The organism is Microbulbifer sp. JSM ZJ756 (assembly GCF_044383805.1).
Lineage (GTDB): Bacteria > Pseudomonadota > Gammaproteobacteria > Pseudomonadales > Cellvibrionaceae > Microbulbifer > Microbulbifer zhoushanensis.
The window spans coordinates 115,344-173,014 of record NZ_JBISER010000004.1 but is presented as its reverse complement, the minus strand read 5'-3'; the positions used below and the strand labels follow the sequence as shown (position 1 = coordinate 173,014).

Annotated in this window: 47 protein-coding genes (2 of these 47 cut by a window edge); 26 read left to right on the top strand and 21 right to left on the bottom strand. The window is 60.0% G+C overall.

Features of this window, described 5'->3' with window-relative positions; translation table 11 throughout:
• From ACH6CX_RS08885 to ACH6CX_RS08875, 3 genes are all read left to right on the top strand, one after another.
• Positions 1–613 carry the 3' portion of an S-(hydroxymethyl)glutathione dehydrogenase/class III alcohol dehydrogenase gene (locus ACH6CX_RS08885; RefSeq protein ID WP_237062668.1) on the top strand. Its footprint begins 518 nt before the window's first position, so the window shows 613 of its 1,131 coding nt (coding positions 519–1,131); its start codon lies off the left edge, out of view; it ends in the stop codon at positions 611–613.
• 14 nt (positions 614–627) lie between these two features.
• The gene (gene fghA / locus ACH6CX_RS08880) at positions 628–1,485 is read left to right on the top strand and encodes an S-formylglutathione hydrolase (protein WP_233006300.1); all 858 of its coding nucleotides are present in this window, start codon (positions 628–630) and stop codon (positions 1,483–1,485) included.
• A 225-nt stretch (positions 1,486–1,710) separates the two neighbouring features.
• Positions 1,711–2,115, top strand: a complete 405-nt coding sequence (locus tag ACH6CX_RS08875) for a GFA family protein (RefSeq protein WP_233006299.1) — start codon at positions 1,711–1,713, stop codon at positions 2,113–2,115.
• A 67-nt stretch (positions 2,116–2,182) separates the two neighbouring features.
• Here the strand turns inward: ACH6CX_RS08875 and ACH6CX_RS08870 are convergent, their stop codons facing one another.
• The 4 genes from ACH6CX_RS08870 to ACH6CX_RS08855 all read right to left on the bottom strand — a co-directional run bounded on the left by ACH6CX_RS08870 (position 2,183) and on the right by ACH6CX_RS08855 (position 5,143).
• Positions 2,183–2,809, bottom strand: coding sequence for a hypothetical protein (locus tag ACH6CX_RS08870; RefSeq protein ID WP_233006298.1), 627 nt, complete (start codon positions 2,807–2,809; stop codon positions 2,183–2,185).
• A gap of 77 nt (positions 2,810–2,886) precedes the next feature.
• Positions 2,887–3,555 carry a DsbA family oxidoreductase gene (locus tag ACH6CX_RS08865; protein ID WP_233006297.1) on the bottom strand — a complete coding sequence of 223 codons (669 nt, stop codon included), beginning with the start codon at positions 3,553–3,555 and terminating at the stop codon, positions 2,887–2,889.
• Positions 3,556–3,689: 134 nt separating this feature from the next.
• The gene (locus ACH6CX_RS08860) at positions 3,690–4,433 is read right to left on the bottom strand and encodes a sulfite exporter TauE/SafE family protein (protein ID WP_233006296.1); all 744 of its coding nucleotides are present in this window, start codon (positions 4,431–4,433) and stop codon (positions 3,690–3,692) included.
• Positions 4,433–5,143 (bottom strand): pirin family protein, encoded by a 711-nt coding sequence (locus tag ACH6CX_RS08855; RefSeq protein ID WP_233006295.1) that lies wholly within the window; start codon positions 5,141–5,143, stop codon positions 4,433–4,435. Before ACH6CX_RS08855 ends, ACH6CX_RS08860 begins: the two co-directional genes overlap by 1 nt.
• A gap of 195 nt (positions 5,144–5,338) precedes the next feature.
• Between ACH6CX_RS08855 and ACH6CX_RS08850 the strand changes: the two genes are divergently transcribed.
• From ACH6CX_RS08850 to ACH6CX_RS08840, 3 genes are all read left to right on the top strand, one after another.
• Complete coding sequence (locus ACH6CX_RS08850; protein ID WP_237062666.1) at positions 5,339–6,019, top strand: type 1 glutamine amidotransferase domain-containing protein; 681 nt, start codon at positions 5,339–5,341, stop codon at positions 6,017–6,019.
• A 636-nt stretch (positions 6,020–6,655) separates the two neighbouring features.
• Complete coding sequence (locus ACH6CX_RS08845; protein WP_396675320.1) at positions 6,656–9,070, top strand: TonB-dependent receptor; 2,415 nt, start codon at positions 6,656–6,658, stop codon at positions 9,068–9,070.
• A 155-nt stretch (positions 9,071–9,225) separates the two neighbouring features.
• Entirely contained in the window at positions 9,226–11,256 is a 2,031-nt protein-coding gene (locus ACH6CX_RS08840; protein WP_233006292.1) for a tetratricopeptide repeat-containing sulfotransferase family protein, read from the top strand.
• Between the two features lie 139 nt (positions 11,257–11,395).
• On the opposite strand, the gene ACH6CX_RS08835 is transcribed toward ACH6CX_RS08840, so the two are convergent.
• A complete protein-coding gene (locus tag ACH6CX_RS08835) occupies positions 11,396–11,593 on the bottom strand; it encodes a hypothetical protein (RefSeq protein WP_233006291.1) in 198 nt (65 codons plus the stop codon).
• Positions 11,594–12,046: 453 nt separating this feature from the next.
• Here ACH6CX_RS08835 and ACH6CX_RS08830 point away from each other — a divergent pair, with 453 nt between their 5' ends.
• The 10 genes from ACH6CX_RS08830 to ACH6CX_RS08785 all read left to right on the top strand — a co-directional run bounded on the left by ACH6CX_RS08830 (position 12,047) and on the right by ACH6CX_RS08785 (position 29,381).
• A complete protein-coding gene (locus tag ACH6CX_RS08830; protein WP_396675319.1) occupies positions 12,047–13,471 on the top strand; it encodes a mechanosensitive ion channel family protein in 1,425 nt (474 codons plus the stop codon).
• A 173-nt stretch (positions 13,472–13,644) separates the two neighbouring features.
• The gene (locus ACH6CX_RS08825; RefSeq protein ID WP_396675318.1) at positions 13,645–15,852 is read left to right on the top strand and encodes a DPP IV N-terminal domain-containing protein; all 2,208 of its coding nucleotides are present in this window, start codon (positions 13,645–13,647) and stop codon (positions 15,850–15,852) included.
• 401 nt (positions 15,853–16,253) lie between these two features.
• The gene (locus ACH6CX_RS08820; protein WP_396675317.1) at positions 16,254–19,442 is read left to right on the top strand and encodes a two-component regulator propeller domain-containing protein; all 3,189 of its coding nucleotides are present in this window, start codon (positions 16,254–16,256) and stop codon (positions 19,440–19,442) included.
• A 3-nt stretch (positions 19,443–19,445) separates the two neighbouring features.
• The gene (locus ACH6CX_RS08815; protein ID WP_233006287.1) at positions 19,446–20,123 is read left to right on the top strand and encodes a response regulator transcription factor; all 678 of its coding nucleotides are present in this window, start codon (positions 19,446–19,448) and stop codon (positions 20,121–20,123) included.
• 221 nt (positions 20,124–20,344) lie between these two features.
• Complete coding sequence (locus tag ACH6CX_RS08810) at positions 20,345–20,986, top strand: hypothetical protein (protein WP_233006286.1); 642 nt, start codon at positions 20,345–20,347, stop codon at positions 20,984–20,986.
• Positions 20,986–23,427 (top strand): matrixin family metalloprotease, encoded by a 2,442-nt coding sequence (locus ACH6CX_RS08805; protein WP_396675316.1) that lies wholly within the window; start codon positions 20,986–20,988, stop codon positions 23,425–23,427. Before ACH6CX_RS08810 ends, ACH6CX_RS08805 begins: the two co-directional genes overlap by 1 nt.
• Positions 23,428–24,012: 585 nt before the next feature.
• The gene (locus ACH6CX_RS08800; protein WP_396675315.1) at positions 24,013–24,654 is read left to right on the top strand and encodes a hypothetical protein; all 642 of its coding nucleotides are present in this window, start codon (positions 24,013–24,015) and stop codon (positions 24,652–24,654) included.
• Complete coding sequence (locus tag ACH6CX_RS08795; protein ID WP_396675314.1) at positions 24,654–27,098, top strand: matrixin family metalloprotease; 2,445 nt, start codon at positions 24,654–24,656, stop codon at positions 27,096–27,098. Before ACH6CX_RS08800 ends, ACH6CX_RS08795 begins: the two co-directional genes overlap by 1 nt.
• A 209-nt stretch (positions 27,099–27,307) precedes the next feature.
• Complete coding sequence (locus ACH6CX_RS08790; protein WP_233006282.1) at positions 27,308–28,702, top strand: selenium-binding family protein; 1,395 nt, start codon at positions 27,308–27,310, stop codon at positions 28,700–28,702.
• Between the two features lie 19 nt (positions 28,703–28,721).
• Positions 28,722–29,381: a hypothetical protein gene (locus tag ACH6CX_RS08785; RefSeq protein ID WP_334078651.1), complete on the top strand. Its 660-nt coding sequence runs from the start codon at positions 28,722–28,724 to the stop codon at positions 29,379–29,381.
• A gap of 28 nt (positions 29,382–29,409) precedes the next feature.
• Here ACH6CX_RS08785 and ACH6CX_RS08780 read toward each other — a convergent pair whose 3' ends face one another.
• Both ACH6CX_RS08780 and ACH6CX_RS08775 read right to left on the bottom strand, forming a co-directional pair.
• The gene (locus tag ACH6CX_RS08780; protein WP_233006280.1) at positions 29,410–30,012 is read right to left on the bottom strand and encodes a glutathione S-transferase family protein; all 603 of its coding nucleotides are present in this window, start codon (positions 30,010–30,012) and stop codon (positions 29,410–29,412) included.
• Positions 30,013–30,151: 139 nt separating this feature from the next.
• Positions 30,152–30,403: a YdcH family protein gene (locus tag ACH6CX_RS08775; RefSeq protein WP_233006279.1), complete on the bottom strand. Its 252-nt coding sequence runs from the start codon at positions 30,401–30,403 to the stop codon at positions 30,152–30,154.
• A gap of 166 nt (positions 30,404–30,569) precedes the next feature.
• Here ACH6CX_RS08775 and ACH6CX_RS08770 point away from each other — a divergent pair, with 166 nt between their 5' ends.
• Together ACH6CX_RS08770 and ACH6CX_RS08765 are read left to right on the top strand one after the other, a co-directional pair.
• Positions 30,570–32,708, top strand: a complete 2,139-nt coding sequence (locus ACH6CX_RS08770) for a TonB-dependent siderophore receptor (RefSeq protein ID WP_396675313.1) — start codon at positions 30,570–30,572, stop codon at positions 32,706–32,708.
• An 87-nt stretch (positions 32,709–32,795) separates the two neighbouring features.
• Positions 32,796–33,932, top strand: coding sequence for a PepSY domain-containing protein (locus ACH6CX_RS08765; protein ID WP_237062638.1), 1,137 nt, complete (start codon positions 32,796–32,798; stop codon positions 33,930–33,932).
• On the opposite strand, the gene ACH6CX_RS08760 is transcribed toward ACH6CX_RS08765, so the two are convergent.
• Complete coding sequence (locus ACH6CX_RS08760; protein ID WP_237062636.1) at positions 33,913–34,176, bottom strand: YdcH family protein; 264 nt, start codon at positions 34,174–34,176, stop codon at positions 33,913–33,915. The genes ACH6CX_RS08765 and ACH6CX_RS08760 overlap by 20 nt on opposite strands.
• A 501-nt stretch (positions 34,177–34,677) precedes the next feature.
• On the opposite strand from ACH6CX_RS08760, the gene ACH6CX_RS08755 reads away from it, so the two are divergent.
• Positions 34,678–35,334, top strand: coding sequence for a cupin domain-containing protein (locus ACH6CX_RS08755; RefSeq protein WP_396675312.1), 657 nt, complete (start codon positions 34,678–34,680; stop codon positions 35,332–35,334).
• Positions 35,335–35,376: 42 nt separating this feature from the next.
• Here ACH6CX_RS08755 and ACH6CX_RS08750 read toward each other — a convergent pair whose 3' ends face one another.
• Complete coding sequence (locus ACH6CX_RS08750) at positions 35,377–36,042, bottom strand: TetR/AcrR family transcriptional regulator (RefSeq protein ID WP_237062632.1); 666 nt, start codon at positions 36,040–36,042, stop codon at positions 35,377–35,379.
• A 148-nt stretch (positions 36,043–36,190) separates the two neighbouring features.
• Between ACH6CX_RS08750 and ACH6CX_RS08745 the strand changes: the two genes are divergently transcribed.
• The gene (locus tag ACH6CX_RS08745) at positions 36,191–36,574 is read left to right on the top strand and encodes a hypothetical protein (RefSeq protein WP_233006273.1); all 384 of its coding nucleotides are present in this window, start codon (positions 36,191–36,193) and stop codon (positions 36,572–36,574) included.
• A 293-nt stretch (positions 36,575–36,867) separates the two neighbouring features.
• Here ACH6CX_RS08745 and cydB read toward each other — a convergent pair whose 3' ends face one another.
• From cydB to ACH6CX_RS08725, 4 genes are all read right to left on the bottom strand, one after another.
• Positions 36,868–37,899 (bottom strand): cytochrome d ubiquinol oxidase subunit II, encoded by a 1,032-nt coding sequence (cydB, locus tag ACH6CX_RS08740; protein WP_370636803.1) that lies wholly within the window; start codon positions 37,897–37,899, stop codon positions 36,868–36,870.
• The gene (locus tag ACH6CX_RS08735; protein WP_237062623.1) at positions 37,896–39,275 is read right to left on the bottom strand and encodes a cytochrome ubiquinol oxidase subunit I; all 1,380 of its coding nucleotides are present in this window, start codon (positions 39,273–39,275) and stop codon (positions 37,896–37,898) included. The genes cydB and ACH6CX_RS08735 overlap by 4 nt, the downstream gene beginning before the upstream one ends.
• A 92-nt stretch (positions 39,276–39,367) precedes the next feature.
• The gene (locus ACH6CX_RS08730) at positions 39,368–39,928 is read right to left on the bottom strand and encodes a GbsR/MarR family transcriptional regulator (protein ID WP_233006271.1); all 561 of its coding nucleotides are present in this window, start codon (positions 39,926–39,928) and stop codon (positions 39,368–39,370) included.
• Positions 39,929–40,018: 90 nt separating this feature from the next.
• Positions 40,019–40,924, bottom strand: a complete 906-nt coding sequence (locus tag ACH6CX_RS08725) for a DUF1853 family protein (protein WP_396675311.1) — start codon at positions 40,922–40,924, stop codon at positions 40,019–40,021.
• A gap of 142 nt (positions 40,925–41,066) precedes the next feature.
• On the opposite strand from ACH6CX_RS08725, the gene ACH6CX_RS08720 reads away from it, so the two are divergent.
• The gene (locus ACH6CX_RS08720; protein ID WP_233006269.1) at positions 41,067–41,981 is read left to right on the top strand and encodes a bile acid:sodium symporter family protein; all 915 of its coding nucleotides are present in this window, start codon (positions 41,067–41,069) and stop codon (positions 41,979–41,981) included.
• A gap of 74 nt (positions 41,982–42,055) precedes the next feature.
• On the opposite strand, the gene ACH6CX_RS08715 is transcribed toward ACH6CX_RS08720, so the two are convergent.
• Entirely contained in the window at positions 42,056–42,748 is a 693-nt protein-coding gene (locus ACH6CX_RS08715; RefSeq protein WP_334078655.1) for a Crp/Fnr family transcriptional regulator, read from the bottom strand.
• A 99-nt stretch (positions 42,749–42,847) separates the two neighbouring features.
• Between ACH6CX_RS08715 and ACH6CX_RS08710 the strand changes: the two genes are divergently transcribed.
• Together ACH6CX_RS08710 and ACH6CX_RS08705 are read left to right on the top strand one after the other, a co-directional pair.
• On the top strand, positions 42,848–43,612 hold the full coding sequence (locus tag ACH6CX_RS08710) for a class II aldolase/adducin family protein (RefSeq protein ID WP_233006267.1): 765 nt from the start codon (positions 42,848–42,850) through the stop codon (positions 43,610–43,612).
• Between the two features lie 11 nt (positions 43,613–43,623).
• A complete protein-coding gene (locus ACH6CX_RS08705; protein ID WP_233006266.1) occupies positions 43,624–44,220 on the top strand; it encodes an HD domain-containing protein in 597 nt (198 codons plus the stop codon).
• A 38-nt stretch (positions 44,221–44,258) separates the two neighbouring features.
• Here the strand turns inward: ACH6CX_RS08705 and rlmD are convergent, their stop codons facing one another.
• From rlmD to ACH6CX_RS08670, 7 genes are all read right to left on the bottom strand, one after another.
• Complete coding sequence (rlmD, locus tag ACH6CX_RS08700; protein ID WP_396675310.1) at positions 44,259–45,587, bottom strand: 23S rRNA (uracil(1939)-C(5))-methyltransferase RlmD; 1,329 nt, start codon at positions 45,585–45,587, stop codon at positions 44,259–44,261.
• A gap of 67 nt (positions 45,588–45,654) precedes the next feature.
• Positions 45,655–46,527, bottom strand: coding sequence for an MFS transporter (locus tag ACH6CX_RS08695; protein WP_396675309.1), 873 nt, complete (start codon positions 46,525–46,527; stop codon positions 45,655–45,657).
• Entirely contained in the window at positions 46,518–46,940 is a 423-nt protein-coding gene (locus ACH6CX_RS08690; RefSeq protein WP_396675308.1) for an MFS transporter, read from the bottom strand. The genes ACH6CX_RS08695 and ACH6CX_RS08690 overlap by 10 nt, the downstream gene beginning before the upstream one ends.
• Positions 46,941–46,953: 13 nt before the next feature.
• Positions 46,954–49,329 carry an autotransporter outer membrane beta-barrel domain-containing protein gene (locus tag ACH6CX_RS08685; RefSeq protein WP_396675307.1) on the bottom strand — a complete coding sequence of 792 codons (2,376 nt, stop codon included), beginning with the start codon at positions 49,327–49,329 and terminating at the stop codon, positions 46,954–46,956.
• Between the two features lie 84 nt (positions 49,330–49,413).
• A complete protein-coding gene (locus ACH6CX_RS08680) occupies positions 49,414–50,190 on the bottom strand; it encodes an OmpW family protein (protein ID WP_233006262.1) in 777 nt (258 codons plus the stop codon).
• A gap of 296 nt (positions 50,191–50,486) precedes the next feature.
• Positions 50,487–52,571, bottom strand: a complete 2,085-nt coding sequence (locus tag ACH6CX_RS08675; RefSeq protein WP_396675306.1) for a M13 family metallopeptidase — start codon at positions 52,569–52,571, stop codon at positions 50,487–50,489.
• A gap of 185 nt (positions 52,572–52,756) precedes the next feature.
• A complete protein-coding gene (locus ACH6CX_RS08670; protein ID WP_396675305.1) occupies positions 52,757–53,917 on the bottom strand; it encodes a TonB family protein in 1,161 nt (386 codons plus the stop codon).
• Between the two features lie 438 nt (positions 53,918–54,355).
• Between ACH6CX_RS08670 and ACH6CX_RS08665 the strand changes: the two genes are divergently transcribed.
• From ACH6CX_RS08665 to ACH6CX_RS08655, 3 genes are all read left to right on the top strand, one after another.
• Positions 54,356–55,063, top strand: coding sequence for a cyclic nucleotide-binding domain-containing protein (locus ACH6CX_RS08665; RefSeq protein WP_233006259.1), 708 nt, complete (start codon positions 54,356–54,358; stop codon positions 55,061–55,063).
• Between the two features lie 249 nt (positions 55,064–55,312).
• Positions 55,313–56,503 carry an efflux RND transporter periplasmic adaptor subunit gene (locus ACH6CX_RS08660; RefSeq protein ID WP_233006258.1) on the top strand — a complete coding sequence of 397 codons (1,191 nt, stop codon included), beginning with the start codon at positions 55,313–55,315 and terminating at the stop codon, positions 56,501–56,503.
• On the top strand, positions 56,500–57,671 hold the start of the coding sequence (locus tag ACH6CX_RS08655) for an efflux RND transporter permease subunit (RefSeq protein WP_233006257.1). The gene runs 1,996 nt beyond the window's last position; 1,172 of the gene's 3,168 nt are visible here — the first part of the coding sequence; its start codon is at positions 56,500–56,502; its stop codon lies beyond the right edge, outside the window. The genes ACH6CX_RS08660 and ACH6CX_RS08655 overlap by 4 nt, the downstream gene beginning before the upstream one ends.

Sequence of the window (57,671 nt, the reverse complement as noted above, 5' to 3'; positions counted from 1 at the left end):
CTGTGGGGTTACCACGGGCATGGGGGCAGTGATGAACACAGCGAAGGTGGAAAAGGGCGCAAGCGTGGCCATCTTCGGCCTGGGCGGCATTGGCCTGTCGGCGGTGATTGGCGCACGTATGGCTGGGGCCGGGCGTATTATCGGTATCGATATCAATACGTCAAAGTTCGATCTGGCGAAAAAGCTCGGGGCCACCGAGTGCATCAACCCGAAAGACTACGACAAGCCCATCCAGGAAGTGATCGTCGAACTTACCGATGGCGGTGTCGACTATTCGTTCGAATGTATCGGCAACGTGGATGTAATGCGCTCGGCGCTGGAGTGCTGCCACAAGGGCTGGGGAGAATCAGTGATTATCGGTGTGGCCGGTGCCGGACAGGAAATCTGCACGCGGCCATTCCAGCTGGTGACCGGCCGAGTCTGGCGCGGGACCGCCTTCGGTGGTGTGAAGGGGCGCTCTGAACTGCCGGATTATGTGGAGCGCTACCTGGCCGGGGAATTCCCGCTGCAGGACTTTATTACCCACACCATGCCGCTGGAAAAAATCAATGAGGCTTTTGACCTGATGCATGAGGGCAAGAGCATCCGCAGCGTCATTCATTTTGAACAGTAACGGGGGCTTCGGTGATGACTCTGGAACGAATCAGCAGCACAAAAGTATTCGATGGCAGGCAAGAACGGTATCGGCATCACTCAGAGACGCTGGACTGTGAAATGCACTTTGCCATCTTCCTGCCGCCACTTGCCGAGCGGATGGAGAAAGCCCAGCGATTTCCGGTTCTGTATTGGCTGTCGGGCCTTACCTGCACGGATGAGAATTTCAGCCAGAAAGCGGGCGCACAGCGTATGGCCGCGGAATTGGGTATTGCACTGGTGATCCCGGATACCAGCCCGCGGGGAGACGCGGTGGCGGACGATGAGGGCTATGACCTGGGTCAGGGGGCAGGTTTCTACCTCAACGCCACGCAGGATCCATGGAAGCGCCATTACCGTATGTATGATTATGTGCTGGAGGAATTGCCGGCGCTGGTGGAGGGCAATTTCCCGCTAACCGGCCGCCGCGCGATCGCCGGGCACTCTATGGGTGGCCACGGCGCCCTGGTACTGGCGCTGCGCAACCCGGGGCGTTTTACCTCGGTCTCGGCGTTCAGCCCGATCAGCAACCCCATCTCCTGTCCCTGGGGCGAAAAAGCGTTCAGTGCCTACCTGGGAGGGGACCGCAGTAGCTGGGAGGAGTACGATGCCACGGTTCTGGTCAGCCGGGCGACAGAGCACCTGCCAATGCTGGTTTCCCAGGGGGAAGACGATGAGTTCCTCGAGACCCAGCTCAAGCCGGACGCCCTGGAGGCCGCTGCAGAGGCGGCGGGGTACCCGGTGAGGATTGACCATCACGCAGGCTACGACCACAGCTACTACTTTATCGCCAGTTTTATCGAGCAACACCTGCGCTTTCATGCGGATTACCTGCTGAAGCCGGACGGATAACCGGCTAGCCTTCCCGCTCGATATGCTCATGGACGGGCCGGCAGTGCCCGCTCCGGTAGGACAGGATTGTGTACGGATCGGTCACGACGGGGCCCGGGCGAAATGGGTGCTATCCTTCGCAAAGCGTGCGGGTAAACTGTTCACGAGACGTCGATGCCTGCCGGGTGGTGTATGGCAGGTCGCCAGGCAGTGCCCGTTCAATTCGCCACCATGGAGCAAGGTCTGATGGCTGCAAGCTACACGTTCAGCTGCGATTGCGGAGCCGTTGAATTTACCGTCGAGGGAGCCCCCAAGGTGCGGGGCTTCTGCCACTGCGCCGATTGCCGCAACTTCCTCAAGGTTCCCTACCACTCGGTGGATGTGTGGGAGAAGGACCAACTGACGGTGAATAAGGGCGAGGACAAACTGGCTGAGTTCCAGCACCCGGAGAAAAAGATGAAACGATTCTTCTGTTCCGAGTGCGGGGATACCCTGTTCAACAGCAACAGTGCCGACTGGCGGGTGGTATCCCAACTGCTGGTGCGCCGCAACAATGACGGAGAGCTGCCCGAGGCCCTGGCGCCCCAGAGTCACTTTTACTACGGCGAGCGCATCGTCGATATCGACGACGACCTGCCCAAAAAAGAATAGTGGGGCGCGCTCACCTGTCACCGGGATTCCCGCACAACCCGCCAGCCCGTACTATCCTGGTGGCGTTTTAGCTTTCGGAGCCCCAGGGGGCGGGGGGCAGTTCGACTTCCTCGCCCAGGTCAAACTCGACCCGGAATTTTCGGCCAGTCGGGCGCGTCAGCTCGTAGGCGAACATTTCGCCCGGGTGAACTTCCATGGCCCAGGTGTTTGTGACCGAGGCATCGAGCCCCTCCCGCTGGAACATGGCGATGGATTCGGCATCCACGGGGAATTCCTGGCGGGTGGCAGTACCTGCACCAGCACTGTCACCACCGTACATGGTGACGGCATCGGCGCTGCCATCCTCGTGGCGATGGTCGTGTTTCAGGCGCAGGCCGCTCTCGGTGCGGGTGAGGATCCAGGTGCGCGAGTGGTCATCGCCCACATGGAAAGGAATGCGCAATTCCTTCCGTGGGGTATCACAGCCGCGTACGTGCATCACCAGAGCCTTGTTGGCAAACGGGTCCGCCTGGTCGGTTGCGGGTTCATTGGCAACGATGCGGCCGGCAAACGCCTTGCCGCAGTATTCGGCGATGCTGGACAGGAACTTGTCCGCGGGCTGCGCAGTCGCCTGCTGCTGTTTATCCGGTGTACAGGCCGAGAGGATCAACAGGGAGCCGGCGATTGCGCCAACAAGTGTTTTCCGGGGGAGCATTTTTATTTTTCCTTTTTCCTTTTTCCTTTTTCCTTTTTCCTTTTTCCTTTTGCCGTTGTCGTTGCCGGGTGGCTCGGTCAGTCGGTGCTGCTTTCTCCGCTTTCGTCGATGATCTGCTGCAACTGTTGCTCGAATGTGGCGACTTCCTGGGCGCCGCTGATGGCGTACTGGCGATTGAATACGAATAGCGGTACACCCTGCACGCCCTGGCCGGCAATCAGCTGTTCCAGTTCGCGGACCTGGTCGGCATAAGCCTGCTCCTCCAGGACCTGGCGTGCCCGATCCCTGTCCAGCCCCACTTCCCCGGCGGCCTGGACCAGGACTTCGGTATCGCCAACATTCCTGCGCTCGCCGAAAAAATCCTCGAACAGGCGTATGCTGAGTTCATTCTGCTTGCCCTGTTCGGCAGCCCAGTGCAGCAGTTGGTGCGCATTGAAGGTGTTGTACATGCGCATGTCGTCGCTGTAGTTGAAGGTGAAGCCCACGTCTGCACCCAGGTCGGTGAGTCGCTGGCGTGCCTCGATGCTCTCCTGAGGGGTGGTGCCGTATTTCTCTGCCAGGTGCTCGCGCAGGTTCTGGCCTTCGCCTGGCATTTGCGGGTTGAGCTCGAATGGCAGCCACGAAATGGTGGGCTCGATACTGTATTCGAACCGCTCCAGGGCCTGGAGCAGGCGGTAGTAGCCAATGACACACCAGGGGCAGACAACGTCGGAAACTATCTCAATATGTACGGGCAGCTTCTTCATGGGACCTTCAGTTTCTGTGGCGGGGTGTTGGCCCCGCGTATGTCTATTGTTTCATTGTAGTTGGGGGGCATGAGCGGAAATTCAATGGCCGGGCGGGCATCCAGTGGGCTGCACGAACTGTCACATCAGGCCCGCTAGCGGAGGCTTGCCTGGACAACCAGTAATAGGCCGGAGCCCAACAGCAGTCCGCGGCAGCAGAGCATAAACATCCGGTCCTGGATGCGTCCCTGGATATGCCTGCCCAGCCAGGTGCCCAGCAGGGCCACCGGCAGGAGGGCCAGTGATGCCAGGAAGACGTCCGCTCCCCACTCCCCGGTTAGCAGGTAGGGGATCACCTTGATGAGGTTCATAATGCCGAAGAAGATGCCAGCCGTGGCCAGCCATGTCAGCTTCGGTAACTGGCGGGCGATCAGGTAGATATTGACGGGCGGGCCGCCGGCGTGGATCAGTGTACTGGTGAGGCCACTGATTCCCCCCCATAGCCACGCGGCGCCCCTCATGCCGCCGAGTACCGGGGCGAGCCGTTGCCACAGGGCAAAGACGATGGAGATTATGCCAAGGGTCAGCTTGAGGGCCTGCTCGGGCATACTGCCCAGCATCAGGCCGCCAGCGACAATGCCCAGTAGCGCGGCGGGTACCACGGCGCGCAGTTCGGGCCAGCTCGCATGGTGGCGGTAGTACTGGATGGTTTTTACATCCATGACCAGCAGTAGTGGCAGCACCAGGAACACCGCCTGGGGAATGGGCATTACCAGTGCCAGCAGTGGTACTGCCACTACCCCGGCTCCTCCCGCAAAACCGGACTTGGATATTCCGGTCAGCACAACCCCGATGAGGGCCAGCAGCCAGAACAGGGGGTTGCCTGCCAGGGCCTCCATCAACGCCTCTGTTGTCGATTGGCGGGGAGGTCGAACCACAGGGCCTCGATACCGCTTTCCCCGGCGGAGACTTGTCGCTCCCGCCCGATATTCATCCCCAGGCCATCACCGGCCCTTAACTCGATATCGCCGGCACCGGCGCTGCCGCCAATGACGTGCAGGTAGCCGCAGCGCTCGCCTGTGGCGAGCGGTACTGCCTCTCCCGGCTCCAGTCGCAGGCGATAGAGACTGGCATCCTGGTGTATGTGCAGGCTTCCATCGCGCCCGTCAGGAGTCACCAGCGCTGTCAGGGGACCCTGCTGGGGAATGTTCGCCTGTTCGTAGCCCGGTTCAATACCGGTGACTGCGGGTTCGATCCAGATCTGCAGGAAGCGCAGGCTTTCGGTGGGCGATGCGTTGAACTCGGAGTGTTGGATACCGGTGCCCGCCGACATGCGCTGCACTTCCCCGGCCGGCAGCAGGAAGCTGTTGCCCAGGCTGTCGCGGTGCTCAATCGCGCCCTCGAGCACGTAGGATATAATTTCCATATCCCGGTGCCCGTGGGCACCGAAGCCCCGGCCGCCCCTGACCCGGTCATCATTGATTACGCGCAGGACGGAAAATCCCATATGGCGTGGATCGAAATAACTGCCGAAGGAAAATGAGTGGCGGCTATCCAGCCAGCCGAAATTAGCCTGCCCGCGCTCATCCGCTCTTCTCAGGTAGTCCATCGTCTACCTCCTGCCGTAGCCCAATAACAGCGCAATCATAAGCGGCGGGCAGCCGCGGTTAAATCGCATAATTCCTGCAGGTTTGCTGGATTAAATCGAATGGTCTGCTGTACTTGCGGGAGCTGCGTTGATCTTGGTGCTTGCCCTGAGCGTAGGTCGAAAGACGTTTTCCAACAACAGAAGGAGGCATATCCCATGGCGGATCGAAAGGTGCTATTTGTCCTGACCGGTCATGAAAAGCTGGGGGATACCGGGGATAAGACCGGTTTCCACCTGTCAGAGGCGGCACAGCCCTGGAAGGTCCTGCGGGAGGCCGGCTTTCAGGTGGACTTTGCTACCCCGGAGGGAGGTGAGGCCCCGATTGATCCCGGCAGCCTGGATCTCGACGATCCTGTCAATCGCGAATTTACTGAGAGCGAGGACGTGAATGCCAAGCTCAGGCCCACCCCGGCGCTCGGGGACCTGGACCTGGGCAATTATGACGCGCTCTATTTCCCCGGGGGCCACGGCACCATGTGGGATCTCCCGGATCATACTGGAGTGCAGGCCGCCATCCGCGATATGTACGAAGCCGGCAAGGTGGTGGGCGCCGTCTGTCACGGGCCGGCTGCATTCGTGAATGTGAAACTCTCCAATGGCGAATGGCTGGTGGACGGCAAGACCCTGTCGGCTTTCACCGATGAGGAGGAGAGGGCGGTGGAAAAGGACGGGATTGTGCCCTTCCTGCTGGCGTCAAAGCTGAAAGAGCGCGGGGCGAAGCACGAGAAGGCGGACAACTTTGACAAGTCAGTTTCTGTCGACGACCGCCTGGTAACCGGGCAAAACCCCGCATCGGCCCGGGGGGTCGGTGAGGCGATTCGCGAACTGTTGCAGTGAAGCGCTGCCGATTGTGGGCCCGGGCGTAAGCCCGGGTGCTGCACTGGCTCCGGCTTGGCTGGCCGGGGCCGGCCCTATCTCCCTTTCCCTCATAGACCTGTGTGCCGCATACGGGCTGTTCCCTGAAGCGGATGGCGCAGGCTCTCTATCCTGCTTTCGAACATGGTTGGTATTGCGGCAATCCCGGTAATCCATTCCCTGATTTCCATTGATCTCAAATCAATAAGCTGCCTATTTTTCGTTCAGTACCGGTCAGTCTTTAGAGTTCAAGGTAGTTTTGTTGTCTAGTTATTAATCAAGCAATAATCTTTTTGTGATGCACATTTGTCTTTCCTCCACGAATTTGCAAAAATTCGCCGCAAATAAAGGCAATTTGCAGATCGTGATCGCGGTTGCTCCCCTGTCTTATGCTCCATGAAGGGCTCTCAGGCCACTTCAGTGTCGGGGCAGAATTCCAAAAATAATTACATCACTAAATTTTTCAGCGGGATGGAATCGGTTGGTGTCCGTGGGATACCGGCAGTGCGCCTGTAACTGTTGCCTGTGGCCGCGTGGCGGCCTCCGGGAATGCCCCTTATTTGGGGGGCAGCGGTTTTCAATGATTGAAATCAACCTCAGGAAAGCAAGGAGAACTTTGTGTTCGAGAAAAATAAACTGCATAGCGCAGTGATCGCCGCCTCAGCGGCGCTGCTGGGCAGTGCGGCCGTCGAGGCAGCACCCAGGCAGATCGAGGAAGTCACAGTGACTGCCACCAAGCGCGCGTCCAGCGCGCAGGATATTCCGGTGACCGTCCAGGCGCTGGGCGAGCAGAACCTGGAAAACCTCAACGTCACCAACTTCGATGACTATATTCGCCATATGCCCAATGTGACCTCTGGCGGTCGCGGGCCGGGCCAGTCATCCATCTATATTCGTGGTATGGCCACCGACACCATCGCCACCCAGCTCTCCCAGGCCAATGGCACCGCGCCGAATGTTGCCCTGTATGTGGACGAGGCACCGGTCAGTGTCGGCGGCCGCAACCTGGATGTCTACGTCACCGATATCGAGCGGGTGGAAGTTCTGAAGGGGCCGCAGGGCACCCTGTTCGGTGCCAGCTCCCAGGCAGGTACCGTGCGCCTGATCACCAACAAGCCGGTCATCGACGAGTTCGAGCTGGGCATCGAGGCGGGCCTCGCCACCACCAAGGACGGCGAGATGTCCGACACACTCGAGTCGGTAATAAACCTGCCACTGGTGGATGGTAAGCTGGCTGCCCGTGTTGCCGCTTACCAGTCCAATGAAGGTGGCTACATCGATAATGTGGCCGGCACTTACACCCCGGACCCGGAAGTAAACCCGGCCTGGGCAGGCCTGCCGGTGGAAAGCGCCACCAACGAAGACCTGGTGGAAGAGGACTTCAACGATGCCAGCTACCGCGGTGCGCGGATCGGGGTTAAATACCTGATCAACGACAACTGGGAAGCGCTGGTACAGCACACGCACCAAGACCTGGATGCCGATGGTGTTTTCGACCACGACCCGGAAGACGTGGGCGACCTGGAAGTGCAGCGCTACTTTGAGGATTCCCTCGAGGACAGCTTCGATCTCACCAGCTGGACCCTGGAAGGGCGCCTGGCAGCACTCGATGTGGTCTACACCGGTGCCTACCTGGATCGCGAAGTCGAGCAGTCCATGGACTACACCGGCTACAACGATGTCGGTGGTTACGTGGCCTATTACACCTGCGACTATGTCGACAGCTGCTACGACCCCACCAAGGGTTACGTGGGCCTGGTGGAGAACACCCGCACCAGCCATGAGTTGCGCTTCTCCACCCCGGAAGACTATGCCCTGCGCCTGACCGCCGGCGCCTTCTACGAAGACGTGGAGATCCTTGACCGCGGCAACTTTGTCTACAACTCCATCGTTGACCTGGGCTTCCCCCAGAACTATCCGCGCGGCTGGTCCCCGGATACTACCGACCCGAACAAGGCTACCGTCATTGACCCCAGTGCGCGTCCCGCGGGTGTAGCCTTCTTCAACGATATTACCCGCACGGAAGAGCAGCTGGCGTTCTTCGGTGAGCTGTCCTACGACCTGACCGACCAGTTCACCGCAACCGTAGGCGTGCGCCAGTACGATATCGATGTGGAACTGCTGGGTTCCGCCAACTCCTCGTTCGGTAACTCGCCGCTGTTCAGTGAGGGTGTCGACCTGGACCAGTTCGGTGACAACCTGGATTCCAAGTGGGCCGAGGCCGGCGTGGAAACACCGCTCAACGAGAGCGACGTGATTACCAAGTTCACCCTGAGCTACACACCGAACAGCGATGTACTGCTGTACGCTACCTATTCCGAAGGCTTCCGTCCGCCCGCATTCAACCGCGGTGGTGGCAACGGCAACGAGACCACCACGGTGCCGTACACTGTGACCACCGATACCGTGGACAACTACGAAGCCGGCTGGAAGACCAGCCTCTCGGATTACAGCCTGCAGTTCAACGGCAGCATCTACCAGGTGGACTGGTCCAATATCCAGACCTCGGTCTTCGACCCGAGCGTCTACTTCCTGTTCTACCTGGATAATGCCCTGGATGCGCAGATCCGCGGTATCGAGGCGGACGTAACCTGGCTGCCCACGGACAACCTGCAGATTATCGGTGCGCTCTCCTACAATGACACCGAGATCACCAAGGTTCCCGCCAGTGCCGTGAACGTGGCACCGGAAGGCAGCGAGCTGGCCCTGTCCCCGCCCCTGCAGATGAACCTGCGCGCGCGTTACGACTGGACCGTGTCCGGTTTCGATGCCTATTGGCAGGTGGGCGCGCAGTACAGTGATGAGGCCTGGAGCTCCATCGTGGTACAGCCCAACGACCGCTTCCGCCAGGACGCCTACACCACGGTAGACGCCTCTGTCGGCATGCGCGAGATGAACTGGGGTGCCGAGCTGTATGCGGAGAACCTCACTGATGAGCGTGCGGAGCTGTTTATCAATACGCTGGATAACTCCAAGCGCATCACCACCAACCGTCCGCTTACCATGGGCGTGCGGCTGACCTATGACTTCTGATCCCTGATCGGTAAGTCATGACCGGGCTGCCCCTTCCGCGAGCGGGAGGGGCAGCCCTGGTGGACAGCGGATTCGTTTTTGCCTTTGGGGAGAGAAGCGAATCCGTTGCCCATCCGGGCCCAGGATCCACTGACCGCCAACGTTGAGAATTATCCGTGTCCACAGATAGCCAGGCAGCTGATCAACAACCTTCCTCCCACGGCGGGGCCGACCAGGCAGCCCTCCGGGAAGTTCGTGGCGCCTTGAAACAGCGCGAGTTTACCCGGGCGAAGACCCTGGCGGAAAAGCTTGTGGAAGAATATCCGCAGGATAGCGAGGCCCTGTATATGCTGGCCGCAAGCCAGCGCTACCTGGGCGAACATCGACAGGCACTGGAAACCCTAGAGCAGCTGTTGGCAGTGGATGGCCGCAATGCCCGCGCATACCAGGAGCGTGGGCACAACTTCAGCCAGCTGGAAGATAACACCGCCACGATCACTGCATACCGGCATGCGGTGGAGCTGAACCCGGCACTGCACGCCAGCTGGAAGGGCCTGGCGCTGGGCCTGCGCCAGGCCGGGGAAGTCGCTGAGGCGGAACACGCGCTGCGTCAGTTCCAGCACCTGCAGAAACTGCCGCCGGAGTTGGCGAGCGCAGCGAGCCTGTTATACGAGCGCAGGCTGTACAAGGCCGAGCAGATCTGCCGCGGCTTTCTCCAGCGCCATCGTCACCACCCGGAGGCCATGCGCCTGTTGGCATTGGTGGGAGCGGAACTGGGCATCCTGGATGATGCCGATTTCCTGCTGGAAAGCTGCCTGGAGCTCTACCCGGACTTCCATCAGGCCCGCTTTGACTATATCGGGATACTGCGCAAGCGACAGAAATTTGCCGCGGCGCTGGCGCAGGCAAAAAAATTGCGTGAGGCCCAGGGTGGTCGCCAGGCGGATATCCTGTTCGCTACCCAGAGCGCCATGGTGGGGGATTACGATACCGCACTCGGGGTCTACGACGAGATCGCCAGGGCAGAGCCGCAGTTGGCCAATATACACCTGCAGCGTGGCCATACCCTGAAGACCATTGGTCGCGCGGAGGAGGCCAACGAGGCCTATCAGGCAGCCTACCGGGCGCGCGAGGACTTTGGCGATGCTTACTGGAGTCTCGCCAATATGAAGACCTATCGCTTTTCCGACGATGAAATCGAGGCCATGCAGCGCCTGCAGTCGCGACCCGACACCGCGCTGGAGGACCGCTACCATCTCTGTTTTGCGCTGGGTAAAGCCCTGGAGGATCGTAAGCAGTTCGCCGACGCGTTCGATTTCTACGAGCAGGGCAACGCATTGAAGCGGCAGGAGTCCCGCTATAGCATCGAGCAGAACCGCCGCGACACGGAACTGCAGATCGAGCACTGTACGCCGGCGTTATTTGCGCGCAACGCCGACAAAGGCTTTCCCGCGCCCGACCCGATATTCATCGTGGGCCTGCCCCGTGCTGGTTCAACGCTGATCGAGCAGATACTCTCTTCCCACTCAGAGGTCGACGGCACTCTCGAACTACACAATGTGATGGCGGCGGCACGACGGCTGGATGGTCGCCGTAGAGCCAGTGAGGTGCCTCGCTACCCGGCGGTGTTGCACGACCTGGATCCGGGGCAACTGCGAGAGCTGGGCGAGCGCTACATAGAGGAGACGCGGATACATCGAGAAGCCGCCCCCCTGTTTATCGACAAAATGCCCAACAACTTTCGCCATATTGGCCTGATCAAGTTGATGCTTCCGAATGCAAAGATTATCGATGCGCGTCGTCACCCAATGGCGTGTTGCTTCAGTGGCTTCAAGCAGCTTTTCGCCGAGGGACAGGAGTTTACCTACGGCCTGGAGACTGTAGGGGAGTATTACCGCGACTACGTGCGCCTGATGGATCACTGGGACCGGGTGCTGCCGGGACAGGTGTTGCGCGTACATTACGAAGCTGTTGTCGATGACCTGGAGGGAGAAGTGCGGCGTATACTGGGATTCTGCGGAATTCCCTTTGAGGAAGCCTGTATCGAATTCCATACGACCCAGCGTGCTGTTCGCACACCAAGTGCGGAACAGGTGCGCCAGCCAATTTACCGCGGCAGTACTGAACAGTGGCGAAACTTCGAGACCGAACTGTCCCCACTGAAGGCGATACTCGCTGATGAAATAGCGCAGTATCCGCATAATTGAATCTTTTGCTTGCCCGTTCGGCGTGGGATCGTGGCGTAGTCTGACTTGAATGGATAGCTGGCGAGTGGGTAACCCGCCTTGCGGGTTACCGGGGCTGGAGTCGCCATGGCTTTCCTGCGATGGCGACTCGCGTGAGTTGTTAGCAGTCAGTATCCTCTGCGTCGGCGCCTTCCTTCACTTCCTCGCAGGCATCCTCCACCGCATTGCCAACATCCTCGACTTTCTCGTCGATCGTTTCACCAACTTCCTCGGCATCGGTATCGCGGTCGCACCCGGCAATGCCAACGCTCAATAAAGTGGCGAAGAAAACCAGTGCCAGTTTCCTGATGATAACCATATTCTCACTCCTAGATTGGTGAACCAGTTTATGTCAGTCAGGCTCTGACAGGTTGCAGGGCCGTTTAGTTCCCGACATTCCCAACGGTTCCGGTTACCGCCGGATAGCCCTTTCCGGAAAAGATGGCGCCCAGTGAATCCCCGCAGGGGGTTGAAAGTGAGCCAGGTAACCCTCAGTACAAAAACAGCAGAATCAATTTCGTTAATCCGTGTTCAAAAAGAGCCTGGGTGTATTGGCCAGGAACCAGGAGCTGGTCGGGCTGTCCCGGATGGGTAGCTGCCCAAGTCGGATTCAATCATTTTTCAGGCAGGGGGGAATATCTTTCCAGATCGTCTCAGTGTGAGGGTGATGGCTGTGCTGCTTGTGCAGCTGCTCCTGTTGTCACCGCTTGTCCTGTCGGAGGAAAGCCAGTCTCGACCCGAAGGGCCCGCTGGTGGAGAGACTGCTGCTGGCATGCCGCCTGAATCGGCTGTTTCGGTCGCGCCGGACTCCAACGGTGGCGAGGGTCGCTTGTCCCCGGTGCAGATCGACCGGCTGGTTGAGCTGCTGGAGGATCCCGGGCAACGCAAGCAATTCCTGGGCAACCTGAAGCGGCTGCAGCAGGCCAGCGAGACTTCCCCGGGTGGGGGTGCGCTCAAGATCAGTGATGCCCTTGCGGTCGACGATGTCGCCACCGAGATAGTCCGGGATTATTCGTCATTCCTGAATGGGATTGGTCTCTCTGCGAATCAGGCAGGGAAGCTTCTGCTACTGGCCATTGCCTCGCTAATTCTGTTTATCGGTGTCGCCATCAATAACCGTGTGGCCTCTTTTGTTGACGGAAAGTTACGGCCCGGGCGCCGGCGGCTGGGAATTGCGCGGACACGCTTTTCGGTATTGTTCCAGTTGCAGCGCTGGCTTGGTTACTCTATGGCGGTGATCCTGTTTGGCTATACCGGGGTGGAACTGTTTGGCGGCGTCCTGGGTGAGCTTATTTCCAGGGAGGCGTTGCGCAACCTGGCCCAGGTGACTCTGTCTCTGTTTCTTGTACTCGCCGTGTTCTGTGCACTGTGGGAGACAATCAACGGCGTGATCGAGCACTACTTCGGTGAGCGGATGCTGTCAGCCAACGCCCGGGTGCGAACGCTCGTGCCGTTGATCCGGAACCTGCTCCTGTTTGTACTGACGGTGATGACCGGGTTGGTGTTGCTGTCGGAGTTTGATATCGATGTCATGCCGTTGTTGGCGGGTGCTGGTGTATTCGGTATTGCAATCGGTTTCGGGGCCCAGACCCTGGTCAAGGACTTCCTTACCGGTTTTACGATTCTGCTCGAGGATCTTTTGCAGGTGGAAGATATCGTGACTGTGGGCGGCCGTACCGGTGAGGTCACCAATATTTCGTTGCGAAAAATCGAACTGAGGGCGCTGGATGGTACTGTACACACCATCCCTTTCAGCGAAATTTCCGTGGTCGACAACCTGACCAAGCACTACAGCTATTACATGCTCGAAATTGGTGTGGCCTATCGCGAAGATACCGATGAGGTCATTGATTGCCTGCTCGCAGTGGATAAGGAGCTGCGGCAGAGCGATGAGTTTGGTCCATTGATCCTCGAGCCGCTCGAAGTCCTGGGAGTCGATGCATTCGCGGACAGTGCAGTCGTGATCAAGGCCCGCACCAAGACGCGGGCGCACGAGAAGTGGCGTGTTGGGAGGGAGTTTAACCGCCGCATCAAGCAAAAGTTCGACCGTGAGGGGATTGAGATTCCCTTTCCCCACCAGACGGTTTACTTCGGTGAAGACAAGTCCGGCCAGGCGCCGCCTGCGAAGGTTGAGCTGCGAGAGCGGGTCGGGCGCGATAAGCCGGTTGGTGTCATGGAGAAGGCCGGGAATGGTTGACGGGCAGGCCGGAATCTGTGGTGTGCGATGCGGAGCCTTGAGGGGACGCCTGGCCCGGGATGTCGAGGCTCCCCTCGCGGACGCCTTTCAGTAGTTGGGACTTCCGTTTAGAATCCTTTGCATATGAGATTCTGCCTCAACGTGAAAGAGGCAATCGGGAGCCCCATAAGACTATGAAGAAACAGATTTTGTTGCTGCTTGGCTGCCTTTCGGCCGGGTATTCATCCGCTGAGCCGCTTTCGATCGAGAGAATCTTCTCCGATCCCGCCCTGGACGGATCCGCGCCGCGCGCACTGAAGTATTCTCCCGATGGTAGTCGAGTCACTTTCCTGAAGGGACGTGAGGACGATTACAACCGCTACGACCTGTGGGAATACAACCTGCAGGCCGGGAAAACGCGGATGCTGGTCGACTCAGATACGCTGCATCGTGGTGAGGAAGTCCTGTCGGATGAGGAAAAGGCCCGGCGCGAGCGCCAGCGCATCTATGGCAGCGGCATCATGGAGTACACATGGTCCCGGAAAGGGGACTCTCTTCTCTTCCCGCTGGCAGGTGATGTTTTTTATTATGACTTGGCCCGCAAGTCCGCCCGTCGCCTGACCGAGACCGAGGCTTTCGAGACCGATGTACGGGTCTCACCCCAGGGACGTTTTGTTTCCTTTATTCGTGACCAGGACATCTTTATTGTCGATCTGGAGACAGGCCGTGAGCGCCAGCTGACACGGGATGGCGAGGGCCCGGTCAAGAATGGCATGGCGGAATTTGTCGCCCAGGAAGAAATGGATCGCATGACCGGCTACTGGTGGTCGCCTGATGACCGGCATATCGCCTTCCTGCAGGTGGACGAGTCCCCGGTGGATGAGGTTACTCGCAGCGAGATCTATGCAGACCGCATCGATATGATCCAGCAGCGCTATCCCGCAGCCGGTCGCCCCAATGTACTGGTCAAACTGGGAGTGCTGGATGTCAGCAGTGGCGATATCCAGTGGGTCGACCTGGGCGAGAACAGGGATATTTATATTCCGCGGGTGGAGTGGGCGCGCGATGACCTGCTCAGCTATCAATGGCAGGATCGCAGCCAGCAGACGCTTGCCCTGCGCCTGGTGGATATCGGCTCCGGCAAGACGCGTACCCTGCTCGAAGAAAAGAGCGAGACCTGGGTCAACCTGCACGACGACCTGAAATTCCTGCAGGATAGTGACCGTTTTGTCTGGTCCTCCGAGCGCGACGGCTTCCGCCACCTGTACCTGTACAACCTGGACGGGGAGCTGCTGCGCCAGCTCACCCGGGGCGCCTGGTCAGTGGACGCGCTCGAGGCCGTGGATGAGGACAGCGGCAGGGTTTACTTCACCGGTCGTAAAGACACACCGCTGGAGCGCCACTTGTACCGGACCGGGCTTAAGGCTGACTCGCCGATAGAGCGGCTGTCTTCCCGCGCTGGTATGCACAGCGTCACCTTTGCCCGGGATGCCTCGGGTTATATCGACAAGTTCTCCAATATCACCACACCGTCTCAGGTGAGCCTGCACAATTCCGAGGGCCGGCAGGTAACCTGGCTCGAGGAAAATGCGGTGGAGAAAGGACACCCGTTGTATCCGTATATGGAAGACTGGATCGAGCCCGAATTCGGCACTATTGACGCACCGCAGGGCCACCAGCTGTTTTATCGCCTGTATAAGCCGGCGGGATTCGACCCGAAGAAGAAGTACCCGGTAATGGTATACCAGTATGGTGGACCGCATGCCCAGGTGGTCACCAATAGCTGGGACCGACTGTTCAACCAGTATATGGCCCAGCAGGGTTACGTGGTGTTCTCCGTCGATAACCGGGGCTCCGCCAATCGCGGTACCGAGTTTGAAAACCCAATTCACAAGGCGATGGGGTCGGTGGAGGTCGAGGACCAGGTCACCGGGGTGGAATTCCTGCGCTCGCTGCCATATGTCAGTGCAGATCGAATCGGCGTGTTCGGGCATAGCTACGGCGGTTATATGACCCTGATGAATATGTTCAAGGCCGGCGATTATTTCCAGGCAGGGGTCTCGGGGGCACCGGTCACCGACTGGGGGCTTTACGACACCCACTACACCGAGCGTTACATGGGGAATCCCAACAGCGATGCAGGAGCCTATAAGGCATCCTCGGTTTTTCCCTATGTCGATGGCCTCAAGGGTGACCTGCTGATCTACCATGGCATGGCGGACGACAATGTGCTGTTCACCAATACCACTAAACTGATCAAGCTGCTGCAGGATCAGGGCAAGCAGTTTGAGCTGATGACCTACCCGGGCAAGAAGCACAGCCTGCGCGGCAAGCAGACCCGGGTTCACCAGTACACCATGATCCGGGAATTCTTTGATCGCCACTTGAAAGCTGGTGGTTGAAGGCGGAAGTGGCGCAAGGGAGGAATCCGGGCGCCCCTTTTCTTTCACGCATGCTTCCCTTTGCAGATATAAAGCCGGGCACCGCCCGGTTTTTTTATGCCTGGCGAGCTGTCCGCGCTGTTGGGTTGAGAAGAGGTGGGAAAAAATTCTACCTGGCTCCTTATATCGGATTCTTATTCTGCCCTGATGGCCCGGGAATTGGCATGAGCGTGACTAAAAATTCATAAAAGTTTTATTGTTATATCGTTCTGGTAGTACTGCATTAAATTTGGTTATATTCCGTAGATTCCAAACTTCCTCCCGCCTCCCTATCGGGCGCGGGCAGCGTCCTGGCCGGGACCTGCAGGGCTCCGGCGGGCGGGGGAGGTCGTCCAGATCAAGAATAAAACCATGGAACTACGATGACAGGCAGGGCTACCAGGCTACTGCTGGCTGCAGTGTGTTTATTGCTTTCTTTCCCCCTGATGGCGCGGCAGCCCGTGGAGTTCCAGCCCCTGGGCGTCGCCCACGGGCTGGATGTGAAGGTGGTATCGTCCGTCATTGTGGACCGTGGCGGCCTTCTCTGGGCCGGCACCCGTGAAGGGGTTTTTCGTTACGACGGTTACCAGGCCAGGGCACTGCCAGTGGGCCAGGGTGATGCGGGGAGCCTTCCCGACAGCGACATCCGCTCCCTGTATGAGGACAGGCACGGCCATATCTGGGTGGCCAGTAACACTGCGGGGCTCAGCCGTTATGATCCGCAGACGGACAGCTTTCGCCATTTCCGGCACAAGACCGGTGACCCCCATAGCCTCAGTCACGAAAGTGTCTACGGCATGGCAGAAGACGCCAGCGGTCACCTGTGGATCGGCAGCCAGATCGGCCTGAACCGGCTGGACCCCGCCACCGGCATTGTCGAGCGCTTCTTCCACGATCCTGAGGATCCCCGTTCGCTCGCCCACGATTACGTCTATAGCGTGCATGCTGACCGCGCTGGGGACATCTGGGTTGCCACCTTAGGCGGTGGCATCAGTATCCGGCGCGCGGGCCGAGAGGGTTTCGATCATATTGACTTGTCCGACCGGCTGGGAGGCCCGTCCGCGGTCAATGATGTATTCGGGTTGGCCGAGGCGAGCGATGGCTCGATGTACGCGGCAACACGCAATGGGCTGGTGTTTATCAGCCCCGGGGCCGGCGAGGTCAGGCGCATACCGATAGCGCCGGAAAGCAGTGTGGAGGATGTGGTTACCGACCTGGCCTGGGGACCGCGGGGGCGCCTCTGGATGACAACCATGGCCTCCGGGGTACTGGTTTACGATCCTGAAACCGGTGAGATATATCCGGCTAACCCGGCGTCCCCTGGCCAGCCGGGACAGCTACCGCCCCTGCCCCAGTTGAGCCTGGTCATTAGTGGCCAGCGTATTTTTGTCGGTACCTGGGGCAGTGGGGTCTACCTCGCACGGTTGCCTGAAGAGCATTTCGGTTTCCTGAACGCGGATTCCGAGTCGAGCCAACTTCGCAACCGCAATGTCACCGCAGTCTTTGCCGATGGTGACCAGCGTCCGTGGGTGGGTAGCTTTGGTGGTGGACCACAGCCCTTTTCCCCGGGCCGGCAGCGGGCGGAGCAGCTCCACGATGCACCGGAGTTACTGGCACGTGACGGGGTGATTGCCATTACCCGGAGGCACAATGGCGAGCTGGTGGCGGGAACCAATAATGGCCTGTGGTTTCTTTCAGCCGATGGTGAGTCCGCCCAACTGGTCACTGCGGATTCCGGTCGTGGACTGGGGCAGGGATATGTCACCAGCCTGGCCGAGGACGGCCGGGGTGCACTTTGGGTAGGTGTCGGGGGTAGTGGCCTGTTCCGGCTCGCTACGAAGAGCGAGCAGTTTGCGGCCTTTACCCATGACCCGGAGCGGCAGGATTCCCTCAGCGGCAACTATATTTCCGGACTGCTGGAGGTGGGTAAAAACCTGCTCCTGGTTGGTACCCGTTCGAGCGGGCTCAATCTGTGCCAGGTGAATGAATGGTCCTGCCAGCGTTTTACCGTGTCTGATGGCCTGGGGCACCACAATGTCACCGGGATGTATCTCGCGGCAACCGGCGATATCTGGGTGGGTACGAATGGCGGTGGCCTGCATCAGTTTATCCTGTCCGCGGCCGGCCAGCTGCAATTGCAGCGCCGCTGGACCGAGCGGGATGGCCTGCTGAGTGACAATGTGGTGGGCATTGTCGAGGACGACGATGGTTCGCTCTGGATCAGTTCCCGGGAGGGGCTGACACGGCTGCAACCTGCCTCTGGTGCTTTGATCAACCACGTTGCCGAGAGTGGTTTACCGATTACGCATTTTAACGTCCGCGCCGCCGCGCGGGATGCGGATTACCTGTACTTTGGTGGGCTCGGGGGCGTTGTGATGATTCCCTCCGGCACCCCGATGCGGGAGCGGGAACCCAGCGCTGTCAGGATGGTTGAGCTGACCCAGCCCGATGGCCAGGGCGGACTCGATATACAGCCGGCCACCGCACTGAGCAAATATTCGATCGACTGGGGACAAATGTTCTCGGTCTCGTATGCTGTACTGGATTATGCGCGCGGCAGGCACGAGTACCAGTATCGCCTGAGTGAAGAAGCCGACTGGCAGTCCCTCGGCGACCGGCATTTCGTCACCCTGCTGGAGCTGTCGCCCGGCGCTCACCGTCTCAGGATTCGCGGGCGGGACGTCTTTGGCAACTGGAGCGTTTCCCCGGCCCTGGAGCTCGAGGTCATTCCGCCAATCTGGATGACTGCGGAATTTCGCGTCGGTGGTATTTTCCTGTTGCTCATCGGGACCTGGGGCTGGCACCGGCACCGGGTCCGCGGTCTGCGGCGCCGCAATCGCCAGCTGGAGCAGCTGCAACAGGACAAGGACCACGCACTGCAAACAGTGCGGGAGAGTCGTGAGGAGCTATCCCAGGCGCACTCGGGCCTGCGCAACCTGACCCGCAGATTGCAGACTGCCAAGGAAGAACAGCGGCAGGAGATTTCCCGGGAGCTGCACGATGAATTGGGGCAGACCCTTACGGCGACCAAGATCAGCCTGCAGCGGGTAAAGGGCGCCGCCGACCCGCGAGATCAGCAGGGGCTACTCGGCGCTTCCCTCACCATGATCGACAATATGATTGCCCAGGTGCGGAATATCTCCCTGAGCCTGCGGCCGCCGTTGCTCGATGAGGCCGGGCTGGTTGAGGCTTTGCGTGTACACCTTGATTCAGTGAGCGACCGCGCCGGGATACAGATCGAACTGCGGACAGACAGTGAGCTGTCCTGGATTACCGGGGAGTTCCGTACCACCATTTTCCGGCTGGTCCAGGAGGCTGTGAGTAATATCATCCGGCATGCGGGTGCCAGTCGCGTTGACGTCAGGCTGCGGCACGACGGGCAATGCCTGACCGTGGAAATCGAGGACGACGGTTGCGGGTTTGAGCCCCTGGAGGTCTGGACCCGGGCCCGCCGTGGTGAACACCTGGGCCTGCTGGGCATGCTCGAGCGGGTACATGGCGTAGGTGGCGAGATGAATTTTGATTCCAGTCCCGGCGCTGGCTGCCGGGTCACTGCAACAATACCGGGCTGACATATGCAAAAACACCCATTCCCTAACGATAACGCCCGGCGCATCCTGCTGGTGGATGACCACAGTTTGCTGCGTGCGGGTATGCGAGCCCTGCTCGACGATATGACCGGTATCGCGGTGATCGGTGAAAGTGGCGATGGCCTGGAAGCCCTTGAGATGATCCGGAAGGATCCCCCGGATGCGGTTCTCCTGGATGTCTCCCTGCCGGGCATGAACGGGCTCGAGGTGGCTGCACACCTCAGCCAGCACTATCCGGATGTGCGAATCCTGATCCTGTCCATGCATTCGGGTGCAGAGTATGTCGCCCGCGCCCTGAATGCCGGCGCACAGGGTTATTTGTTGAAGGACTCGGCATTCGATGAGCTGGCCGAGGCCCTGAAAGCCCTGTTCGCCGGGCGGGATTACCTATGCGCTGCTATCGATCGCGCCGTGGTGGAGCGTTTTGTCGCCACCGGCGGTGATGCCATTTCTGCTGCGGAGGTGCTGACTCCCCGCCAGCGACAGATCCTGCAGCTGATCGCGGAAGGCCGCGGTCCACGGGAAATTGCCGACAGCCTGAATGTCAGCGTCAAAACGGTGGAGGCCCACCGCGCCCAGCTGATGGACCGGCTGGGTATTCACAATGTGCCGGGCCTGGTGCGGTTTGCCATTCGCACCGGCCTGGTCAACCCCGAGCCCTGAAGCGGATCCGCATTGTTACGGTGCCGGTAACACTGTTATGTGAAGATAGTGCACCACTGGCACACACCTGAGTGAGCAAAAATGTGAATTCAATCACGTGAGCCCCAATATCGGGGAAACCCCGATACACCGCCTTCCAGCCTCTCCTTAACGTGGAATTGTCCCTGGTCGGGACCCATACAGCCCGGCCGCGATGTATACAATAATGAGAGGAAATCAACGTGTTAGGTAAAATCCAACGGTGCCGCAAGCCCCTTGCCGCACTGCTCGCCACACTCGTGGTTACCCTGGTTGCACCGGTAGCCAGCGCCATGAAACTCAAGACCCAGAATCTCACCCAGCTGATCACCAGCTCCGAGGCCATTGTTGCCGGCACCGTGAAAAGTGTGACTGACGGTATCGATGCCGCGGGTATTCCCTATACCGAAGTCACCATCCAGGTGGGTAGCGATGCGAAGGGCCAGATAAAGGAAGGCAGCGAATACACCTTCCGCCAGTTTGGCCTGCTGGAGCCGCGCACCATGGCCAACGGCCACAAGCTGCTGGCAATTTCCCCGGAAGGTTTCCCCCGCTGGAGCGAAGGCGAATACGTAATTGCCTTCATGCACGAAAAAGCCGGCCGCACCGGCCTGCAGACCACCGCCGGCATGGCCCAGGGCAAGTTCAGTGTGATGAACGGAAAGCTGAACAACCAGTTCAATAATGCCGGTCTGTTCGAGGGTGTGGAAATCAACCAGCAACTGCTGAGCTCGGAGCAGCAGAGCATGCTGACTACTCCCGGCGCCGTGGATGCCACCCAGTTCATGGACCTGGTTGGTCGCGCGGTTTCTGAAAACTGGATTGGTACAGGGGAGATGAAGTAATGAAACTGAACAAGCTTACTCTCGCCATTGGCCTGACCGTGGCTGCTGTGTCGGCACAGGCCGCCGGTCCCCTGTACACCACCGATGGGGAAAATCCGCAACCGCTCAAGTGGGACACCAGCAAGGGCCCCATCCCGGTCTACACCGATGGAGGTGAGGCCTTTACCGTGGGCTACGATGGCTCGACATTCCTCAGCATCGACCGTGCCAATGAAATCACGGCCCACGCCTTTGCGAACTGGAGCGACGTGCCCACCTCCACTTTCTCCGCCGAGATTGCCGGCACCATCGAGGAAAAGCTGGGCATTGCCGACGTGACCGGCGAGACCGCCACCGAAATTTACACCAAAGAAAACGGCTACGGCTTCTGGGTCCTGTACGACACTGACGGCTCCATCCTGGAAGACTTCTTCGGCGTACCGAAAGAAGCGGTATTGGGCATTGCTTTCCCCGAGTGGACCGATGGCAACGGCACCATCATCGAGGCGACTGCGGTAATGAACGGCTGGAATGTCTGGGACACCGATACTGAGGGCAACAACGTGGCCGGTGTGTTTACTCACGAATTCGGCCATGCGATCAATCTGTCCCACACTCAGGTTAATGGCCAGCTCGCATACCAGAGCTATACCTACAGCCCCAACTACCCGGGCGTGGCAGGCTGCGACGTGGAGCCGATCCATCGCTGGGATTATCCAGAGGCGTTTGGGGCCAATAATGCCAGCCCGGACATCATCGAGACGATGTTCCCGTTTATTAACCACAGTGGCCGGGCGGGGGCCGAGCAGAGCACTATCGAGCACCCGGATGATGTCGCGGCTATTTCCAATCTGTACCCGAGCGCCGATTACGCCTCCACCACCGGCTCCATTACCGGCGTGCTGCGCCTCAAGGATGGCAAGACCGAGTACAGCGGTATCAACGTCATCGCCCGTAATGTGGACAACCCGCTCTACGATGCGGTTTCCGACATGACCGGTTCGGCCACCCAGGGCAAGGTGGGCCCCGACGGCCGCTTCAGCATCCGTAACCTGACTCCGGGCGAGGAATACGTACTGTATCTCGAGCAGATCGACTCGGGTGGCTACCCGACCATGCGCACTCGCCTGCTGTCCCAGGCCGAGTACTGGAACGCGTCAGAAAGCAGCGATCCCCTGGTAGACAACGCCTGTGACGCGACCCCGATCCAGGCGGAAGCCGGTGTGACCAAGGAGGCCGATTTCTATTTCAACGGCTTTGACAAGGGCGTGCAGGTGACCCCGCTGGTTCAGGCCTTTGTGATGGATATGGCCAAGGGTGGCAAGCGCGCTGCCGGCGTCGCGGGCAGAACGGCATTCATGTGGGACGAGAAAAAGGGCTTCAAGGTCCTGCCGCCGGAATTCGTGCCGGCCAACGGTGCCCTGAACCGCAATGGCCAGAAGATGCTGGTACAGAAAGACTTTACTGGCAACGGTATCCAGGAAGCCGCTATCTGGTCTGAAAACGGCGTCACGCCGCTGGGCGACCTGAACGACAACAGCTGCGGCGGTAGCTCAGTCACCGGTTCAACCGCTACCAGCGGCTGGGCGTTGGACGACAAGGGTGACACGGCTGTGGGCATTGCCTACAAGGATATTGATGGCGACGGCAATTGCCAGACCTCCTTCAGTGGTGAGATTGTACCCTTTATCTGGGACAAGACCGGTGGCATGCGCGAGCTGGACACCGACGGCATCGACTGGGATCGCACCCAGTTTATCCGTGCCCATGGTATCTCGGGCAATGGCGAAGTAGTGCTGGGCTCGAATACGCATTTCAAGGCAGTTGCCTGGGTGAATGATGGTGCCATGATCGACTTGCACGGTGCTTTCGGGGCCTACGAGGCCTATGCCAGCAGCTACGACGGCAGCAAGGTGGCGCTCGCAACCAGAGACGGAGTGCAGCTCTGGAACCCGGCCAAAGGCACCGGTGTGGATGCCCTCACCAATATTGGCTCCCTGCGCTGGTGTGAGGATATGCCGTTCTACTACTTCGGTTACAACTACTGCCAGTTACTGACCGAGGAGGAGATCACTGAGGCGGCAGGCCCAATCCCGCTGACTGTCTTCGACATGAGCGATGACGGCAGTGTCGCCATCGGTCGCGCCGGCAACTGGCGTATGGGGCTTGCCGGCGGTATGTGGGTCGAGGGCATTGGCTGGATGCACTTCGCCGACTTCCTGAAGAAACAGGGCGTGGTTGAGATGGACCAGTTGCCACTCGATAACCCGCTCTCCATCAGCGCCTCCGGTACTGAAATTATCGGTGGCCTTGCGGGCATCTCCTTCTCCTGGAAGGTCGACCTGGACCAGGTATATGTTTGCGAAAACGGTGTCTCTGAGCAGGTCGGTTTCCCCGGTGGGCTGCGTGAGGCAGTTGCCGGTGGTGCGGAAGTTGGCCGCTGTGAGTTCCTGGAACAATAATAACTATTCCTCTCTTTGATTTAGCGGGGCTTTGCCCCGCTTTTTTGCTTTTTTTAGCTTTGTCCCTGTGAGTTCGGGGAGACTGTCAATTTAGGGGATTCCCCTATGTATTGTCTCGACTGAACGCCGTAACCTTATAACCGTATTTGGATCAACCGATCTGAATCGGCTGAAGGTAGTTCACGATCAAAAACTGGGTGGGCAGGGCCTGCGGTACCCCAAGGCTGCATCAGGGCACCATGTCTCCTGAAAAAAATTGATCGATGTGAATATACAGTTCAGTGATTCCCTTGAGGCATTGATGGCGGGGCTTGTCCCCGCCTTTTTTTTGCCTGGTGCAACTGTCCCCTCCTCGCCGTCGGTTTCCTGCATATGCCGTTGATGGCCAGTAATGTGCCTGAAGGGGCTCGCTTTAATGAAAGACGCGACAATTCTGCGGTGTAGTATGCAGGCGTTTCATGATGGGCTTCCCGTATAGGGGGATATAGGGGATTCCCCTATACAGGCCCGGAATCCATATTTTTATTGTCGATTGATCCAGGTTGTCTGCTGGAGATGTGTCCAATTTAAAATAAGGAATCAAATATGATTGGGAAACTCCAACAGTGTCGCAAGCCAATTGCTGCACTGATCGCCATGCTTGTGGTGACGCTGGTTGCGCCGGTAGCCAGTGCCATGAAGCTTAAAACCCAGAACCTGACCCAGTTGATAACCAGTTCTGAATCAATTGTTGCCGGCACTGTCATGAGCGTTTCTGACGGTATTGATGCGGCGGGCATTCCCTATACCGAAGTTACGATCCAGGTCGGCAGTGATGCCAAGGGCAAAGTGAAAGAGGGCAGTGAATACACCTTCCGGCAGTTCGGCCTCCTCGAGCCGCACACCGCAGCCAATGGCCACAAGATGCTGGCGATTTCTCCCGAGGGTTTTCCGCGCTGGAATGAGGGCGAATATGTGATCGCCTTTATGCATGAAAAGGCCGGTCGCACCGGACTGCAGACGACGGCTGGCATGGCGCAGGGTAAGTTCAGTGTCATGAACGGCAAGTTGAGCAACCAGTTCAATAATGCAGGCCTGTTTGAGGATGTGGAAATCAACCAGCAGCTCCTGAGCCCGGAGCAGCAGAGCATGCTGACCACCGCCGGTGCCGTGGATGCCGGCCAGTTTATTGACCTGGTGGGTCGGGCGGTTTCGGAAAACTGGATTGGCAAGGGAGACATGAAATAATGAAACTTAACAACCTGACCCTCGCCGTCGGCCTGGCAGTTGCCGCTACTTCTGTGCACGCGGCCGGTCCGCTTTATACGACGGATGGGCAAAACCCCCAGCCACTGAAATGGGATACCAGTAAGGGACCTATCCCGGTATATACCGATGGTGGTGAAGCGTTTACCTTCGACTACGATGCAGAAACCCCGTTTATTACCATCGACCGGGCCAACGAAATTACTGCGCATGCGTTCAGGAACTGGAGTGACGTGCCGACATCCACCTTCGCCGCAGAAATTACCGGGACCATCGAGCAGATGGCCGGTATTGATGACGTTACCGGTGAAAATGCGGCAGAAATCTATACCAAAGAAAACGGCTATGGTTTCTGGGTGCTGTACGATACCGATGGCTCCATCCTGGAGGATTTTTTCGGGGTGCCTAAGGAAGCGGTGCTCGGCATTGCGTTCCCTGAATGGACAGATGGCAATGGCACTATCATTGAGGCCACCGCGGTAATGAACGGCTGGAATGTCTGGGACACGGACGTCGATGGCAATAATGTTGCTGGTGTCTTTACCCATGAATTCGGCCATGCGATCAACCTGTCCCACTCGCAGGTTAATGGCCAGCTGGCATACCAGAGCTATACCTACAGCCCCAACTACCCCGGGGTCCCGGGATGCGATGTCGATCCTGTGCATCGCTGGGATTATCCCGCTTACGCGAATGCGAACAACGCGGACCCGGCAATCATCGAGACCATGTTCCCGTTTATCAACCACAGTGGCCGCGCCGGTGCCGAGCAGAGCACTATCGAGCACCCGGACGACGTGGCGGCGATTTCGAACATTTACCCGACAGCTGATTACGCTTCAAGCACGGGCACCATCAGCGGTGTGTTGCGCCTGAAGGATGGTAAGACCGAGTACAGTGGTATCAACGTGATTGCCCGCAATGTCGACAATCCGCTGTTTGATGCGGTATCCGATATGACTGGTTCCGCCACCCAGGGCAAGGTGGGCCCGGATGGCCGGTTCACCATCCGCAACCTGACCCCGGGGCAGGAATATGTCCTGTACCTGGAACAAATCAATAGCGGTGGCTACCCGACCGCACGTACCAGGCTGCTGTCCCAGCAGGAGTACTGGAACGAGTCAGAAGGTACCGACCCGCTCCAGGATGCGGCCTGTGACGCGACCCCGATAGTCGCGGAAGCCGGTGTCACCCGTGAAGCGGATTTCTACTTCAACGGTTACCAGAAAGGTGTCCAGGTGACCCCGATTGTATCGGCCTTTGTGCTGGATATGGCCAAGAACGGTAAGAAGGGTGCGGGCCTGGCGGGCCAGACAGCTTTCCTGTGGGATGAGGATAAAGGCTTCAAGGTCCTGCCCGCGGATATTGTCCCGGCCAACGGCGCCCTGGACCGCAACGGCCAGAAGATGCTGGTACAGAAGGACTTTACCGGTAATGGCATCCAGGAAGCAGCCATCTGGTCGGAGCAGGGGATTACCCGTCTCGGTGACCTGAACGGCAACAGCTGTGGTGGTGGCTCCCAGACCGGCGTGGCAGCGGTCAGCGGTTGGGCCATGGATGACAAGGGGGAAACCGCGGTGGGGCTCGCCTACAAGGACGTCGACGGAGATGGCTTCTGCCAGCGCTCATTCACCGGTGAAATCGTGCCCTTTATCTGGGACAGGAAGGGCGGCATGCGCGAGCTGGATACCTCCAGTATCGACTGGGGCAGGACCCAGTTTATCCGCGCACAGGGTATCTCCGGTAATGGTGAAGTGGTCCTGGGCCTCGACAGCCATCAGCGTGCCGTGGCCTGGGTAAACGACGGCCCGATCATCAAGCTGCACGATGCGTTTGGTGCACGGGATGCGTACGCATCCAGTTATGACGGCCGCAGGGTTGCCCTGACAACTGCTGATGGTGTGAAGCTATGGGATGCAAGCAAGGGAACCAGCCCGGACGCAGTGACCAATATCGGCTCCCTGCGCTGGTGCGAGGATATGCCGTTCTACTTCTTCGGGCTGAACTACTGTGACGTGCTGAGCGAGGAGGAGATCACCGACGCTGTGGGGCCGGTGCCGCTAAGCGTTTCTGATATGAGCGATGACGGCCGTGTCGCCATCGGTCGTGCAGGAAGCTTTCGTATGGGCCTGGCAGGCGGGCTCTGGGTCGAGGGAATTGGCTGGATGCAGCTCGCTGACTTCCTGAGGAAGCAGGGCGTAGTGGAAATGGATTCCCTGCCGATGAACAACCCGATTTCCATCAGCGCCTCTGGCACTGAAATCATGGGTGGCCTGGCCGGCATACAGTTTTCCTGGAAAATCGATCTGGACCAGGCCTACGTCTGTAACAGTGGCGTTTCCCAGCAGGTTGGTTTCCCCGGCGGGCTCCGTGAGGCGGTGGCCGCGGGTGCCGAAGTGGGCCGCTGCGAGTTTATAGACCAATAACAACCGCTATATTTTCCCTACACCAGGGCGGGGCTTTGCCCCGCCTTTTTTTATTCTGGCGCGGTCTTTTACGGGTCTGTCCCTGCCATTGAAAATAAAGTGCCAGAAGGCGCCTGTCGGCGAGAAGTTGGCCTCTGGGGGCGCGCTGAATTCCTATACTGCAGTCCTCGCAGTTTTCCATACGGATGACAATAAAGAGGAAATGCAGCATGGCGCTCTGGAAACCCGATCCCTCCTTCTACCCCTCCGCCAAAATGGCGATGCAGGCGCCACCGGAACGGCACGCCTACGTGGCGGCGCTGAATACCGGCCGCAACGACCAGCCAGATGGCATCCGGGTGGTGGACCTGGACCCGCACTCGTCCAGTTATGGCGAGGTGGTGCACGCCCTGGACCTGCCGCACCTGGATGATGAGCTGCACCACTTCGGCTGGAATGCCTGCAGCTCCGCCCTGTGTCCCTACGCACCGCATCCGCACCTGGAGCGGCGCTACCTGGTGGTGCCGGGAATTCGAAGTTCCCGCCTGTATATCATCGATACCAAACCCGACCCCCGCCGGCCACGGATCACCAAGGTGATCGAGCCGGAGGAAATGATGGCCAAGTCTGGTTACAGCCGGCCCCATACCGTGCACTGTGGCCCGGACGCCATTTATGTCAGTGCCATGGGGTCCGCCAACGGTGATGAGGGCCCGGGTGGTATTTTCCTGCTGGACCATTTCAGCTTCGAGGTGATTGGCCCCTGGGAGCTCGATCGTGGTGACCAGTCGCTGGCCTACGATTTCTGGTGGCACCTGGCACAGGACGTCATGGTGACCAGCGAGTGGGGCACGCCGCGCCAGTTCGAGAACGGGCTGGTACCCGAGGAACTGCTGGGACAGAAGTACGGCCACCGTATTCACTTCTGGGACCTGCGCAAACGCAAGCTCAGCCAGACCATTGACCTGGGCAAGCAGCACCAGATGGTGCTGGAGTTACGCCCCGCGCACGATCCCCGCAAGACCTATGGTTTCGCCGGGGTGGTGGTGAGCACCGAGGACCTGTCCGCATCCATCTGGCTCTGGCACCAGAAAGGCGGCACCTGGCAAATGGACAAGGTGATCACCATCCCGCCGGAACCCGCCGATGCGGATGACCTGCCCCCCGCCCTGAAGGACTTCGGTGCCGTTCCCCCACTGGTGAGCGATATTGACCTGTCCCTGGATGACCGCTTCCTGTATGTCTCCTGCTGGGGGACCGGCGAGCTGCACCAGTATGATGTCTCTGATCCCTTCAAACCGAAGCTGGCCGGCAAGGTGGCTATTGGCGGTATCGTCAACAAGGCCCCGCACCCGAAGTCCGCGGACCCTCTCCTGGGCGGGCCGCAGATGGTGGAGATCAGCCGTGACGGTCGACGGGTCTACTTCACCAATTCCCTTTACAGCACCTGGGACGACCAGTTTTACCCGGACCGGATGGGCGGCTGGATGGTGAAGGTGGATGTAGACCCCGATGGTGGCATCCAGCTGGACCCGGACTTCTTTGTGGATTTCGGGGAAACCCGGGTGCACCAGGTGCGGCTGGAGGGCGGGGACGCCTCCACCGATTCATTCTGCTACCCCTGATGATCGCGTGGTACAGGACATGTTAGGGCCACTGGGGCCCTGGCTGGCAATGCTCGGGTTCGGTGCCTTTCACGGCCTCAACCCGGGGATGGGCTGGCTATTTGCCCTGTCGCTGGGCCTGCAGCAGCAGCGCGAGCGGGTGATCTGGCTGTCACTCCTGCCCATTGCTGCCGGTCACGCCCTGGCGATCTGCCTGGCAGTGGTGCTGGTGCTGCTGGGGTTGCAGGTAGTCTCGCTGACGGCACTGCAGTGGATCACTGCCGGGGTGCTGTTGCTCTTTGGCCTCTACAAACTGTTCAATTATTACCGTCACCCACGCTGGGTGGGAATGAAGGTCGGGGCCCGCGACCTGTTCCTGTGGTCTTTCCTGATGGCCACAGCCCATGGTGCCGGGCTGATGGTAGTGCCGGCACTTTTGGGGGTGGCCGGAAGTATGGAGGGTGCCCATGCAGGCCATGCGGGTCATGCTGGAGATGGAACCTCCGGCGGGCTGGTGATGCTGGGAGCGGTGGCGCTGCACACTGGTGCGATGTTGCTGGTGATGGGGGCGACGGCGTGGATTGTCTACCGCAGGTTCGGGCTCGCCATCCTGCGCCAACGCTGGGTTAACTTCGATCTTATCTGGGCGGTGGCATTGCTGGTGGCGGCGGTGATCGCTGCGCTGATGGCCTGGAGCTGAGACCGGGGCAGGGCAAGGCCGGTTGTGCTCAGTCCCGCAGCAGGGTGTCCGCAAACGATGGGCGCGCTTCCAGTTGTTCGGATAGGCGGGCCAGCCGGGGAAAGTCGGCCCGCCAGGAAATATCCGGGTGCCGGAAATCCAGGTAGGCCAGTGCTGAACCGAGGCTGATATGGGTCATGGACAGTGCTCCGGGTAGCGTATCGCAGCGCTGTTCCAGCCAGTGCAGGGTGCGGCCCGCCGCATGACTGTAACGATCCCACCAGAAGTCCGAGCGCAATCCCTGTTGGGCGCGGGCATCCTCTACCCGGCGCAGGACCAGGGTATCCATCAACCCCTGGCAGACGCTGTGCAATGTCTGCAGCTGCCAGTCCTCCCCGGATGGCAGGCTCAATCGTCCATCTCCTTCCCCGCGATCCAGGTAGTCACAGATCACCTGGCTGTCCATGATCGATGCGCCACTATCCAGCAGCAGGCAGGGCACTTTGCCGAGCGGGTTGCTGGCGATAAATTCCGGCGGGTTATCAAAAGGGTGGGCCACCTGCTCGCTGACGCGAGACTGTAGTGATTGCTCACGCACAACGATGCGTGTCGCCCGCGCATAGGGCGAAGCATGGGTAATGAAAAGCTTCATGGTCAGTCTGTCCGGTTACTCAGCAGGTCCCTGCAGGTGTGCGCGAGATGGGAAACGCGCACCCTGTGGCAGGCTTCCAGTGTGACGAACAGACTGGCGGTAATCCAGTCGTGATTCAGGGCCGGTGGCCGGCGCTCACTCAGATATGGATATCTTTGTCAGTAATGCGCCGGTAGAGCCGGTCTTTCATGTGGGCGCGCTGGATCTTGAGTTCGTTGAAGTGCTGGTCGCTGGTAGCGACGCCCCTTTCCTCCAGGCCCCGTATCTGTTTATCCAGCTTGTGGTAGGTATCGCTCTGGGTCTTGAAGTCAAGGTCCACCTCGTTGAGCCGGCGGATGGTCCGGGAATGCTCGGGGAAGTCTGCTTCCAGGGTATGGGGGGCAATGGCCATTGGTCGACTCCTGGCTAATTTTTGATCTGCCACAGGAATAATTGTAGTTGCATTGGGTGACAGTGACCGCTCTCAAGTAAAGCTAAATGATAATGGTTTGCAAAAGCGTTTACCCCCTATTATGATGCCGGCCGTAACAACAGGGACACGATAAGGGGAATAGATTGTGAGCACTGATCAGCCTTTGGGTTCGCGCCGCACACTGCTGGCCGCGGCCCTCATAGCGATGAATAGCGCCGCGGCCAGCGGCGCCTGGGCCCAGGAAACCGCGCAATCGCAGGACACTGCGAAAACTGCGCTGGAGCAGGTGGAGGTGACCGGTGAAGAGGAGGATTCGTACCTGCCGGGGGAAATGGATACCGCCACAGGTCTGGGCCTGTCCGGGCTGGAAACGCCACAATCGGTTTCCCTGATCAGCCGGGCAGTGCTGGATGATTTTGCCATCGACAGCCTCAACGAGGCGCTTGAGACTACCCCCGGCATTATGGTGGAAAGCGTCGAAACCGACCGCACCTACTACACCGCCCGTGGATTTGATATCACCAACTTCCAGTTGGATGGTGTCGGGGTGCCGGCTACCTACGGTAACCAGAATGGTGAGATCGATACTGCCATTTACGAACGAATCGAGGTTGTGCGTGGCGCAAGTGGCCTGATGTCCGGCGCCGGCAACCCCTCCGCCACTATCAATATGGTGCGCAAGCGCCCGCTCGACGAACTGCGCATGGCATTCAGCGGCACGGCCGGCTCCTGGGACAAGCGCCGGGTCGACGCGGATATCAGTGCCCCACTCACTGACTCCCTGCGGGGCCGCTTTGTCGCCGCCACCGAGAGCCGCGACTCCTACCTGGATCGCTATGGCATCGACAAGAATGTCGCCTATGGCGTGCTCGAGCAGGACCTGGGTGCCAGCACCCGGCTCACTGGCGGTATCAGCCACCAGGAAAGCCGGGCCAACAGCCCTCTGTGGGGCGCCTTGCCGCTGCATTACACCGATGGTTCACTCACCGATTACGACGAGTCTGCCAGCACTTCGGCGGACTGGTCCTGGTGGGACACTGTGGACACCAGTGCCTTTGTCGAGCTGCAGCACGAATTCAGCAATGGCTGGCAGGCCAGGGCTTACTACACCCATTCAGAAATCGAGGGAGCCAGCGAGCTGTTTTACATGTACAGCCTGCCCGACCCGGTCAACGAAGTGGGGCTGGTCGGGTATGCGAGCGAGTACAACCTGGACGAACAGCAGGACCTCTTCGACCTGCGCCTTAGCGGAAGCTTTACCCTTGCCGGTCGCGAGCACGACGTCGTGTTCGGTTACAACCGGGCCGAAGGCAGTGTGGAGGACAGCTCCCTCTACGACTACACCAATGGCTTCCCGATGGTCGGGGATTTCACCCGGTGGGAAGGAAAAACCCCGGTGAAGCCGGTGTTTACCGACGGCCTGAATGGTAGCGACTGGACCGACGAGCAACAGTCGGTGTATGCCGCAACCCGCCTGAAGTTGACTGAAGCACTGTCACTGATCACCGGCGCCCGTGTGACCGACTGGGACAGTGCGGGTGAGAGTTATGGCGAGGATCACGGTACCAGTGCATCAGGCGAGGTGTTGCCTTACGCCGGGCTGGTCTACACCTTTGCTGACCGGTTCTCTGTGTATGCCAGCCACACAGAAACCTTCATGCCGCAACGGGAGATGGGGGCGGACAAGAATCGCCTGGCTCCGGCCGAGGGTAGCAATGATGAGTTTGGCCTCAAGGGTGAATTCCTTGATGGGCGAGTGAATGCCTCCCTGGCGGTGTTTCGTGCCGAGCACGAAAACGTTGCTGAATCGGCTTACTTCGATACCGAGTTGGGCGCACAGGTTTACGAAGGACGCGACTATGAGAGCCAGGGCTATGAGCTGGAACTGGTCGGCGAAGTAGCACCGGGACTGCACGCTTCCCTGGGCTGGACTGAGCTTGAGATCGAGAACCAGGAAGGGCAGGGGACGCGGAAATTTGTACCCGAGCGTGTACTGCGGGCCTATGCGAATTACCGCCTGCCGACACTGGAGCAGCTGAAGATCGGTGGCGGTATCAACTGGCAGGACGATATCGAGCGTATCACTAACTACGGTGTCACCGTGAAGCAGGATGCCTATGCCACAGTGAATGCGTTTGCCCGTTATTCAGTGAGCGATAACCTGACGGTTTCACTGAATGGCAACAACCTGACTGATGAGAAGTATCTCAACAGCCTCTACTGGGACCAGGCATTCTATGCTGCACCGCGCAACTTCAGCGCTTCTGTCAGCTGGGTGTACTGATAAACCGCAGTATTCCTGAAGTCCGGGATTCAGTCATGGGCGACGGCGCAGGCCGTCGCCCTTCTGTATTTTCAAGGCAGGCAAGGCATGAACAAGATCCTGTTTAAACTCCATAGCTGGATGGCACTGGTTGCGGTGATTCCGCTTCTGGTGATTTGCGTTACCGGTAGCATCCTGGTCTTCAAGCACGAAATTGATACCTTGCTGATGGAGGATCGGGTGCGTGTGGATACGGGCGGGCAGGAGCGCCTGGGACTGGACCACTTGCGCCAGTCCCTGGATGGGCAGTTACCGGATTACGAGGTTGTGGGCTGGGCGCTGTTCCAGGACCGCGGGCGTGCAGACCTTGTGTATGTGATGGAGCACGGCAGCAGCGAGTGGCGCTACGCATTGCTGGACCAGTACAGCGGCAGGGTCCTGGCGGAGCCGGTCGGGCTTACCCATAACCTCACCGACTGGCTACTGGACCTGCACTACACCCTGCTGATGGGGGACTGGGGGATGCTGGTCAGCAGTGTGTTTTCTATCCTGCTGTGCCTGCTCGGGATTACTGGTCTAGTGCTGTATCGCAAGTTCTGGAAGAAATTTTTTACCCTGCGCTGGAATGCGCGATTGATGGTTTACTTTTCCGACCTGCACAAGCTTACCGGAGTGATCGCCTCGCCGGTGCTGCTGATTCTCGGGTTCACGGGCGCCTGGTGGAACATCACCCATTTCGCCCACGAGATGGAGGAGCACGCCGATGGCCACGAGCACTACGTGATGGAGCAGCGCCTTTACAGCGACGAGATATCGCTGCAGGCCCTGCGTGAGGATACGGCGCGCCGGGTAGACGGTTTCGAGGCCACCTATATCACCCTGCCGTGGGAGCCGGGGGTCAATATTACCTTCTGGGGTGATGTGCCTACTGGTAACCCGCTGCTGAGCCAGTATGCCAGCAGCGTTACCTACGATGCCCGGCGCGGGGAGTTCATGGCCAGCGCGGATATCCGGGAGGCCGGCTTCGGGGCAAAGTTTGTCGACAGTTACCGCCGCCTGCACTTCGGGAATTTCGCCGGCCTGCCCAGTCGGGTACTCTGGTGCCTGTTGGGGCTGAGCCCGCTACTCCTTGCCGTCACCGGTCTCTACCTTTGGTTCAGGCGGCGGGAAAAGCGGCGCACCGCCCGGGCCAGGCGACGTGCCCTCCGGGCGGCCGGTGTTCCCCTCAGCCCGGTTCGGGGATAGTGCTGGATTCCACAATCTGCTGGTACAGGTGATCTTTCAGCTGTACCCGCTCTCTCTTCAGTGCGTAAAAGTTTTCGTCGTCCGTGGTTATCCCGGAAGCCTCCAGCCCACGTATCTTTTTATCCAGCTGGTGGTAATGCTCACTCTCCAGCTTGAACTCCAGGTCCTCCCGGTACAGCTGCCTGATCCGGTCTGCGTATTCGGGGAAATCGTGCTCGAGGGTGTGGGCTTCAATGAACGGCATATTGATCTCCTTTTTGCAGCCACCAGCCGGGCCGGGAATTGATAGGGTCCGGCGGCAGTTTATGTCGGTATCATGACCAGTTGGTTCCAAGTCGTGCCAGTGATGCGCGATTTGGTGCCAGTTTTTCTGCAGGCCCGCCCGATTGTCTACCTGGCGGGCGCGTTATTCAGCTTCAATTGCTTACCATGTAATCTGTGACTTGGGAAACCCTGCATAAGTTCATGGCCTCTTTGGCTTTCAGGCAGGTTTCCATTCAAGGCGCAGCCGCGTGGGCTGGTTGCCCCTCAAGCGGCTGCAACGTAGAGTGGAGGCCTGCCTGGGCGCCCCGGAGGGAGACCCTGAAGCGTGCATCTGCGGCGTTGCAGCACTTGCAAAGGGCTACGGCCATTTGCTGCGCGTTGCGTCTTGCATCTACACGCTTCAGGGGCTGCAGGGAGGCCATGGACTCGTTCAGGGGTTCCCAGTCGTCGTAAATATCCCGAATCTTCCCGAGAACATTCGATGAAACTGAATGCTGACTTCAGCCAGCGCGTGGTGATAAAGCCGGAAGACTATCAATGGGCGCCGTCACCGGCCGCGGGCGTGGAAAGGATGATGCTGGACCGTGTTGGCGATGAGGTGGCGCGGGCGACCTCGCTGGTGCGCTACGCGCCGGACAGCGAGTTTCCCGCCCATGAGCATAGTGGCGGCGAGGAAATACTGGTGCTGGAGGGGGAGTTCGCCGACGAGCACGGCACTTACCCCGCTGGCACCTATATCCGCAACCCCATCGGTTCCAGCCACAGTCCGCGCATCGGCAGTGACGGCTGCCTGATTTTCGTCAAACTGCACCAGTTTGACCCGGGGGACACGGTGCAGAAAGTCATTGATACCCGTGCCAGCGAGTGGTTCCCGGGGCTGGTGGAAGGCCTGGCGGTGATGCCCCTGCACGAGTTCCAGGGAGAGCGGGTGGCGCTGGTACGGTGGGCCCCCAATACCCGTTTTCAGCGCCACACCCACCCCGGCGGGGAGGAGATCCTGGTATTGGAGGGCACCTTTCAAGACGAGTTTGGTCGCTATCCGAGGGGAAGCTGGATCAGGAACCCCCACTTCAGCGATCACGCCCCGTTTACAGAAGCAGACGGGGCGCTGATCTACGTCAAGACCGGTCACCTGTGAAGTATGGGGGTGGCGGGGCTGTCCGGCTCGCGCTGCCAGCCCCTAAGCGACGCGTTTTTCCAGCAGCTCGCCAATATACATTTTCAGGTAGGCGATGGTGGCCCGCTTTGCTTCGCTGACCATTTCGTCAGTGATGCGCCCGTAAAGGGTGTAGGAAAGAGACCACAGGGTATCGCTGATGCTGATGGCGACCAGGAAGCGGCTGTTCCAGTCGTTGGAGTCCGGCAGCTGGAATTCCCGCATACAGGAATCGTAGAGGATCTGTGCCAGTCGCTGGTTGTTCGACAGGACCAGGTCGCGAATGGCCCAGCTTCCATCCGGTCCGAAGCGCAGCTTCTGCATGGATTCGTTGGACTGGTAATAGGACAGGGCTCTCTCGCAGACCAGGCATACCATCTCCTGCCAGCTGCTGAACTCGGTTTCTGCCGGCCGAAAAGCCCCTTCGTTAAAGCTGGTATCGAAGTAGCGCTCAGCCAGGGCAGTAATCGCTGCGTCTTTGCTGGGAAAGAAATGATAAATAGAAGCTGTGGGCACCCCGGCGGCATCGCTGAGGTCCGCAAGGGTGATTTCGCTGGCCTCTTTGGCGAAAAGCAGCGCTTCCAGGCTATCCAGTAATTTCTCGTATTTTTCCCGACCATTCCGTCGCTGCGGTCTGCGCGGCATCGCTATGCTGCGCTTGGTCTGGATCAGTTGATCAGTTTCGCTCAATTCCTTGCTCCAGTAGTTCACCTTCAGGCATCCGCTGCCCAACCGGCAGGTATATACCCACGGCAGTTACGCAGAGGAAACAGTGCGCAGGCGCGCCCGGAGTGCACCACGGGCTGTGGGGCTCTCGCGTCGCGAGCACTGGCTTCGAATGGATTCCGGTCAGCGATCAGCTGATGGCCGGATCCCCGGGCGCTCGCAACAGGCGTCGCCCTTCGGTGCTACTTTCTGGATGGAATTGGGGTTTTTTGTTGAGGCATTTAGTTTTAGCGTCCATTGCAATAACAATATTTTTTTAAGGTTTATCCCGTGTGATAACACAGTCGGGATTGTAGGTAGTGGATGCCATGGGCATGCCGCTACCGGTTTCGCTCTTGAGATTATTTTTCTTATATGGCCGCTGCTTATTCTTGTACTTATAGAACGGCTTTTATTATTAGATTATTTCAAGAGCCTGAATGGTATAAACTTTTGTTGGCGTTGGAAAGATCGCTATCATCCTTTTTTTGTGAGCAATGTGGCAGCAATTCAATGAATTTGATGTATGTCTCAAAAAATATATTTCCGGTCGCAAATACTTTATAAGCACCTGCTTAACTCGAACATTTATTCAGCTTGATAATGAACGCCAGCCTGCGGCTCCGGGAGTGCACGGGCATTCAGGCCGACCCTTCGGTAATTTCAATGATTTCAGTGATCGTGCCAGTGGGGCACAGAGCTTGTGCCTGAAAGGGAGCTGGTTGGTGAAGGAGCCGGGAGATTGGCGCGAACCGACATGACTGCGGCCGCGCCGGGCTATCCGGGGCCCTTGTTTGGCCCCGGTTTTTTTCAGTGGTACTTGAGTGCAGTGGCCTTGCCGTGGAAAACCCGGTAGGCCAGGGCCGTATAGGCCAGGATGAGTGGTACGACGATTACGGCGCCTACCAGGATAAAAGTCAGTGATTCAGTGGCACTGGCGGCCTCCCAGATATCGAGCCTGCCGGGGACGATCTCGGGAAAGAAGCTGAAGGCAAGCCCGGTGAAGCAGAGCACGAAGACCGCGACCGTCAGGAAGAAAGGCACACGGCAGTGCCGGTCGTTTTCCTTGGGCAGCCGTTTCAGCAGGCGGTCATTGAACAGGAAAACGGCAAAGCACACGGTCGGTATCAGCAGGACGAACATTACCAGGGGGTAAGTGAACCATCGGTCAAAAACCCCGGGGTTTACCATGGGGTTGACCACCGACACCGCCACTACCCCGAGGAATGTTGCCCGTCCCGCCTGCTGTGTCCAGCGCACGGCACGTTTCTGTAGCTCGCCCTCGGTTTTCATTACCAGCCACGCGCCACCAACATAACTGTAAGCAGCAGTTACGCCGAACGCACTCAACCCGGAGAACAGCAGGGCGTTCCAGTGGGTGTCGAACCCCATCACATACTGCCCCAGCATGTATCCCTGGGCGAGAGTGGTGAGCAGTGAGCCGGCCTTGAAAGTCCGGTCCCAGGTCAGCTTCAGGTCCACCGCCGCCTTGGCGCGGAAGTCGAAGGCGACCCCGCGCATGATCAGTCCAACCAGCATAATCGCCGCAGGGATGTAGAGGTTCATCAGGACCATGCTATGGGCGACAGGGAAAGCGATCAGGAGGATGCCAATGGCCAGCACCAGCCAGGTTTCATTGGCGTCCCAGAAGGGACCAATAGAGGCAATCATGGTGTCACGTTTTAACTCGTCGGCGGAACTCATGGGCAAGAGTATGCCAACCCCCAGGTCATAACCGTCCAGGATGGCGTAGATCAAAATGGCCAGTCCCATCAGGCCGATAAAAATGACTGGTAGCCACTGCGCATAGGTCAGGCTTTCGCTCAGGATCTCGGTATTCATGCTGAACCCTCCTCGGCTGATCCGGGCAGGCTGGTAGTGCTGCCCTCGGCGGACGGGGACTCGGTTTCGAACTCCTCGACTTTGACGGCCTTGAGCGCCATGACTTTAAGCGTATGGATATACGCGTACATCAGGATGACGTATACCGCCAGGTAGAGGGTCAGGGAAAAACCGACGTTCGCGGGCGCCAGGGGCGTCACCGCATCGGCGGTTCTGAGCACGCCGGTAACCAGCCAGGGTTGGCGGCCAATTTCCGTGACATACCAACCGGCAAGGGTCGCCACCCAGCCGGAGAAGGTCATACCTACCAGCACGCGTAGGGTCCAGCGTGGTAGTTCCCCCCGCCTGAGCAGCAGGTAACAGCCGCCCCAGGCGGTGAGCAGCATCAGTATTCCCATTCCCACCATGATGCGAAAGCCGAAAAACACTGGTGCCACTGGCGGGTGATTATCCTTGAATTCGTCCAGGCCGCGGATTTCGCCATCGGCATCATGAGTGAGAATAAGGCTGGCCAAGTGGGGTATCGCGACTTCCAGGTGGTTTGTGCGTTCCTTCTCGTCGGGGATTGCAAACAACAACAGGGGTGCGCCGCGCTCCGTTTCCCAGATACCCTCCATGGCAGCAATTTTCTGTGGCTGGTGCTCAAGGGTGTTCAGGCCGTGCAGGTCGCCAACATAAGCCTGGATTGGTGCCAGCACAGCTGCCATCACCAGTCCGGTCTTGAGTGACAGGCGTGGAGCGAGTTTCTCGTCGCCCCTGAGAATGCGGTACGCGGAAAGCCCGGCGACAAAAAATGCAGCGGTCAGCCCCGAGGCCAGCATCATATGGGTATAACGGTATGGGAAAGATGGATTGAAGATGACCTCGAGCCAGCTGGTGGCATGCACCACGCCGTCCCGTATCTCGAATCCCGCCGGGGTCTGCATCCATGAGTTGAGTGCCAGGATCCAGAATGCGGAGATGGAAGTACCAATCGCCACCACCAGGGCGGATACGGTATGCAGCCAGTTAGGTACCCTATCAATGCCGAAGAGCATGATGCCGAGGAAGGTGGCCTCGAGGAAAAACGCGGTAAGAACTTCATAGCCGAGCAGGGGGCCCGCGATATTTCCCACGGTTTCCATAAAGCCGGGCCAGTTGGTGCCGAACTGGAAGGACATGGTGATGCCGCTGACGACCCCGAGCGCAAATGTCAGCGCGAAGACCTTGACCCAGAAGCGATAGGCGCGCATCCACACTGGATCACCGGTCTGCTGGTGGCGCAGTTTGAAAAAGAACAGTATCCAGGCCAGTGCCATGGTGATGGCGGGAAAGAGAATATGGAAACTGATGTTGGCGGCGAACTGTATCCTTGACAGGACCAGAGTATCTAACATGGCTACCTCGGTAGATGATGGGCACCCCGAGGCTAATAGGATAGATGCTCTGGCGCGCCCGGACGGTAAAAGCGGTCTGCGCGGGGAGGATGTCAGTCCCCGGCGCCGGAAGATCCCCCCTTGAGTTTTTCCCGCAGGTCGAGCAGCCGGCTGAGGCCGGAGCCCATTTTCATCAGCCGCAGGAGGTCATCCTCGCTCAGGCGGCTCAATGTGGTGGCAAATTCATCGAGTAGTTCCAGCAGCGTATAGACCTCCTGCATGCGCTCCTGGGCGCGGACTTCCTCTTCATCCTGGGGATCATTCAGCAGCAGCTGGCGCAACAATGACAGTGTGGGGTCCAGCTCGCGCTTGCGACGCTCCTCGAATACGGTGCGGGCCATATCCCAGATGGATCCGGCGGCGGTAAAGTAATCCTTGCGGTCGCCCGGCCGGTGATGCAATTCCACCAGGCGCCAGGCCTGCAGCTCCTTGAGTCCCATGCTCACATTGCCGCGGCTGATTTTCAGTGCCTCACCGAGTTGGTCCGCATTGAGGGGTTCACTGTGTATCGTCAGTAGGGCCAGCATCTGCCCCACGGTGCGATTGAAGCCCCAGCGACTGCCCATCTCGCCAAAGTGCAGCACGAACGCCTGCGACTGACTGGATAGTTTCATTAGTTTTTAATGTTTCAGAAATTTCTGAAAATTGTAAAGGTAAATTGATGCATGTCAATGGAATTGTCAGTAGGTGGCTGCGGAGTGGGCTCAGAGACCGGCCCGGGCGAGCTCCGGCCAGTTGTCCGGCACGATAAAGCCACGACTTGCCTCGCCAGTATGGTCCAGAGCTGCGACACAGACCGGCCCGCGGGACTCATTCTGCAGGAATCCGGCGGCGATGGCGGCGCAACTGCCCGCACGGTCCACCCGGTAAGCCCGGTCTGCCAGCCAGGCCCGCTTGGGCAGGAGGGCCCAGCGGAAAGGCAGGTTTGCAAAGTGGAACTGGAATTCGTCCACCCGTGCCCACCAGTAACGGCAGGCGGCCGGGTTGATGGCCCGGTGGAGGATTGTCGCGCTGTCTCCCAGGGGGCGGAACAGGCGGCCTGGCATCAGCGCCCACTGGCGGTCTATCTGTATCCCCAGGTCCGCCAGCAGCGTCCGGGCTGCCGGCTGCCGGATCAGGGGCAGCTGGTGCTCGCGCATCCGCGCCAGCTTGATATCCAGTCGGTCGCGCAGGCCCGGCCCCACCCAGAATTCGCCCTGCACCTGCAGGTAGAACTTCACGGCGATTTCCCAGTGCTCGGTGAGCCCGCTCGGCAAGTGATGTACAACGAAATCGAGTTCGCCCAGGGTTCGGCCCCCGGCGCGCAGGGGCAGGTTGCGATGCAGTAAGCGGTAATCGGGGTGTTGCTGGAAGGCGAATGCCCACAGGTTCTCAAAATAGACGCCCAGCCGTGTCGCCGATCCCCGGCTGTTATCGCAGGTGATGGAAGTTTCCAGCTGCGGTGCCAGATTGCGGGCCACATCACTGCGGCCAAAGTAGTCGGCCAGCTCGGCCTGCCGTGAAGGCGGCAGCCACGGCAGGCCGAAATCGCTCACGATATGCCCGGCGCCCACTGCCCAGGCGAGGTTGGCCCAGTGATCGGGTGTTACGCCCAACTGCTCTGCAGCCATTGGCTTTCTCTTGTTGCTCTTGCCCGGCGTGTGGCCGGGCATGGATTGTGGATATTGCGGTTGCGAAGATTCCCGGCGCGCAAGCGACACCCTGTGCTAGGGTTTAACCTCCATAACTACATAATAACGAAAGGAGGTATCCGTGGAATCCGGCCCCCTGATTTCGATCGGCCTGCCGATCTCCCTGTTTATCATCATGATCGGTATCGGCATGACCCTCACCGCGAGGGAGTTTCACCAGGTGACGGTGAAGCCTGCGGGACTGATCCTGGGAACGATTGCCCAGATCCTGGTGATGCCTCTGTTCGCCTTCGCGCTATGCTGGCTCCTGAGCCTGCCGCCGGCCATCGCCGTGGGCCTGGTGGTGATCGCCACCTGTCCCGGCGGGACTACCTCCAACCTGTTCACCCTGCTCGCCCGCGGCAATGTGGCCCTGTCCATCGTGCTGACCGTATCTGCCAGCCTGATCACGGTCATGACGCTGCCGGTATTCACCAATTACGCGTTGCAGCTGTTTATGGGCACCGAACGTGAAATCGTGCTGCCATTCGGCCGCACGGTGCTGATGCTATCAGTCATCGTCCTGTTGCCGGTGGTGATCGGTATGCTGGTGCGGGCCTGGAAACCACTGCTGGCTACCCGTGCCGAGGGTGTCGTCAGTATTTTCGGTGGCCTGGTGCTGGCCGTGCTGGTGATTGCCCTGGTGTACGGGATCCGCGACCGCTTCCTCGAGCTGATGGCACAGGCGGGCCCCTCGGCCATCCTGCTGAACCTGGCCGGTGTCGGCCTGGGACTGCTGACCAGTCGCCTCTGTGGGCTGTCCCGGCAAGAGGGGCTGGCGGTGGCCACGGAACTGGGGATCAAGAACGGTACCCTGGGCCTGATGGTGACACTGACCCTGCTGCACTCCAGTGAGATGTCGGTGCCCTCGGCGATCTACGGCGTACTGATGTTCCCGGTCGGTTTCCTGCTGGCGGCATACGGCCGCCGGGTGATTCCGCCAGTCCGCCGCACTGCCCGGGACAAGCCCGGTGAACCTGCGGCCGGTGCGGGTTGATTGAATTTTTACCGGGCAGGGCGCAATAACCACGGCGCATTGCGCCGCTGCCCGGGGCAATGCGCCGTGCTGTCTCAGTCCAGTTGTTCGATGTAGGCCTGCAGGCGCACCGGGTCGGGAATGGTCACACGGCCATACTCGAACTGGACCAGTCCGTGTGCCTCGATGGTTTTCAGTACCCGGTGCAGTCCCTGCCGGGTCATGCCCATCATATTGGCGAGCAGTTCCCTGGTCATGCGGAAGCTTGCTGCGCCATCGGCGCTCTCCACCGGGTTCTGCATCTGTGCCAGGAACAGCAGGCGCCGGGCAATGCGTGCCTCGGTACCGCGCAGTACATCGTCCTGGATAATCGACATGGCTGCCCACAGGCGCCGGCTCACCAGGTCCAGCACCACCGGGTAGGCCCCGGGGTATTGCGCCATCAGCGCGCGCAGCTCCTCACCCCCCACATCCACCACCTGGCTGTCTTCATGCGCCGTCGCGCCGAATACCCGGGGCATCCCCGGGGAAAAAACCGTATCACCAAACCAGGCGCCGCGATCCAGCAGGGCCAGGGTCGCCTCGCGGCCCTCGGCGTTGCCGGAACAGATGCGCACTCGTCCCGCTGCCACGATCGACAGCCGGCTCTGCATGGACCCCGGTGGATAGATTTCCTGCCCGGCGCTGTAGTGCTGCAGGCGGGCGCGTCTGGCCAGGGAACGCCTGGCGGTCTCCGGCAGTCCGGCAAGCAGGGGGCAGGCGTCGAGAAATGGCAGCAGATCAGTCATCCGCCAAGTGTAAACAAGTTGACAGTGTTGCGGCGAGAGGGGTTCCAGAATGTAGCAAGCCAATAACGACAAACACACAGTGATAGAGGGAGATGCACAATGCTGGATTCCATACCGTCCCTGCAGGGCAGGGTAAGCGAGGAAGAATGGCAACTACGTGTCGACCTGGCCGCGGCCTACCGGCTGGTCGCCCATTACGGCTGGGACGAGCTGGTATTCACCCACCTGTCGGCCCGGGTGCCGGGTCCTGAGCACCACTTCCTGATCAATCCCTTCGGGGCCATGTTCGAGGAGATTACCGCGTCCAGCCTGGTGAAGATCGACCTCGATGGGGAGAAGGTGGATGACGGTCCCTTCCCGGTCAATCCCGCCGGTTTCACCATCCACAGTGCCATCCATGAGGCGCGCGAGGATGCGCAGTGTGTCATGCACACCCATACCACTGCGGGGGTGGCGGTAGCGGCGCAGAGCGAGGGTCTGTTGCCGATTTCCCAGCAATCCCTGTTCCCGCTGTCCGGTCTCGCCTATCACGACTACGAGGGGATCGCCGTGCGTGAGGACGAAAAAGCCCGGCTGGTCTCGGACCTGGGCGATGCCAATTTTATGATCCTGCGCAACCATGGTCTGCTGACCTGCGGACCGAGCGTTGCCGATACCTTCCTGTCGATGTTTATCCTGCAGCGTTCCTGTGAGATCCAGGTGGCGGCACTGGCCGGCAACCAGCGCCTCACGCCGGTGCCGCAGCCTATCCTCGACAAGATCCTTGGCGAGGGCGACAGGGTCACCAGCAGCCAGGGTGGTAAGCTGATCTGGCCCGGCCTCCTGCGCAAGCTGGACCGTATCGACCCGAGCTATCGCGACTGAGGCCCGAGTTCATGGAACAAAAAGTACAGGAACATGCCCGGTTCGCCGACATGGAAAACGGCACTGCGGAGGACTGGAAAATAATCGCCGACGCCTTCGGGGATTTTGCCCGGGGGTTACCGGATCGGATCATTGCCCACCTGAAACTGCTGGATGGTGATTTTGGCGGCTTCCCGGTGGATCGCCTGACCCATTGCCTGCAGGCCGCGACACTGGCCTACCGAGACGGCAAGGATGAGGAGTATGTGGTGTGCGCGCTGCTGCACGATATCGGGGACACGCTCGGTAGCTACAACCATGCCGATGTGGCCGCCGTTTTGCTGGAGCCGTTCGTCAGCGAGGCCAACCACTGGATGATCAAGCACCACGCGGTTTTCCAGGGCTACTATTTTTTCCACTACCTGGGCATGGATCGTAACCTGCGCGAGCAGTACCGCGAGCATCCCCATTACCAGCGTACCCTGGAGTTCGTGTCAAAGTACGATGCCCCGGCTTTCGACCGGGAGGCCGAGACCCTGCCGCTGGAGTTCTTTGAGCCCATGCTGCGGCGAGTGTTCGCCCAACCGCGGAAATCCCTCTACAAAAAGGCGATGGAAGAAGCCTCCTGACCGATGTCCGTCCGGGGTTGCCGGGCGGCCATTACCTGCTATTTTCCCAGTTCGAACAGGGCCATGGACTCGACGTGTGTGGTCTGCGGGAACATATCCATGACGCCGGCCCTCTGCAGGCGGTAGCCCAGCTTTTCCAGCTCAGCGGCATCGCGGGCCAGGGTTGCGGGGTTGCAGGAGACATAGAGCACCCTGCGCGCCTTGAAGCGGGCCAGTTCCCGTACCACCTCGATCGCGCCGGTGCGCGGCGGGTCGATCAGGATCTTGTCGAAGCCGGCCCTGGCCCAGGGCTTCGCGGTGATATCCCGGGTCAGGTCCGCTGCGTGGAAGGCGACGTTACCCAGGCTGTTTGCTGCCGCATTTTCCCGTCCGCGCGCCAGCAGCGATGCATCCCCCTCTACGCCTACCACCTCTTCGGCATGGCGCGCCAGCGGCAGGGTAAAGTTTCCCAGTCCACAGAACAGGTCCAGCACCCGCTCGCCGGGCTGGATATCCAGCAATTCCACGGCTCGCTCTACCATCTGCCGGTTGATGTCGAAGTTCACCTGGATAAAGTCCAGCGGGTGGAAGCCTATCTCCAGGTTGAATGCCGGCAGCCGGTAATGAAGCCGCTCGATACCGGCCTGCGGCCAAACCCGGTGCACGGTGTCAGGTTCTCCGGGCTGCAGGTAGAGGTGGAAACCTGCTTTCCGGGCCAGTGCCAGCCACAGCTCCAGGTCTTTCTGTGGCAGGGGTTGCTGGTGGCGCAGGACCAGCGCGGTGGCATCCTCGCCGATGGCCACCTCCAGGTGGGTGAAGCCGGCGCGACTCTCACAGGCCCCGATCAGTTGTGTGAGCGCGGGCAGGTGCCGGGCAAAGTCATCCGGCATAATCGGGCATTCGCTGATGGGGGTGAGCTGGTTGGAGCGCTTTTCCCGGAAGCCCAGCACGATGCCGCGGCTGCGCGATGCGCGGATTCCCAGTCGCGCCTTGCGCCGGTAGCCATAGGGAGCCGCAACCAGCGGCGGCAATGTCTCCGGGACACTGATGCCACCGAAGCGCTGTAACTGGTCCAGCAGAATCTGTTGCTTGGCCTGGATCTGCGCCGCCGGTTGCATATGTTGCAGGGCGCAGCCCCCGCAGTCTTCAAAATGCGGGCAGCGCGGTGCACAGCGATTGGCGGAGGCCTCGATCACTTCCACTGCGACGCCCTCGGCAAATTTTGAGCGGCTGGCGGTATAGCTGAGCCGCACGGTTTCCCCCGGCAGCGCGTTGTCCACAAACACGGTTTTGCCACGGACACGGCCGATGCCGCGCACTTCGTGGCTGAGTCGTTCAATTTCCACCGTCGGGGTGCCGGCCGGCAGGCGCGGGCGCCGTCTCTTCATGTTGTATACCGCTGGTTCATTTCCACTGGGGTTGCGGGCGCAATGATAGGCAGCGCATGGGAAGCTGTCACGGTCGTGGATGTGACTGGCCGGGCTGCTCCGGTACACGGGCCAGCAGCAGCCCTCCGGCGACAAATAGCAGGATCAGTGCCAGCATGGAGTAGCGAGCATCCCCGAACCAGGCGCCAAACAGGCCAAACAGGGGCGGGCCAATCAATGCCGCGAATTTTCCCATCAGGTTGTAGAAACCGAAGAACTGGCCGCTCTTTTCCGCGGGAATAAGCTGGGCGTAAAGCGAGCGGCTCAGTGCCTGCACGCCTCCCTGGACCAGTCCGATCAGGACAGCGATGGCAAAGAACTCCCACGGGGACCGGATAAAGGCCCCCCAGCTACAGACGAGGATGTAGACACCCAGGCCGATATAGATGCCGCGCCGGGCACCGATGCGCGCGCCAAGGTAGCCGAAGGCAACAGCGGCCGGGAAACCCACGAACTGCACCAGCAGCAGCGCCAGGATAAGGTGAGAGCGCTCGAACCCCAGGGCGCGTCCATAGGCCACCGCCATCCTGATTACTGTGCCGACCCCGTCAATGTACAGCCAGTAAGCCAGCAGGAATAAGGCCACCGGCCGGTAATCCGGTAGCATGCGCATTGTGATACGCAGCTGGGTGATGGCCTGGCGCCAGGCTGGCTCGTTGCCGCCGGCGAGCGGTTCCGGTTCCGGAACCCACAGTAGTAGAGGCAGGGAGAACAGCGCCCACCAGAGTGCGGTCACCACAAATGCGGCCAGCGCCGCGGCGGTGCTGTCGCTAAAGCCAAACAGTTGTGGCTGCAGTGCCGCCGCAACGCAGCCGAGATAGAGCAGCCCGCCCCCCAGGTAACCGAGCCCGAACCCCAGCCCCGATACCGTATGCCAGCGCGATGGCGGCGCTACATACACCAGCAGGGAGCATAGAGGAGGTTACTGCCGAGAAAACCGACCGTGGCACAGACGAACAGCAGCGATGCCGCCAACCACTCGCCACTGGGGACCGAGCCGAGTAGCGCGGTCGCCAGCATGCCACACAGAGCGAACAGAAACAGCAGGCGCTTGTGCGCACCGGCGCGATCCGCCACTGCCCCCAGGAACGGGGCGGTGACGGCAATCACCAGCGAGGCCGCGGCGTTGGTCCAGCCCAGGCGCAGGTTTGCCGCCTCGGCAGTGACGCTGGCGTTCCAGTAATCCTGGAACAGGAGGGGGAAAAAGCCGGCCAGCACCACAGTGGCGAAAGCGGAATTGGCCCAGTCGTAAAACGCCCAGCTCCAGACCCGGCGCCGATCGCTGGCGAGGGGTGGCTGACTGGCCACAGGCACAATTAACCCCGCATCACCACTTGAGCCGAAGGCCTACTATTATCGCGGTGCTGACACTGTCACCGAAGTTTTCCAGGCTACTGGACAGGTTGAGTTCGCCGTAGACCGAGCAATGATCACCGCACTCTTCGTAGGAGGCTCCCATTGCCAGGGTCCCATACCAGTCGTCCGGTTCCTGCTCCAGCAGGGTTTCCGATACGGTCACCCCGGTTTCGTCACCGATGTTGTAGATGACACTGGGCGTAAAATAGAGGCTGTAGCGCTCCAGCTCCCGAGTGCCGAACATATCAGTGCCGGCCTTGCGGCGCGACACCCGCTCCTCGAAGGCGGCGCCCAGTCGGATACTGAAGCCGCCATTGTCGACATCGGTGACGTGCACATCGTACACATCGCGAAAATCGTCGGCGTCCTCGTTGCTGTAATTCATCTGTAGTTGCGGGGTGACGGAATAGTGGTCGCATAGCTTGAAGCTACGGCCTGCCTCGACGGAAAACCCGTACCCGAATGCATCGCGATCCTCGGGCAGCTGCCGCAGTCCCCGGGCACGGAGGTCAGACTGGAACCAGTTTAAGTAGAGCTGGGAGTCGGCATAGGTGCCGTCGGTCCCATACCAGGTGAAAGTGCCGGTAACACCGAACTGTTCAGTGTCGATGTTACCGTTACCAAAAAAAGACGTGACGTCGGTGTCAGCTTCACCGTAATGCAGGGCAATGCCGGCGATGGGAGCGCGACCGTAAATACTGTAGTGAAGCGGGGCATCGAAACCCAGTTGGACCAGCCAGCGATCCTGCTCCCATTCGCTGGACGTGGTGGAGAAACCCGGCAACTCGTCCGTGTAGCGTGCCTCAGCGCGGATCCACGGACCGCCACCGTCGATGGTGCGCTCGAGTGAGTCCACGTAATCGCAGCTTCCCACATCCCAGTGGCTGGTGCCCATCCAGAAGCGATTGCCCAGTCGCTGGCGCAGGGTGGGTGCGCGGTTAAGCGAGCGCAGCACCTGGGCATAGGATTCATAGATCACGGCGCCGGGCTGCCAGCGCGACCGCTCCTCTACCGAGCTGCCGCGGGGAAATTCCAGGGATGAGCGCAGGTACCAGTTGCCATCCTGCGGATCCGACAGGGCATTGTGATGCAGGGTATAACCGTAGGCTCCGGCAATCACCGCCGGCGGACCGTCGCGGCTGACGTAGTCGCCGTCCAGTGCCAGTGCATCACCGGGGGAATCCCCCCCTACCTCAACGACACGAATACCGTCACCTGTGGTCAGGGCACCCAGCCCGCCGAGATTCTTGACCCGTACCGTGGTGCGGCCGGAAAGGCTGTTTTCGATGCGTAGCAGGTCGGCTGCGGATGTATCGGTATTGAGTTGTGCATCGAACCACAGGCGACCATTGCGGCCGACGAAGCTGCCGTAATCACCGTCACTGTTGCGTACCACTGAAACGATATCGTAACGATCATTCTGCAGGTTCACGGTACCCGCATTGGCAATGTTGCCGATCAGTGTGAATTCGGCGGGATCGAATTCCACCAGCCCGCCCCAGAAGACATCCAGACCCAGGTGGTTTCCGTCGACAAAGCCACCGCCCACCTCCAGACTGCCGACAAAGATCATCTTGGAACTGCCCTGTACGCCGATGCGCTCCCAGTTGCGCAGCAGGCTGCCATCCACGGTGTGGTCGAGCTTGAAAAGCAGGAAGTCGATATCGCCATCTTCAGCGCTGTAATCGTCGCCACCATCGAGCACCGCCTCGCCCTCGTAGGCGTAGGCATCCATCTCCAGTGTGTCGGAGCCCGTACCACCGCGGAACTCGAAGATTACCCCCTCATCCCAGTAAAAGAAGTCGTCACCGGCACCAGCGTCCAGAAATTCATAGATCAGGCCGCCGTCGAGAAGGATGTTGTCGTTTCCGTCACCGGTATGGACCCTGAATGCGAGCCCATCGAGCACCTCGACGGTGTCATCCCCGGCGCCGGTATCGATGCCGCCGCCATCGAGGAAGTCGCCCACATCGGAAGCGCGGCTGTTGAGGATAACGGTATCGCGACCGGCGCCAGTGAGCACGCTGCCCTCGATCACCGCTCCCAGTATATTGACCTGGTCGTCCCCGTCCCCGGCATCCACGGTGTTAATGGTGCCGCCCAGCAGGTCCAGGGTGTCATTTCCCTGCAGGGAGGAAACGTCGGCACCCTCGGCATCATTTTCCTCGTCGCAGGTGATCAGGTCGGGTCCGGCGGTGCCGATATTACCGGGGGTGCAGGTAGCCCAACTGCCCTGTGTTGCGGCGATCAGTCCCAGTGCCAGCAGCGACTGGCTGAAAAAACGGGGCACCCGGGAATCCCGCTTGCCTGGTGGAATGCCTTGTGCCGGTTGGGTTTGCTCGATCACCGATATACCTGTCGTTATGTGGATTCCGGGGCGCCGTTGGGAGCAGGCGTTGCGTGGACGCTGGAACGTGGGTCCGGATGATCCCTAGAATTTGTAACCGATCGCGAAATTCACCACCCAGGGGTCGTAGTCAAAGTCGGAGTAGAGACGGTTGTTGCCGCGCCGGGTGCGGTAGCGGACGACGGCGTTGGTGTCCGACTCGAAGTAGATCACAGCGAGGTTCAGCAGCAGCGGTACGTCCCTCATCGGTGTGTAATCCACACCCAGCTGTCCTGCGGCCCCCCAGGAATGGCCGAGGGTCAGGGTGGCGGGTCCGGTCGCGAGTCCCTCATCCACCAGGTAATTGGCGAAGTCCTCGTCGAGACGGTCGTCGTGGTAATCGGTGTAATTGACGCCCAGGCCAATGTAAGGACGTGCCAGGCAGGAGGCGTCCAGTGGATACCAGTTTAAGAAGGCGTTGGAGGAGGTCGCCTCAAATTTGCCCAGGTCAATGGAGTTCCTGCCCGGGTATACATAGAAGTTACTCAGGTTAACGTCATACTCCGCCCCGTCGATATACATCAGCTCGATACCCCAGTGCTCCATGGGGCGCCAGGCGGCAGAGATATGCCAGGTGGTCTCGCTGTCGAACTCCCAGCGTGTCCGGTACAGGTCGAATGACTGGAGTACTGCAAACTTGAGCTGGCTGGAGCGATCCTCGGGGTGAATATAGGAGCCGCCCACACGGACCAGGAAATCTCCCCAGTCGATACGGTGCCATTCCTCCGGCCGCTCGGGGATGGTGGATTCCCCCGACGGTCCGGCATTGGCCCCCAGGGGGGGCAGGAGAATGGCAGCGAGCAGGGCATGGCAAATTTTCATTACGGGCTCCATCCGGGGAACGTCAGACTTATTGGTTTCCGGCCGGGTGCGCGCAGCCCGATTCACGATTGCCTGGATCTTGCGGGTACCGGTGGTTTGTCGATCAGTTTGTTCCGGTCAGGCAATGGACTGCCGCCACTGAACATTTACATTAGCACGCGGATTTCACCCTGCAGGTTACGGGAGGAATCCCGCGCTGCCAGTTGCAGGGGAGAACAGACGGGAGGGATCTGCCGGCGGGCCGGCAATAAAAAAGCCCCGCAGGGCGGGGCTTTGGGGTTGCGTTGCTCCGGTGCTTACCAGATCGTGACGCGGTCCTCTTCCGGCAGGTACATCTTGTCGCCCTCTTTCACCTCAAATGCGGTGTAGAAGCCGGAGATGTTCGGCAGTACGCCCAGCACCCGGTACTTCTTCGGGGAATGCGGGTCGGTTTTCAGTCGGTTGCGCAGTGCCTCGTCCCGGGTCTTGCCGCGCCATACCTGGGCCCAGCCCATGAACAGGCGCTGGTCGCCGGTAAAGCCGTCGATCACCGGTGCTTCTTTACCCTCCAGCGACATTTTGTAGGCCTTGTGGGCAATACCCAGGCCGGACAGGTCGCCGATGTTTTCACCGAGTGTCAGTTCACCGTTGATGTGGTCGCCCTCGAGGGGTTCGAATGAATTGTACTGGTCGACCAGTTTACCGGTGAGCTGCTCAAAGTTGGCGCGATCACTGTCGGTCCACCAGTTATTCAGGTAACCCTGGCCGTCGTACTTGCTGCCCTTGTCGTCGAAGCCGTGGCCGATTTCATGGCCGATCACGGCACCGATGCCACCGTAGTTGACGGCGTCCTCAGCTTCCATGTTGAAGAAGGGCGGCTGCAGGATGGCGGCCGGGAACACGATCTCGTTCATCGGTGGGTTGTAGTAGGCATTCACCCGCTGCGGGTTCATATGCCACTCACCGCGATCGATAGGCTGGCCCAGCTTGCCGCGCTCGTAGGCGTTCTCGAATGCGCGCGCTGCCATAACGTTGCCCACCAGGTCGTCGGGCCTGACTTCCAGGGCGCTGTAGTCGCGCCACTCATCCGGGTAACCGATCTTGGTGGTGAAGTTTGCCAGCTTGTCCAGGGCCTGCTTCTTGGTTTCCTCGCTCATCCAGTTGAGGGATTCGATGGAATCGCGGTATGCGGCCTTGAGGTTGTCCACCAGTTCCAGCATACGGGCCTTGGCTTCCGGCGGGAAATGCTTCTCCACGTAACGCTTGCCCACCAGTTCGCCTGCGGTACCGTTTACGAACTGTACGCCGCGCTTCCAGCGCGGTTCCATTTCAGTTACCCCGCGCACCGCCGTGCCGTAGAAATCAAACCGGGCCTGTGCCAGTTCGCCGTGCATGTAAGGAGCCACGGAGGTCAGCAGTTTGATCTTCAGGTAGCGCTTCCAGGTGGCCAGGTCGGTGTCGGCAATCACCTGGTTGGCAGCTGCGAAATAGTCGGGCTGGCCGACAATCACGCTGTCGAGTCCTGCCAGGCTCGCTTCCGGGAGGTAGGCCTCCCAGTTGATCGCCGGCATAAGCTCGGCCAGTTCCGCCAGGGTCTTCTTGTTGTAGGTCTTGTCCGGGTCGCGGTTGTCGACGCGCGTCCACTGGTGCTCCGCGAGGCTCTTCTCCAGCTGGTAGATGGTCTCGGCACGGGCCTCAGCCTCGGCCAGGCCGGCGATCTGCTGGACCTTCACCAGGTAGTCCCGGTAGGCCTGTTGCAGTTTCTGGCCCTTCTCGCTGTCGTCAAAGTAAGAGTCACGATCGGGCATGCCCAGGCCGGATTGCCAGAAATAGGCGGTGTAGGACTCGACGTCCTTCACGTCCTGGTTGATGAACACACCGAACGGAGCATCGAAACCGATACTGTCGGCGTAGGCAAAGTAGCGGGCCAGCTGGTCGCGATCCTCGATCGCATCGATCCTGGCCAGCTCGCCGGCGATCGCCTGCATGCCCAGTTTCTCCACGCGTTCTTCATCCATAAAGCTGTTAAAGAGCGCGCCAATCTTCTTGGCCTCCGGCGTTTCCGCATGCTGTCCGGCTTCCTCGATCAGGGCCTTGACCCGTTCGGTGCTCAGTTCGGCCAGCTGGTCGAAGGTACCCCAGCGGGACTTGTCGGCAGGAATCTCGGTCTTCTCCATCCAGCCGCCATTGACGTAGGCGAAGAAGTCGTCCTGCGGGCGGACTTCGGTGTTCATGGCTGCCAGGTCAATACCGGAGCCGAGTTCGGCTTGCCGGGAGGTCGTTGTCTCGGCGACAGCCTGCGCCCCTTCGGTGGCGGCCTGCTGCCCGGAGGTGGTGCTCTCCGGCTTGGAGCAGCCGGCTACCGCGCCGGCAATGGCGAGTGAAAGAATCAGTTTTTTCATACTACGGCCTTTCTCGGTCTAGTTATTCCGGTCGGATAGTAAACTTTGGCGTCACAGGCGGGCAACCGGCCTGCGGCCAGCAGTAGCCCCTGAGCGATGTGCAGAGGTGGTTCGGCTGAAGGCGGGGGAATGAAAAAGCCCCGCACGGGGCGGGGCTCTGGAGATGTGTGAGGCCTGCTGACCTGTCAGTCCGGCAGCCGGAAGGTGATCGGCACGGAGAACTCGTAGTCGTTCTTGGCCAGTGCCGGCGGTACCTTGGGGTAGGGCGACGCGGACTTGATCGCCGATACCGCCGCCCGGTTGAGGTCGTTGAAGCGGGATGCCTGGACAGTCTGGACATCGCGTACGCGCCCCGCCGGGTCGATGGTGACGCGGATACGAATGCTGCCTTCCTGGTTCCGTTCCAGTGCCCGCTGGGGGTACTGGAGGAAGTCATAGGTGTGTCGCAGCAGCATGGAATGGTAGATCTGGCGCGCCAACAGGACATCGGCAGTCAGCGGCTGGTCCTCTTCTTCCTCTACCTCCTGGGCCGCCTTGCGCGCGGGCTTGGGCTGCGGACGCGGCTGGGCCGGCTCGGGCTTGCTGGCCGGTGCCGGTTGCTGTGTCGCCGGCGCCTTCGGCTTGGCGACCGAGGCGAGGGAGGGCGGCGGGATATTGGCTGCTACCTTGGGCTTAGAGGGCTTGGGCTTTTCGGTCTCGGGCCTGGAGCCGGACTCTGCCTGTTCCTCTTCCTCGCTGTTCTCTTCATTGGCTTCGCTGAGTTCGAGGACCCTGGCATCCGTGGGCTCCAGCAGCTCGTACCGGCCCAGCAGGCCCGAATCAACGTCGCCTGCGGCCAGCAGGCCCTCGCGGAATTCTGTGGAGGGCGGTACCGGTCCGACCCATGAGCGCAGCAGGGTAGTGAAGAACTTGCGATCCTCGATCCTGCCCAGCTGGATCCCGTTCAGGCTCACCGTGCTGGCTCCGGAAGCGCCGTCAAAGTCGATCCGCAGCTGGTCCCCTTTCTTCAGGCGCCCGGAAAACAGGTTGGCGAAGGTAACCATGTTATCGGCCTGGGCGGATAGCGAGCTGCCACTATTGTTGATGGCGATCGCTTCCATCCACTGGTTGCGCAGGCGACGCGCAGACAAACTGTCGGCGACCACCCGGATTTCCAGGCGGCGGGTGGTGTTCTCATCCAGGATCACGCCGGCGCTGTCGGCAAGTGTGTCGGAATAGACAGCAGCAATGTAGCGATCCTTGTTAAATTGTTGTTCAAGTGCAAGGCCGTTCAATAACGGTGCAGCGCTGGCGGACACTGCCGCGGCAAACACCATTACAGCGGTGATGAATTTTAACGATTTCATTTTATTTTGGTGTCTGTCTTTCCGGATGGGATTAATCCGTAGGATAGGTTACTTTACGCTCTCCTCCCCCGAAGCGCGTTGCCCGGTAAAAATTTTGTCCTACTGGATGCGTCGAAAAACGTCCCGGTAGTACAAACCCTTCATTTAGTCCGGACTGTTCCTAACTCTACTTCAACTGCAATGGAGTTCAAGCCTAAAACGGGTAGAATGTCTCGTTTTTCCGAAAATGCACTTGCAACAGGGAGACAGTGGTCATAGGGCCGGTACAATCGGGACGAGCCGGATAGTGTTCCTCAGTGAGGAGAGCCCCGTAAAAACGGATTGGACTTCGCGGGAAATATACCCGCCCTGATGAAATTTTCGGCATGGGCGCCCCGGCGCGCCTGTAACACACAAAGCCATAACGCGATCCAACAGATTTCTTTTGCAAATAACCCGATGGATATAAAACCTCTCAGTGACTACCCCCGGGAGGCGGTGGACCGCCTTCTCAGTGTCATTCATTTGTTTCGTGACATTCGTGCGGCCAGCGACTGGCAGTATGACGTCGTGCTGCAGCGCTCGCGCCTGGTTGGGCTCGCCCCGGGGGAGTCTCTGCTGGCGGAAGGAGATGTGGATCAGTGGGTTTATTTCCTGCTGCGCGGCGAGCTGAACGTCCACATAGATTCCGATGACGACGATAGCCTGGCTGCAGGCCGGCCGTTGGCGGTAATCCGGCCGGGCGAGGTGTTCGGGGACCTGTCGATGTTGCTGGCGGAGCCACGGACAGCCAATGTCAGCGCGGCGCCGACCAGCCGGGACACCCAGGTGCTAGGGGTCGACTGTACCCTCTTCGGTGACCTGGATGACTTCTCGCTCCTGCATCTCTCCACCAAGCTGATTTTTTACCGGAATATGGTGCACTCGCTGCGCTGGAAACTGGAAGTATACCGTTCCAAGTATCCGGATCATGAGCTGGCTGACAGCCATCGCCGGGTCAAGCTGTATACCGGTCCGAAGAACAGCCGCGACGAGCTGAAGGCCCTCGCCGACCAGGCTCGTGCCCTGGCGCGATTCCTGCTCGACTGGAATGCCGAATTCGGCAGTGGCCAGCTGATGGATGAGGAATCCGACATGTCCGATTTCCTCGAATCCATGCTTTCCTGATCTGAATCCCCTCCGGCGGGGTATCAATTGGCGGGTTCCCCCGCCATTGTACTCCGCTCCTGGCCTTCCCGACCGGCCGCGCTATCTCAGGGTCATTTTCCGGGTGTATTCTGGAATCGTGCGGGTGGCGCTTGTGATTTTCGCATTCCGGCAGACTTTGCGCTGGTGGTGGCCCCTATACTCCAGCTCCCGTTTCGGGAACCTGCGCATGCGTGTTAATCAAATTTTTTAGAAGGATGGGTTTGGGTAATGAGTTCCTTGTCTGATATCTGGCGCCGGAAGAATTACCGGATCGCGCTGGGCGTCGCGGCGGCGGCGCTGCTGTGGCTGGCGAGCGGCCTGCTCGATTCCGGTGAGCAGGAAGAGTCGCCTGCTGGCCGTGCTGGCGCCGGCGGGGAAATGGCACCGATCAGTGTGCGGGCCCGCCGGCTGGAGGCCCGGCCCTACACTACCCGGGTGACCGTCAATGCCCATACCGAGGCCAATCGAAGCGTGCGGATGCGCGCTGAACTCGATGGTGTGGTGGCGAAGCTGCCAGTCGAGGAGGGGCGGGCAGTGGAGAAAGGAACGGTGATCTGTCGCCTCGAGGCCGAAGATCGCCCACAGCGCCTGGAACGTGCGCGCGCCGCCCTGCGCAAGGCCGAGCTGGACTTTTCAGGTTCCCAGCGGCTGCGCAAGAAGGGCTTGCAGTCCGAGACTGAACTGGCGCAGCAGGAAGTGGCGCTGGCCAACGCCCGGGCCGAATACGAGCGCGCCCGTGTGGAAATGGACAACCTGGAGATCCGGGCCCCCTTTGCCGGCGTGATCAACCGCCGGGCAGTGGAACTGGGGGATTACATCCGCCGCGGGGAGGAATGCGCAACCCTCCTCGACCTGGACCCCATCCTGGTGGTAGGCGAGGTTGCCGAGGGAGAGGTGGGCAGCCTGGTCCCGGGCGCGCCGGCGGTTGCGGAACTGCATCGGGGCCGGGTAGCGAAGGGGCGCCTGCGCTATGTGAGCCAGGAGGCACACGCGGTGACCCGCGCCTACCGGATCGAGGTGTCGGTGGATAACAGCGACGGCGAACTGCGTGCCGGGCTCAGCGGCCAGCTGGCCCTGCCCACCGGTGAGGTTCAGGCACACCTGATCAATTCCTCGTTGCTGACGCTGGACGACCGGGGCGAACTCGGGGTGCGCCACCTGGACAGCGAGAACCGGGTACAGTTTTCCAATGTCCAGCTGGTCGGGGACGGGAGCGAGGGGGTCTGGGTGACCGGGCTGCCCCGGGAAACCAACCTGATAACCGTGGGCCAGGAATATGTCACCGCCGGGCAGGTGGTGGCAGTAGAGCAGGAGCAGGGGCAATCGGCCCTGCCACCCCCCGAGCGGGATTCCGGCCTGCCGGCTATGCAGCAGGTGGCGGATCCGGTCGGCGAAGACGGGGACGGGGGCCGCCCATGAGTATTCTCGACAGCGCAGTGTCCCGCGCGCGCAGCACCATCAGCCTGATGCTGCTGGTGGTACTGGTGGGGATCGTCGCGCGGCAGATGATGACGATCGAGACAAATCCGGAAGTGAATCCGCCGTTTGTGATCGTGCAGGTGCGCCATGAGGGGATTTCGCCCGAAGACGGTGTGCGCCTGCTGGTGCGCCCGCTGGAGCAGGAAATCCGGGCGCTGGAGGGTGTGCAGGAAATGATTGCCACCGCACGTGAGTCCCTGGCTTACCTGGTGGTGGAATTCGATACCGCAATCCCTGTCGATGAGGCGCTCGACGAGGTGCGCAATGCCGTTGACCGGGCAAAGGCGGAACTACCGCGGGATGCCGATGAACCGATTGTGGAGGAGGCGGCGGCACAGCCGTTTCCGGCGATCGTCGTGACGCTGGCGGGCGAGGGTGTCGGGGAGCGGGTCCTGCTGCAGACGGCACAATACCTGCAGCGCCGGATCGAGAATATCAGCGAGGTCCTGAGTGCGGATTTGCGCGGCAACCGCGAAGAGGTGGTGGAGGCCCTCATCGACCCGGTGCGGCTCGAGCACTACCAGATCACCAGTGGCCAGCTGATCAATGCCGTGGTGGGCAATAACCTGCTGATTCCCGCCGGGGAACTGATGACCGAGCGCGGGCGTTTTTCGGTCAAGGTGCCGGGGCTGATTGAGACCGCCCGCGACGTCTATGAGATCCCGGTAAAGTCCTCCCCGGACGGTGTCGTCAAGCTGGGTGAGGTCACGGATGTGCGGCGCACTTTCAAGGACGCCTCCAGCTACACCAGCGTCAACGGGCGTCCCGGCCTGGCGATCAACGTGGAAAAGCGCAACGACGCGAGTTCGGTCGCACTGGCGGATCGCGTGCGCGAGGTAGTCAATGCAGAGCTCGACAGCCTGCCCCGTGGTGTGGAAGTGAACTTTGTCTTTGACCAGTCACGGTTTGCCCGCGATATGGTCAGCGAGATGGAGGGCAATATCCTCACGGCGATGTTGCTGGTCATGATTATCGTGGTGGCGGCACTGGGGCTGCGTTCGGGCCTGCTGGTGGGCCTGGGGATTCCGTTCTCGCTCCTGTTCGGCTCGATCATCACCTGGTACCTGGGTTTTTCATTCAATTTCATGGTCATGTTCGGCATGCTGCT

Bases quoted from the DNA above. Each gene is read 5' to 3' on its own strand.
- fghA (WP_233006300.1), top strand. From the start codon at position 628: ATGACTCTGGAACGAATCAGCAGCACAAAAGTATTCGATGGCAGGCAA.
- ACH6CX_RS08875 (WP_233006299.1), top strand. From the start codon at position 1,711: ATGGCTGCAAGCTACACGTTCAGCTGCGATTGCGGAGCCGTTGAATTT.
- ACH6CX_RS08870 (WP_233006298.1), bottom strand. From the start codon at position 2,809: ATGCTCCCCCGGAAAACACTTGTTGGCGCAATCGCCGGCTCCCTGTTG.
- ACH6CX_RS08865 (WP_233006297.1), bottom strand. From the start codon at position 3,555: ATGAAGAAGCTGCCCGTACATATTGAGATAGTTTCCGACGTTGTCTGC.
- ACH6CX_RS08860 (WP_233006296.1), bottom strand. From the start codon at position 4,433: ATGGAGGCCCTGGCAGGCAACCCCCTGTTCTGGCTGCTGGCCCTCATC.
- ACH6CX_RS08855 (WP_233006295.1), bottom strand. From the start codon at position 5,143: ATGGACTACCTGAGAAGAGCGGATGAGCGCGGGCAGGCTAATTTCGGC.
- ACH6CX_RS08850 (WP_237062666.1), top strand. From the start codon at position 5,339: ATGGCGGATCGAAAGGTGCTATTTGTCCTGACCGGTCATGAAAAGCTG.
- ACH6CX_RS08835 (WP_233006291.1), bottom strand. From the start codon at position 11,593: ATGGTTATCATCAGGAAACTGGCACTGGTTTTCTTCGCCACTTTATTG.
- ACH6CX_RS08830 (WP_396675319.1), top strand. From the start codon at position 12,047: ATGCCGCCTGAATCGGCTGTTTCGGTCGCGCCGGACTCCAACGGTGGC.
- ACH6CX_RS08825 (WP_396675318.1), top strand. From the start codon at position 13,645: ATGAAGAAACAGATTTTGTTGCTGCTTGGCTGCCTTTCGGCCGGGTAT.
- ACH6CX_RS08820 (WP_396675317.1), top strand. From the start codon at position 16,254: ATGACAGGCAGGGCTACCAGGCTACTGCTGGCTGCAGTGTGTTTATTG.
- ACH6CX_RS08815 (WP_233006287.1), top strand. From the start codon at position 19,446: ATGCAAAAACACCCATTCCCTAACGATAACGCCCGGCGCATCCTGCTG.
- ACH6CX_RS08805 (WP_396675316.1), top strand. From the start codon at position 20,986: ATGAAACTGAACAAGCTTACTCTCGCCATTGGCCTGACCGTGGCTGCT.
- ACH6CX_RS08800 (WP_396675315.1), top strand. From the start codon at position 24,013: ATGATTGGGAAACTCCAACAGTGTCGCAAGCCAATTGCTGCACTGATC.
- ACH6CX_RS08795 (WP_396675314.1), top strand. From the start codon at position 24,654: ATGAAACTTAACAACCTGACCCTCGCCGTCGGCCTGGCAGTTGCCGCT.
- ACH6CX_RS08790 (WP_233006282.1), top strand. From the start codon at position 27,308: ATGGCGCTCTGGAAACCCGATCCCTCCTTCTACCCCTCCGCCAAAATG.
- ACH6CX_RS08785 (WP_334078651.1), top strand. From the start codon at position 28,722: ATGTTAGGGCCACTGGGGCCCTGGCTGGCAATGCTCGGGTTCGGTGCC.
- ACH6CX_RS08780 (WP_233006280.1), bottom strand. From the start codon at position 30,012: ATGAAGCTTTTCATTACCCATGCTTCGCCCTATGCGCGGGCGACACGC.
- ACH6CX_RS08775 (WP_233006279.1), bottom strand. From the start codon at position 30,403: ATGGCCATTGCCCCCCATACCCTGGAAGCAGACTTCCCCGAGCATTCC.
- ACH6CX_RS08765 (WP_237062638.1), top strand. From the start codon at position 32,796: ATGAACAAGATCCTGTTTAAACTCCATAGCTGGATGGCACTGGTTGCG.
- ACH6CX_RS08760 (WP_237062636.1), bottom strand. From the start codon at position 34,176: ATGCCGTTCATTGAAGCCCACACCCTCGAGCACGATTTCCCCGAATAC.
- ACH6CX_RS08755 (WP_396675312.1), top strand. From the start codon at position 34,678: ATGAAACTGAATGCTGACTTCAGCCAGCGCGTGGTGATAAAGCCGGAA.
- ACH6CX_RS08745 (WP_233006273.1), top strand. From the start codon at position 36,191: ATGGATTCCGGTCAGCGATCAGCTGATGGCCGGATCCCCGGGCGCTCG.
- cydB (WP_370636803.1), bottom strand. From the start codon at position 37,899: ATGAATACCGAGATCCTGAGCGAAAGCCTGACCTATGCGCAGTGGCTA.
- ACH6CX_RS08735 (WP_237062623.1), bottom strand. From the start codon at position 39,275: ATGTTAGATACTCTGGTCCTGTCAAGGATACAGTTCGCCGCCAACATC.
- ACH6CX_RS08730 (WP_233006271.1), bottom strand. From the start codon at position 39,928: ATGAAACTATCCAGTCAGTCGCAGGCGTTCGTGCTGCACTTTGGCGAG.
- ACH6CX_RS08725 (WP_396675311.1), bottom strand. From the start codon at position 40,924: ATGGCTGCAGAGCAGTTGGGCGTAACACCCGATCACTGGGCCAACCTC.
- ACH6CX_RS08715 (WP_334078655.1), bottom strand. From the start codon at position 42,748: ATGACTGATCTGCTGCCATTTCTCGACGCCTGCCCCCTGCTTGCCGGA.
- ACH6CX_RS08710 (WP_233006267.1), top strand. From the start codon at position 42,848: ATGCTGGATTCCATACCGTCCCTGCAGGGCAGGGTAAGCGAGGAAGAA.
- ACH6CX_RS08705 (WP_233006266.1), top strand. From the start codon at position 43,624: ATGGAACAAAAAGTACAGGAACATGCCCGGTTCGCCGACATGGAAAAC.
- rlmD (WP_396675310.1), bottom strand. From the start codon at position 45,587: ATGAAGAGACGGCGCCCGCGCCTGCCGGCCGGCACCCCGACGGTGGAA.
- ACH6CX_RS08680 (WP_233006262.1), bottom strand. From the start codon at position 50,190: ATGAAAATTTGCCATGCCCTGCTCGCTGCCATTCTCCTGCCCCCCCTG.
- ACH6CX_RS08675 (WP_396675306.1), bottom strand. From the start codon at position 52,571: ATGAAAAAACTGATTCTTTCACTCGCCATTGCCGGCGCGGTAGCCGGC.
- ACH6CX_RS08670 (WP_396675305.1), bottom strand. From the start codon at position 53,917: ATGAAATCGTTAAAATTCATCACCGCTGTAATGGTGTTTGCCGCGGCA.
- ACH6CX_RS08665 (WP_233006259.1), top strand. From the start codon at position 54,356: ATGGATATAAAACCTCTCAGTGACTACCCCCGGGAGGCGGTGGACCGC.
- ACH6CX_RS08660 (WP_233006258.1), top strand. From the start codon at position 55,313: ATGAGTTCCTTGTCTGATATCTGGCGCCGGAAGAATTACCGGATCGCG.